This is a genomic window from Paenibacillus endoradicis (assembly GCF_024721975.1).
This window is the reverse complement of sequence record NZ_JANQBB010000002.1, coordinates 807,401-865,071: the sequence shown is the minus strand read 5'-3', so window position 1 is coordinate 865,071 and position 57,671 is coordinate 807,401. Positions and strand designations below refer to the sequence as shown.

General features: G+C 37.4%; 45 protein-coding genes (1 of these 45 cut by a window edge). 29 read left to right on the top strand and 16 right to left on the bottom strand.

The window, feature by feature from the left end:
- The 13 genes from NV377_RS09785 to NV377_RS09725 form a co-directional block, all read left to right on the top strand.
- Positions 1–415: the 3' portion of a TetR/AcrR family transcriptional regulator gene (locus NV377_RS09785; RefSeq protein WP_258201011.1), read on the top strand. It extends 230 nt beyond the left edge of the window; only the last 415 of its 645 coding nucleotides appear in the window; the start codon falls outside the window, past its left edge; the stop codon is at positions 413–415.
- 79 nt (positions 416–494) lie between these two features.
- Entirely contained in the window at positions 495–1,784 is a 1,290-nt protein-coding gene (locus NV377_RS09780; protein ID WP_258201010.1) for an MFS transporter, read from the top strand.
- Between the two features lie 170 nt (positions 1,785–1,954).
- A complete protein-coding gene (locus NV377_RS09775) occupies positions 1,955–3,046 on the top strand; it encodes a nitric oxide synthase oxygenase (protein WP_258201009.1) in 1,092 nt (363 codons plus the stop codon).
- 236 nt (positions 3,047–3,282) lie between these two features.
- Positions 3,283–4,290, top strand: coding sequence for a phage lytic cycle repressor MrpR family protein (locus NV377_RS09770; RefSeq protein ID WP_258201008.1), 1,008 nt, complete (start codon positions 3,283–3,285; stop codon positions 4,288–4,290).
- Positions 4,291–4,523: 233 nt separating this feature from the next.
- A complete protein-coding gene (locus NV377_RS09765; protein WP_258201007.1) occupies positions 4,524–4,850 on the top strand; it encodes a YnfA family protein in 327 nt (108 codons plus the stop codon).
- 274 nt (positions 4,851–5,124) lie between these two features.
- Positions 5,125–6,705 (top strand): response regulator transcription factor, encoded by a 1,581-nt coding sequence (locus tag NV377_RS09760; protein ID WP_258201006.1) that lies wholly within the window; start codon positions 5,125–5,127, stop codon positions 6,703–6,705.
- 17 nt (positions 6,706–6,722) lie between these two features.
- The gene (locus NV377_RS09755; RefSeq protein ID WP_258201005.1) at positions 6,723–8,453 is read left to right on the top strand and encodes a sensor histidine kinase; all 1,731 of its coding nucleotides are present in this window, start codon (positions 6,723–6,725) and stop codon (positions 8,451–8,453) included.
- A 201-nt stretch (positions 8,454–8,654) separates the two neighbouring features.
- Positions 8,655–10,331, top strand: coding sequence for an ABC transporter substrate-binding protein (locus NV377_RS09750; RefSeq protein WP_258201004.1), 1,677 nt, complete (start codon positions 8,655–8,657; stop codon positions 10,329–10,331).
- A gap of 169 nt (positions 10,332–10,500) precedes the next feature.
- Complete coding sequence (locus NV377_RS09745; RefSeq protein WP_258201165.1) at positions 10,501–11,397, top strand: ABC transporter permease; 897 nt, start codon at positions 10,501–10,503, stop codon at positions 11,395–11,397.
- A 24-nt stretch (positions 11,398–11,421) separates the two neighbouring features.
- On the top strand, positions 11,422–12,342 hold the full coding sequence (locus NV377_RS09740) for a carbohydrate ABC transporter permease (RefSeq protein WP_258201003.1): 921 nt from the start codon (positions 11,422–11,424) through the stop codon (positions 12,340–12,342).
- A gap of 403 nt (positions 12,343–12,745) precedes the next feature.
- Positions 12,746–14,815, top strand: coding sequence for an alpha-glucuronidase family glycosyl hydrolase (locus tag NV377_RS09735; protein ID WP_258201164.1), 2,070 nt, complete (start codon positions 12,746–12,748; stop codon positions 14,813–14,815).
- A gap of 40 nt (positions 14,816–14,855) precedes the next feature.
- A complete protein-coding gene (locus NV377_RS09730) occupies positions 14,856–15,857 on the top strand; it encodes an endo-1,4-beta-xylanase (RefSeq protein WP_258201002.1) in 1,002 nt (333 codons plus the stop codon).
- A 372-nt stretch (positions 15,858–16,229) separates the two neighbouring features.
- Positions 16,230–17,780, top strand: coding sequence for a glycoside hydrolase family 43 protein (locus tag NV377_RS09725; RefSeq protein WP_258201001.1), 1,551 nt, complete (start codon positions 16,230–16,232; stop codon positions 17,778–17,780).
- Positions 17,781–17,850: 70 nt separating this feature from the next.
- Here NV377_RS09725 and NV377_RS09720 read toward each other — a convergent pair whose 3' ends face one another.
- Both NV377_RS09720 and NV377_RS09715 read right to left on the bottom strand, forming a co-directional pair.
- Entirely contained in the window at positions 17,851–18,582 is a 732-nt protein-coding gene (locus tag NV377_RS09720) for an NAD-dependent protein deacylase (RefSeq protein WP_258201000.1), read from the bottom strand.
- 22 nt (positions 18,583–18,604) lie between these two features.
- Positions 18,605–19,774: a benzoate/H(+) symporter BenE family transporter gene (locus NV377_RS09715; protein ID WP_258200999.1), complete on the bottom strand. Its 1,170-nt coding sequence runs from the start codon at positions 19,772–19,774 to the stop codon at positions 18,605–18,607.
- A gap of 440 nt (positions 19,775–20,214) precedes the next feature.
- Between NV377_RS09715 and NV377_RS09710 the strand changes: the two genes are divergently transcribed.
- Positions 20,215–20,895 (top strand): hypothetical protein, encoded by a 681-nt coding sequence (locus NV377_RS09710; RefSeq protein ID WP_258200998.1) that lies wholly within the window; start codon positions 20,215–20,217, stop codon positions 20,893–20,895.
- Positions 20,896–21,532: 637 nt separating this feature from the next.
- Here NV377_RS09710 and NV377_RS09705 read toward each other — a convergent pair.
- The 6 genes from NV377_RS09705 to NV377_RS09680 all read right to left on the bottom strand — a co-directional run bounded on the left by NV377_RS09705 (position 21,533) and on the right by NV377_RS09680 (position 26,651).
- Entirely contained in the window at positions 21,533–22,372 is an 840-nt protein-coding gene (locus tag NV377_RS09705; RefSeq protein ID WP_506737369.1) for an urease accessory protein UreD, read from the bottom strand.
- Entirely contained in the window at positions 22,347–23,060 is a 714-nt protein-coding gene (gene ureG, locus NV377_RS09700; protein ID WP_258200996.1) for an urease accessory protein UreG, read from the bottom strand. Before ureG ends, NV377_RS09705 begins: the two co-directional genes overlap by 26 nt.
- Before the next feature lie 431 nt (positions 23,061–23,491).
- On the bottom strand, positions 23,492–24,187 hold the full coding sequence (locus tag NV377_RS09695; protein ID WP_258200995.1) for an urease accessory protein UreF: 696 nt from the start codon (positions 24,185–24,187) through the stop codon (positions 23,492–23,494).
- 64 nt (positions 24,188–24,251) lie between these two features.
- The gene (gene ureC / locus NV377_RS09690; protein WP_258200994.1) at positions 24,252–25,955 is read right to left on the bottom strand and encodes an urease subunit alpha; all 1,704 of its coding nucleotides are present in this window, start codon (positions 25,953–25,955) and stop codon (positions 24,252–24,254) included.
- Entirely contained in the window at positions 25,948–26,325 is a 378-nt protein-coding gene (ureB, locus tag NV377_RS09685) for an urease subunit beta (protein ID WP_258200993.1), read from the bottom strand. Before ureB ends, ureC begins: the two co-directional genes overlap by 8 nt.
- Positions 26,326–26,345: 20 nt before the next feature.
- Positions 26,346–26,651: an urease subunit gamma gene (locus NV377_RS09680; RefSeq protein WP_258200992.1), complete on the bottom strand. Its 306-nt coding sequence runs from the start codon at positions 26,649–26,651 to the stop codon at positions 26,346–26,348.
- Between the two features lie 267 nt (positions 26,652–26,918).
- Between NV377_RS09680 and urtA the strand changes: the two genes are divergently transcribed.
- The 5 genes from urtA to urtE all read left to right on the top strand — a co-directional run bounded on the left by urtA (position 26,919) and on the right by urtE (position 32,103).
- Complete coding sequence (gene urtA, locus NV377_RS09675; RefSeq protein ID WP_258200991.1) at positions 26,919–28,172, top strand: urea ABC transporter substrate-binding protein; 1,254 nt, start codon at positions 26,919–26,921, stop codon at positions 28,170–28,172.
- 499 nt (positions 28,173–28,671) lie between these two features.
- Positions 28,672–29,577 (top strand): urea ABC transporter permease subunit UrtB, encoded by a 906-nt coding sequence (urtB, locus tag NV377_RS09670; RefSeq protein ID WP_258200990.1) that lies wholly within the window; start codon positions 28,672–28,674, stop codon positions 29,575–29,577.
- Positions 29,578–29,686: 109 nt separating this feature from the next.
- Complete coding sequence (gene urtC, locus NV377_RS09665) at positions 29,687–30,703, top strand: urea ABC transporter permease subunit UrtC (RefSeq protein WP_258201163.1); 1,017 nt, start codon at positions 29,687–29,689, stop codon at positions 30,701–30,703.
- Complete coding sequence (gene urtD, locus NV377_RS09660; protein WP_258200989.1) at positions 30,654–31,421, top strand: urea ABC transporter ATP-binding protein UrtD; 768 nt, start codon at positions 30,654–30,656, stop codon at positions 31,419–31,421. The genes urtC and urtD overlap by 50 nt, the downstream gene beginning before the upstream one ends.
- On the top strand, positions 31,408–32,103 hold the full coding sequence (gene urtE, locus NV377_RS09655; RefSeq protein WP_258200988.1) for an urea ABC transporter ATP-binding subunit UrtE: 696 nt from the start codon (positions 31,408–31,410) through the stop codon (positions 32,101–32,103). The genes urtD and urtE overlap by 14 nt, the downstream gene beginning before the upstream one ends.
- A gap of 189 nt (positions 32,104–32,292) precedes the next feature.
- Here urtE and efeB read toward each other — a convergent pair whose 3' ends face one another.
- The 5 genes from efeB to NV377_RS09630 form a co-directional block, all read right to left on the bottom strand.
- The gene (gene efeB, locus NV377_RS09650; protein ID WP_258200987.1) at positions 32,293–33,531 is read right to left on the bottom strand and encodes an iron uptake transporter deferrochelatase/peroxidase subunit; all 1,239 of its coding nucleotides are present in this window, start codon (positions 33,529–33,531) and stop codon (positions 32,293–32,295) included.
- 83 nt (positions 33,532–33,614) lie between these two features.
- Positions 33,615–34,784 (bottom strand): iron uptake system protein EfeO, encoded by a 1,170-nt coding sequence (gene efeO / locus NV377_RS09645; RefSeq protein WP_258200986.1) that lies wholly within the window; start codon positions 34,782–34,784, stop codon positions 33,615–33,617.
- A gap of 21 nt (positions 34,785–34,805) precedes the next feature.
- Positions 34,806–36,305 (bottom strand): FTR1 family iron permease, encoded by a 1,500-nt coding sequence (locus NV377_RS09640; RefSeq protein ID WP_258200985.1) that lies wholly within the window; start codon positions 36,303–36,305, stop codon positions 34,806–34,808.
- A gap of 297 nt (positions 36,306–36,602) precedes the next feature.
- Positions 36,603–37,793, bottom strand: coding sequence for an NAD(P)/FAD-dependent oxidoreductase (locus tag NV377_RS09635; RefSeq protein WP_258200984.1), 1,191 nt, complete (start codon positions 37,791–37,793; stop codon positions 36,603–36,605).
- A gap of 36 nt (positions 37,794–37,829) precedes the next feature.
- Entirely contained in the window at positions 37,830–38,261 is a 432-nt protein-coding gene (locus tag NV377_RS09630; protein WP_258200983.1) for a helical membrane plugin domain-containing protein, read from the bottom strand.
- Between the two features lie 741 nt (positions 38,262–39,002).
- On the opposite strand from NV377_RS09630, the gene NV377_RS09625 reads away from it, so the two are divergent.
- The 10 genes from NV377_RS09625 (at position 39,003) to NV377_RS09580 (ending at position 55,223) form a co-directional block, all read left to right on the top strand.
- Positions 39,003–41,777, top strand: a complete 2,775-nt coding sequence (locus NV377_RS09625; protein WP_258200982.1) for a right-handed parallel beta-helix repeat-containing protein — start codon at positions 39,003–39,005, stop codon at positions 41,775–41,777.
- A 358-nt stretch (positions 41,778–42,135) separates the two neighbouring features.
- Complete coding sequence (locus NV377_RS09620) at positions 42,136–44,316, top strand: NAD-dependent epimerase/dehydratase family protein (protein ID WP_258200981.1); 2,181 nt, start codon at positions 42,136–42,138, stop codon at positions 44,314–44,316.
- Between the two features lie 5 nt (positions 44,317–44,321).
- Positions 44,322–45,215, top strand: coding sequence for a hypothetical protein (locus NV377_RS09615; protein WP_258200980.1), 894 nt, complete (start codon positions 44,322–44,324; stop codon positions 45,213–45,215).
- A gap of 1 nt (position 45,216) precedes the next feature.
- Complete coding sequence (locus NV377_RS09610) at positions 45,217–47,061, top strand: DUF2194 domain-containing protein (protein WP_258200979.1); 1,845 nt, start codon at positions 45,217–45,219, stop codon at positions 47,059–47,061.
- 5 nt (positions 47,062–47,066) lie between these two features.
- Positions 47,067–48,524: a GT4 family glycosyltransferase PelF gene (gene pelF, locus NV377_RS09605; RefSeq protein WP_258200978.1), complete on the top strand. Its 1,458-nt coding sequence runs from the start codon at positions 47,067–47,069 to the stop codon at positions 48,522–48,524.
- Positions 48,484–51,585, top strand: a complete 3,102-nt coding sequence (pelG, locus tag NV377_RS09600) for an exopolysaccharide Pel transporter PelG (protein WP_258200977.1) — start codon at positions 48,484–48,486, stop codon at positions 51,583–51,585. The genes pelF and pelG overlap by 41 nt, the downstream gene beginning before the upstream one ends.
- On the top strand, positions 51,586–52,296 hold the full coding sequence (locus NV377_RS09595) for a polyphosphate polymerase domain-containing protein (protein WP_258200976.1): 711 nt from the start codon (positions 51,586–51,588) through the stop codon (positions 52,294–52,296).
- Positions 52,297–52,375: 79 nt separating this feature from the next.
- Entirely contained in the window at positions 52,376–53,044 is a 669-nt protein-coding gene (locus NV377_RS09590) for a DUF4956 domain-containing protein (protein WP_258200975.1), read from the top strand.
- A 183-nt stretch (positions 53,045–53,227) separates the two neighbouring features.
- Positions 53,228–54,151 (top strand): ribokinase, encoded by a 924-nt coding sequence (rbsK, locus tag NV377_RS09585; RefSeq protein WP_258200974.1) that lies wholly within the window; start codon positions 53,228–53,230, stop codon positions 54,149–54,151.
- A 187-nt stretch (positions 54,152–54,338) separates the two neighbouring features.
- Positions 54,339–55,223, top strand: a complete 885-nt coding sequence (locus tag NV377_RS09580) for an HAD family hydrolase (RefSeq protein ID WP_258200973.1) — start codon at positions 54,339–54,341, stop codon at positions 55,221–55,223.
- 134 nt (positions 55,224–55,357) lie between these two features.
- On the opposite strand, the gene NV377_RS09575 is transcribed toward NV377_RS09580, so the two are convergent.
- The 3 genes from NV377_RS09575 to NV377_RS09565 all read right to left on the bottom strand — a co-directional run bounded on the left by NV377_RS09575 (position 55,358) and on the right by NV377_RS09565 (position 57,634).
- Positions 55,358–55,690: an AzlD domain-containing protein gene (locus NV377_RS09575; protein ID WP_258200972.1), complete on the bottom strand. Its 333-nt coding sequence runs from the start codon at positions 55,688–55,690 to the stop codon at positions 55,358–55,360.
- Positions 55,687–56,409 carry an AzlC family ABC transporter permease gene (locus tag NV377_RS09570; RefSeq protein ID WP_258200971.1) on the bottom strand — a complete coding sequence of 241 codons (723 nt, stop codon included), beginning with the start codon at positions 56,407–56,409 and terminating at the stop codon, positions 55,687–55,689. The genes NV377_RS09575 and NV377_RS09570 overlap by 4 nt, the downstream gene beginning before the upstream one ends.
- Before the next feature lie 64 nt (positions 56,410–56,473).
- A complete protein-coding gene (locus NV377_RS09565) occupies positions 56,474–57,634 on the bottom strand; it encodes an MFS transporter (protein WP_258200970.1) in 1,161 nt (386 codons plus the stop codon).
- Positions 57,635–57,671 lie beyond the last annotated feature (37 nt).

The window sequence follows — 57,671 nt, the reverse complement described above, 5'->3', positions numbered from 1 at the left end:
AGATGCTACGTTGAACGCACATGAGAAGCTGTTTCGTATACTAGGAGCGCAAAGTCATGAAACTGACCAAAAAGGTGAAATGATCGAACAACTCCATCAGATTAACAATGCAGAGATGCATCAGAAAAGCTTGGTAGAGACAATTTTAAGATTAACCCCGATTATTACAACGGTCGTGGAGCAAGGTATTCGCGAAGGGATTTATAATACACCTTCACCACGTGAAGTGGTTGAGTTTCTATTGGTATCCTCACAGTTTTTGTTAGACAGAGGGATTTTTCCATGGAGTGATGAGGAACTCGTTAAAAAAGCACACGCTTTAGCTTATATGATCGAGAAGACGTTAGGTGCACAAGAGGGAAGTTTCGCGTACATACCGATGATGTATGAAACCATGATTACACAAGAAGAATGAACACGCAACAACAGGACAATTATAATTGAAGCCCAAATACATTCGGCTTTGTAACTGTTACGAAGGGTGGAGAGTACTAATGACTAGTCAAAAATCATTCAAAAAATTTCTGGTAGTCTGGTTTGGACAATTCATATCTTTAATCGGCATTGGCATTACTGCATTTTCGCTTGGTGTATATGCATTTGAACGTACACACTCAGCAACAAGCGTTGCTTTAGTGACGTTGTTTACATTTTTGCCATCTATTTTGTTAAGACCAATTGGCGGTTTACTAGCGGATCGAATGGATCGTAGATTATTAATGATCATTGGTGATATTGGTGCAGCAGCAGGTCTAGTATTTATTCTTATCATGTTGGAAGCAAGGGAGTTGGAGTTATGGCATATTTATATGGGTGTAACGATTAGCTCAATATTCTCTGCATTACATAGTCCAGCCTATAAAGCCTCTGCGACAGATTTATTGTCTGAGGAACAATATTCGAAGGGGAGCGGACTCGTACAATTAGCGGAATCATCTAAGTTTCTCTTCGCCCCCGTTATTGCGGGCATTCTGTTAAGTGTGACGACGATTGAGACGATTCTACTGATTAATATTGGAACTTTCCTAATCGCCATCATAGCCATTTTTGTTATTAAAAAAAGCATTGCCGTTGATCGTTCCGATCAAGTCAATGAACATTGGATGACTGAGTTTTTAGAAGGCTGGTATACAATTAAGCGTAATAAAGGTGTATTACTATTAGTAATCATTATTTCTATTACTACGTTTTATATAGGTTTATTGGAAACCTTAATAGGCCCAATGATGCTAAGTTTTACTGATGTACAAAGTCTAGGTATCTTTCAATCTATCAGTGCAATAGGAATGCTTATAAGTAGTTTAATTATCGGAATGGTAACGCTGACAAGACGTTATGTAAGTATGTTAATTATCGGACTTATTATCGGAGGTATTGCATTCTCATTAATAGGTTTGTCGACGAATATTATATTTATTATGATCGCAGGTTTTATTTTCTTAGCTGCTTTGCCTTTTGTTAATACGAGTGCAGATGTATTAGTGCGACAGAACATACCGAATGAGAAACAAGGAAGAGTATGGGGGATGATCGGCATTCTTTCACAATTAGGATTCATTGCTGCGTATTGCTCAGCAGGTTATCTAGCTGACTATTTGTTTAATCCATGGCTTGCTGAAGATGGAGCATTAGCTTCTACAGTAGGAAGCATTATCGGTACAGGCCCAGGTAGAGGGATTGGATTGATATTCATTATTGCTGGCATATTTGTAGTTACAATAGGAGTATTAACTTCTAGACTTCAATCCATTCGTGAACTTGATTATGTCAAAATTGGTAGTTAATACAGACCGCACAGTGGTAATATATAACGATTATGTGACGAATGATGAATATTTAAATTGGTATGATATTATTAGGCGAAGCGTGTATTCATATTGTACTTATACAGGATAGTACGGCGCTGCCATCGTATTTTACGAAATATAGGTGAAGTAAGGATCGAAAGTCAGCGATGAATATAGAGAAAATAGTAACGGAAGCCAGTACATTTATTACAACAATGTATAATGAGCTACAATATAGCCAACAGCAATTAGAAGATCGATTGGCAGCTGTTTCAGCCTCCATTTCGAGTGTAGGTAGTTATCTTCATACAGAGGAAGAACTCCAATATGGTGCGAGAGTAGCGTGGCGCAATAATAGTCGATGTATCGGGAGATTATTTTGGAAGTCACTTATGATTGCAGACTGTCGACATCTAAGTAATGCAGATCAAATCTTCGATGCATTGCTCAGTCATATTGAGCGAGGGACGAATGATGGCCGAGTTCAGCCACTCATTACAATCTTCCCACAAAGAAGTACTGAGCTTACTATAAAAATATTGAACCATCAGCTCATTCGTTATGCAGGTTATCAAATTGGAGATCAGATTGTTGGAGATCCGGACTCTATTGCTTTTACAACTTTATGTAGGGAACTTGGATGGCGCGGCGAGGGAACTGCTTACGATGTATTGCCGCTTGTTATCCAGATCAATAATGAGCGACCTTGTTATCGTAGTATTCCTCTTGAATATATTAAAGAAGTGAACATTGAACACCCTAATTTTACGTGGTTTCATGAGCTTCAATTACAATGGTACGCTATTCCAATCGTATCAGATATGGAATTAGAAATAGGCGGTATTCGTTACACAGCTGCTCCTTTTAACGGCTGGTATATGGGGACCGAGATTGCTACTCGTAATTTTGGAGATGTGCATCGATATAATATGTTGCCTGTCATTGCCAAAAATATGGGGCTAAATATAAGTAGTAATCTAACGATGTGGAAAGATAGAGCACTGGTGGAATTGAATGAAGCGGTAATCTATTCCTATAAGAAAAACAAAGTAAGTATTGTGGATCATCATACAGCATCAGAACAATTCCGTTTGTTTTGCGAACAAGAACAGCAAGAGCAGCGTGAAGTTAATGCTCGTTGGTCGTGGCTGATCCCTCCGATGTCGCCTACAACAACGGTTATATGGCATACTCGCTATAATGAAATTGATGTGAATCCTAACTATTATCGCAAGCAACAATGTCCTTTTCATAAGTGAAAAGAATAATATAAAACATAAAAAATTCCTCTATTGATATATGGAGGAATTTTTTATGTTTAAAATAACACTACTTTATTTATCATTATATGAATTAAATTACTCATATAAATGTGAAATAATGAAAAGAATGGTTTGTAATTTGTTATTTTTTGGTTTATAATACAATGAATTTATTGCTATTTTTATGGGGATAGACCGTGAAATTTACAAATATGTAAAGGGGATAAATCTAGATGCCTCAGCAAACCTTAATCGCTCAAATGTATAATGAAGACATCAAGTTAAGTTATCTTAAAAGATATGAGAATGTTGACACTAAAGAAGTGTATGGCAGGATTTTTAAGAAATCAGCCCAACTGGAACAACAACTTAAAAAGGATTTATACGATTTTAATGAAGAAGAGCTAAGGTTATTCGTGATGCAAATACTGCAGCCAAAAACGAAAGAGAGTTCACGTTCTATTTATTCAACAATATCTTCTTATTTAGAATGGTCAATTAGTGAAAATTATTCACATCATATCGTAAATCCATGGAAAAAACGTGGACAAGATTATATATACGGACTAGTTATGCATGTCAAAAATTATATGTCTTATGATGAGAAGCAATATATATTAAGTAAATTAATTAATGCTCAAGATAAATTTATTATCGAAGCGTTATGGAACGGTGTGCAGGGTGATAAACTCATAGAGTTAGTAACGTTAATGATGAATCACGTTAATGATGAATCAAATACTATTGTACTTATGAATGAGAATAAAGAGAAAATTAGAGAAGTAATTGCATTTGATGGCCAACTTTGCAATTATGCAATTCAAGCAAACGCTCAGCGACTTTATATTAAGAAGAATGGTCAATGCAGCGAAAACACGATATCAGAAAGCGCTGAACTAGTAGAATCTAATTATATAATAAAAAGATCAAATACAAAACATAAAGGTGATAAGTCCTTTACGACCCATTATACTGTATACAATCGTATAGAGATGTTTCGTGAGTTAAGAGATATGGATGTATTCTCTAACGTTCTTGTTACGAAAAATATTGTTAGAAGCGGAATGATCTATCATGCATTATTGTTGTACAAGCGTGATGGGGTATTAGGTCGAGAGCAGATTGAAGAAATTTGTAATCGCTTTAACGTTAAATTCAAGTGGTCAATGAAAGACTTCTTGAATATCGATCATCTTAATAAATTATACCCTGAAGAAGTAAAAGAGTTAGCAACGGTCTAATATTATCAATTAATAAAGCTAGTACATAGTAAACTATATTGTTAGTAGATCATAGTTATCAATTGGCCAATTACGTAACGTAATTAGTTTTGAGATATCATTGATCTACTTATTTTTTTGAGTGAGCAATATATGAGGCGATGGATGAATAATGTTACTGTGTATATTTTTTGCAGTATTATAGGTATTCTATCTCGATCGTAGTATGATTAAATATGGGGGCGAATTAGAATATGTTGTTAGGATTAATACTTTTCGTAGTGGCGGGGATTGCTGAAATCGGAGGAGGATATTTGATTTGGCTATGGCTAAGAGAAGGTCGTCCTGCTTACTTTGGCGTACTTGGTGGAATTTCGTTAGCGTTATATGGAATCGTTGCAACGTTTCAAAACTTTCCATCATTTGGACGGGTATATGCGGCCTATGGTGGGGTTTTTGTTGTATTGTCTGTCTTATGGGGTTGGGGTGTAGACAAAAAAATGCCAGATTTATATGACTGGTTAGGTGCAGCGATATGTGTTGTGGGCGTAAGCGTTATCCTATTTGCGCCAAGAGGATAACAATATACAGATATCAGAGCCAATTTGCATACGAGCTACTTTACTGAACAAACTATAGTTGATTAAATATATTTAATTTAATAAGAAGATTCTTTATATTATAGGGTACACATGTGATGAACGAACAATATACACTGGATGTAATCGATTACATCATGATATCTGCTTATGCCATGTATATGAGGATAAATCAGCTTAGATAATGCTTCCGAAGCTACTTTTTATTATAAGTAGCATCTCAAGAAGCCCATAAAAAGGTTTTAGGGGGTTGCATATGTACAAAGTATTAATAGTAGATGATGAAATTTTCGTTCGTAAAGGGATTATTGGTTTAATGGATTGGAATAAGCTGCAATATGAGATATGTGGTGAAGCGGAAAACGGTCTACAAGCAGTTGAAATGATCGAACAGTTGAAACCAGATCTTGTTATTGCTGATATTCGCATGCCCATATTAGATGGCTTAGCCTTAATTAAGGAAGTTAACGAAAAAGGAAAACACCAACCATTATTTATTATTATAAGTGGATACCATGATTTCTCATATGCACAGCAAGCTTTACGCTACCTGGTATCAGATTATATATTGAAACCCGTTGATGAAAAAGAACTAGAAGATACATTACGTCGTGTAGCTAGTACATTATCGAAAAAAAGGTTAACGACATTAACAGGTGAAAAACCGTTAACTGACTCAGTTATTGAAACGTTATTAAATACAGAGTGTAGCGAGCAGGATGCAAAGCAATTAGCAGAAGCACTACATATTCCATTTAGCGGAAACTATTGTTATGTCACCGTAGAAGTACATGATTCACAGTTGCGTAATAGTGACTATAATCATGTGCTTCTTAGTCAACTTGATAATCTGTTGTACGGCATTACTGAAAAAGTAGACTATCATATTCCTATTCATGTTCAAATGAAAAATCAATTCGGTCTGATTATCGAAATAGATAAATTAAAACAAGCGTTGATGACTTTTAGTCCAGAAGAAGCTTTTCGCTTATTGCAGTTAGCACTTGTTAAAGGTATAGAAGTTCCTATTACTATATATGTAGGGCTAGAAGTTAATCTACTGAATATAATCGCAAGCTCAGCGATTTCTGCGAAAGAAGCTATGAATTATAAGTTTGCTGAAGATGGCAAGAGTGTTATTTTCTCGAATGAAGTAAGCGGTACGGTATTGTATTATTTTGATGTTGAAACCTCTATTCATAATAATTTACTTGAACAGATTGAAGAGAATAAACATGATGCATACACACAAACTATTGATCAAATGTTTCAACAATTCAGATCGATGCGGTTTGCTCCTAGCGCAGTTGCAAATGCACTGACCCGTTGTACGATAGGTATTATTAATATTGTTCGACAGATGGAGGGCAAGGAAGAAGAGCTAAAGTTGCTACCTGAAATGTTAGGTTGGCAGAAAAAGTACAGTAGACTTTCTGAAGTTCAGGATGTCTTCCTTCGTTTTGTTCAAGAAGCTTCCCAATATATATTGGATCGACGCGGGGAACAAGGTAAAGGTAGTATCGAGAAGATTAAGAAGTATATCGATAATCACTATACTGAAAATATTAACTTGAAAGGAATAGCAGCTAAATTCTATATGAATTCTGTCTATCTAGGGCAGTTATTCCGCAAATCATATGGGGCGTACTTCAATGAATATTTACTCAGTATTCGTGTAGAAGAAGCCAAAAAACTACTTAGACAGACGGATATGAGAATGTATGAGGTCGCAGAAAAAGTTGGATTCCAAAATGCAGATTACTTCGTAACTCAATTTGAAAAATTAGAAAAAATGACACCTACCGATTATCGTAATAAAATATTAGGCAAAAAATAACTAGGTGGAGATTACAGATGCGAAGATTTCATATTAATAATCTAAAGCTTAGAGACAAGCTTATATTGATCTATATTTTATGCGTTTTTATCCCGATTTTGTTTGCTAATGTGGTGTTTTACAATGTGACGACTAATAATATTAGAAATCAAAAATCAGTAGATGCAGAGATCGCCTTAGAGCAATTGAAAAATGAATTAAAAGTTGTTATTGAAGATGCAGCAGGTATCGCCTACCTGTATTATATTGATCCTGTTCTAAATAGTCATTTGAATACAAAGTATGATTCCTATGATCAATACATTGAGTCATTAGCTTCGATGAAAAGTATATTCAATCGTGCAGATAAGGAATATCAGACAATTAGTTCTGCACTTATTATGACAAACAATCAGTCTATATTGACTTCGGGTAACATTGTTCTAATGGATGAAGATGCATTACGCTCAAAATGGTATGAGGAGTTTTCTGCGAGTGAACACTCGTACCCATATTTTTATGTTACTGAAAAAAGTATTAGTATTATTCAAAAGCTAGATTATGAACAAACGGGGACGTTTGAGCATCTTATTAAAATTGATTTGAATATGGAATATGTTAAGCAACTTATGGAGCTCACTAACTTCCAAGGCAATGTTTACTTTGCAAATGCTGAAAACAGCGTACATTATAGCAATGACTCTGAACTATCATTGAAGGAAGGGCCAGTTGATTTATCAGAAATTAAACAACCAGAGAAGGCACTAACTTTCTCAAAAACGTATCTTAATAACCGCTATCTTGGAGGGTGGTCATTGTTTGGCGTGCTCGATGAAGAGAAAATTCTGTCTGAAGTACGTCAATCTGCACAGTTTATTGTTATATTAGCGATCATTAATTTTGTGGTGCCAACTATTATTATTACGATGATTTCAAGCTCAATTCATATCCGAGTGAAAAAAGTATTAACGCATATGAAAAAAGTAAAAGGAAAGAACTTTGAACAAATTCCTTATGATAGCGCTCGAGATGAAATCGGGGAACTATCCGTAGAATTTAATCGAATGATTGAACGTATTGATAACTTAATTAATGATGTGTATGTTGCTGATATTCAGAAGAAAGATCTTGAGATTAGACAACGTCAAGCACAGCTTCATGCTCTCCATAGTCAGATTAATCCTCATTTCTTATTCAACGCGTTAGAGACGATTCGGATGAGAAGTCTTATGAAGGGAGAGTCAGAAACGGCTCGCACCATTCAAAATATGGGTAAAATATTCCGTAAGTCTATTTCATGGAAAAGAAGCTTTGTTACCATTCGTGAAGAGATTGAACTTATTGAGAGTTTCCTAGAAATTCAGAAGTATCGCTTTGGCGATAAGTTACAGTTTCAAATTACGATAGAAGATGCTCTGAATGAACAAATGATTCCGAAAATGACTTTTTTACCTTTTGTTGAAAATGCAAGTATTCATGGCATTGAAAGTAACCCTGGTATTGGCCTGATTACGATTCAAATTGCACATGAAGCTCAGTTTATTGTATTTGTCATCTCTGATAATGGAATGGGGATGAGTCAACATAAGTTAAATGAATTAGAAACCTATTTCAGTGATGATGAGCAGATGGGTGATAACGTTGGAATGAAAAATGTATTTACTCGTTTACGCATTGTTTATGGGGATGAATTTACTTATAAAATGGAAAGTGAAGAAGGATCGGGAACACGTATTATGTTAAGACTTCCAATGAAAGAAATGGAATAAATAGTTGATTGTTGAATAATAATGTCGTTTTCTACATGCAAATTTGATTAAAACTGCAAAAAGCATAGATATTTACTTAAATAAGTAAATATCTATGCTTTTCAAAGAACGATGTAAAGTTTACTGGGTAACGAGATAATTATATTCGAATTATACTGAAAGTGCTTACAAAATAAGATTGCTAGAAGGGGGAACAAAGTTATGACCCAAAGAAAGTGGTTAAAAACAGGTCTAGCAGTAGTAATGGCATCAGTGATGATCATTGCTGGCTGCGGAAGTAACGATGCGAACAACAAAGGAGCGAACTCCTCAAATGCAGGAGATGATACAGCGCCAGTAACGTTTACTTACTTCAGCTTTAGTAGCAACAAAGACATACTTGCAAGCGATACAGATATCGGTAAGAAGTTACAAGAACAAACTAACGTTGATTGGAAAATGGAGTTTGCGGTAGGAGATATAAGCACGAAATCAGGAGTAATGATCACAGGTGGCGATTATCCTGATGTTATCGTTCCAGAAGGTGAAATTGATAAATTGATTGATGCTGAAGCTTTCACACCATTGAACGATTTGATCGAGAAGCATGCTCCTAACATTAAACGTGTATACGGAGATTACATGGACAAATTTACAGCTGAAGATGGCAACATCTATGTTCTACCATTCTCTGCTAACCAAGGTTATGTTAGTGACCCTAATATTTCACAAGGTGCTTTCTGGATTCAACGTGGTGTATTGAAAGAATTCGGATACCCTGAAATTACAACTTTAGATCAGTATTTTGATCTAATTGCAGAGTACAAGGCAAAATATCCTAAAGTAGATGGTAAAGACACAATCGGATTTATCACTTATGCAGGTGTGAAAGACAACTTCTTCACAATCACCAATGCTCCAATGCATTTAGCTGGTTTCCCTAATGATGGCGGCGTAACTGTTGACATGGAAACTCATGATGCAAAAGTTTATGCAGCGAGTGATATTGAAAAACCGTGGTTACAAAAGCTGAATGAAATCAATGCTGCTGGATTGTTCGATCCGGAAACATTTACAGCGAACAAAGACCAATATCTAGCGAAATTGACTTCTGGTCGTGTTCTAGGTTACTTCAACTATGGCTGGCAAGTTGGCGATGCTACAAACAACTTGAAAACTGCAGGTAACGATGATCTTCGTTATGTAGCACTTCCAATCGTATATGATGAGTCCATTACTGATCAATATATCGATGCACCATCGTTTGTTAACAACCGTGGTATCGGTATTTCTGTAAGTGCAAAAGATCCAGTTCGTATTATCAAATACTTCGATAATCTTCTAACAGAAGAAAATCAAAAGCTAGTTCAATGGGGTGAAGAAGGCGTTACTTACTCCGTTGATGAGAATGGTCGATTCATAATGAATGACGAACAAATTGCGAATCGTAATGACAATGAATTCAAACGTAGCTATGGTTGGTCATATTTCGAGTACAGCTGGCCTCGTTATGGTAACTTCTCCGTGTTCGAAGACGGTAACTCCTATAGCGTAGGTAATCAATCTGAAGTAGCCTTTGCAGGATATACAGAAGGTGACCAAGCTATTCTTAATGCATATGGTGTTCAAACATTTGCAGAATCATTCTCAGCACCACAAGATCGCCCTTGGTACCCAGCATGGAGTATCAACAAGGAACAAGGTTCTGCTGAACAAATCTTTGAGCAAAAATCTGGAGATATTCAACAGAAATACTTCCCTAAAATTGTATTTGCAACTCCAGATCAATTTGAGTCTGTATGGAATGAATATGTTGCAGAATTCAATAAGCTTGATGTAGCTGGCTACGAAGCGTTTGTAACAAATAAAGTTAAAGAGCGTGTAGCTGGTAACTGGTAAGAAGATACAAATAGATGGAAAAGCGAAGATTAAGCTTCGCTTTTCCCTTCTCATAACAGTAACTCAAAAACTCACGCAACTTTGTTTTGCCGGAAGGGAGACTAATCAGGTGGAGAAACATACTGAACTAACTGTAACAGCTACTGGTAACTCACGTTTTCAAAAATATATGACAGCATTATCTAAGCAAAAAATGTTAATGCTAATGTCTCTTCCTTTTCTTATCTGGGTATTTATTTTCAAATACGTTCCGCTTTGGGGCTGGACAATCTCTTTTCAAAAATTCAGACCAGCAAGAAGTTTATTAGAACAAGAATGGATCGGATTAGCTAACTTTAAGTTTTTATTCCAAGAAGAAGCTTTCTATCGTGTGTTACGAAATACAATAGTAATGAGTTCTATTAACTTAGTATTAGGATTTATAACAGCAATTGTGCTAGCCATATTATTGAATGAACTAAGAAGCATTATGTTCAAACGCACAGTACAAACCATTAGTTATTTACCTCACTTTATTTCTTGGGTCGTTGCGGCCAATATTGTGCAATCAGCATTAGCACCAGAAGGTATTATAAATATTTTAATGTTAAAAATGAATCTAATTGATCAACCCGTTCTGTGGTTAGGTAAAGGTGAATACTTCTGGGGTATTCTAGGAGCTACAGAAGTTTGGAAGAGTGTCGGCTGGAATACGATAATCTATCTAGCAGCAATTACGACGATAGATCCTTCGCAATATGAAGCAGCTGAAATCGATGGTGCAAGTCGCTTCCAACGTATTCTGCACATTACGCTTCCAGGCATGAAATCGGTTATTGTAATCTTGTTGATCATGAATCTTGGGCATATTCTGGAATCTGGATTTGAGCCACAGTATCTACTAGGTAATGGTATGAACTTGGATTACTCCGAAAACCTTGATATATTCGTTTTGAAATACGGGATGAACATGGGTAATTACGGTCTAGCAACAGCAGCCGGTATGTTTAAAACCGTTGTCAGCTTCATATTCCTCATGGTAGCTAACTCGGTAGCGAAGAAGCTAGGCGAGAGTAGACTGTACTAATCATCACGTAAGGAGGCTATAACAATGGGTAAAGCCAATTCATCACGTAAAGTGTACTCAACAGTACCTGATAAAATTTTTGATACCGTAAATATTATTTTCATGATAGCTTTAATGATCGTTACGTTATATCCATTTTTGAATATGTTCGCACTATCTTTTAACGAGGCGAACGATTCTATTCGTGGAAGTATCTACATCTGGCCTCGAGAATGGACTTGGGCTAACTATGAATATGTTTTCAATGAATCATCTATTTTTGGAGCGACGTTAATATCTGGTGCACGGACTATTCTAGGTACAGTGACATCTGTATTTGCAACAGCAATGCTAGCTTATACAATTAGTCGTCCTGAATATTTACTTCGTAAATTTGTAACGATCGCTTTTATCTTCACAATGTACTTCAGTGGTGGACTAATTCCTAACTACCTATTAACGAAACAGTTAGGATTACTAGACTCCTTCTGGGTATACATTATTCCTGGTCTTGTCGGAGTATTCAATATGATCGTTATTCGTTCCTTCATCGAAGGTTTGCCTGATGGTATTATGGAATCAGCAAGAATCGATGGAGCAGGTGAATTTACAACTTTTATGAAAATTGTATTGCCGCTTACGATTCCAGCATTAGCTACAGTTTCCTTGTTCGTAGCAGTGTCTCAATGGAATTCATGGTTCGACGTATTCTTATATAACTCATCTAATATCAAGCTAAGCACACTTCAATATGAGTTAATGAAAATATTATCGACATCAACGACATCAACAGGTTCAACAGCGGGGGATGCCTTTGCTAATGCGCAAGGTAATGCAACAGCAGTAACTCCTACTTCGATTCGTGCAACGATGACGATTGTGGCAAGTTTACCAATTATTATCGTATATCCATTCCTACAAAAGTACTTTGTGACGGGGATGACGGTGGGTGGCGTTAAAGGCTAACAGAAGCGGACTTTGATAACGATGAGTATGCTAACGTAGATTAGTCGACATCGAATATGACATTCATCAGTTGTTCCAGTGCTCACGTACCCATAACGTACGCTGTGCGCTTCACTTCCTTAGCTTCATGGCATCTTCTCGGTTCTGAAAGCCCGCATTTCGAAGATGCATTTTAAGAGAACGTTCTGAAAGCCCGCTAGCTGAAGATGCATTTTGAGAGAAAGTTTATAAAACCGGTTTGCTTAGCAAGCGTTTTATGGGGAAGTTCTTTAAGTTTGCTCGCTGAGCATGAACTAATAAGAGAGTATCAACAAAATAGATAAAACATACTAGAGCTGTGTCCGTTCGATAGATTTATTCGGACTTAAGACACAGCTTTTAGTGCTAGAGAGGAAGAAAAATGATGAATAACAGTGGTTACGAGGCTTGGTTAAGATATGATGCAATTGAGGATGAGCAACTAGTACAATCCTATCGTAAATATACACAGGAAATTATTGTGGCACCCAAACTTGAAGCAGGTCCTATTCAATCAGCTGTAATAGAATTGCAATTAGCTATTCCAAAACTAGTTGGTATGACGTCGACAATTAATGAAGGTCAAGCAGTTAATGATAATTTTATAGTTGTTGGTACAAAGGATAGCATATCATATATTTCGGATGCGGTTGTTGGTCCAATTGCTGCATTAAGCAGTAATGAAGGTTATGTTATTAAAACGATTACCAGTGAACAATGTTCATACATTGTCGTGGCTGGTGCTACAGATAAAGCTACGTTATACGGTGTTTTTCATCTTCTTCGCTTGATGCAGCAAGGTGAAAGTGTTGAAGCATTAAACATTCAAGAAGCTCCAAAATATGAATTGCGTATGATTAATCATTGGGACAATATGGATGGTAGTATTGAGCGTGGTTATGCGGGTCAATCAATTTTCTATCGCGATAATGAGTTATTGGTAGATTCACCACGTATCGCTGACTATGCAAGATTAATGGCTTCGATCGGAATTAATGGGATAGCGATTAATAACGTTAACGTTCATCATCATGAAACATTTCTAATTACTCAAAAATTGCTACCGAAGGTTGCTCAAATTGCAACGATTTTCCGTTCATATGGTATTAAATTATTCCTTAGTGTCAATTACGCAGCGACAATTGAACTTGGAGAAGTAGATTCTGCGGATCCATTAGATGAACGCGTTCAAGAGTGGTGGAAACGTAAAGCAGCTGAAGTATATGCTGCAATTCCAGACTTTGGCGGTTTCCTTGTGAAAGCCGATTCTGAAAATCGACCTGGTCCATTCACATATGGTAGAGATCATGCCGATGGAGCGAATATGTTAGCTGTAGCATTGCAACCATTCGGTGGCTTAGTGTTATGGAGATGCTTTGTTTATGATTGTCATCAAGATTGGCGAGATCGTTCTACTGATCGTGCAAGAGCAGCATATGATCACTTCAAACCACTTGATGGTCGTTTCCTAGATAATGTTATTTTGCAAATTAAAAATGGTCCAATGGACTTCCAAGTTCGCGAGCCAGTTTCACCATTGTTCGGTGCTATGGAACAAACAAACCAAGTGATGGAGTTCCAGATCACTCAAGAATATACAGGTCAACAACGTCATGTATGTTACCTTGTTCCACAATGGAAAGAAGTACTACAGTTCGATACACATCGTAAAGGTGAAGGTAGTACCGTTCAAGAAATTGCAGCGGGTAATATTCATCCGTATTCACATAGTGGTATCGCAGCAGTAACAAATATTGGTGATGATGACAACTGGACGGGACATCATCTATCTCAAGTGAATTTATTTGGATATGGTCGTCTATTGTGGAATCCAGAACAATCTAGTGAACAAATTGCACAAGAGTGGACAGCGTTGACTTTCGGTACGAATCGACAAGTACAACAAATGATTAATACATTCCTGATGGAATCTTGGTCGATTTATGAAAGCTATACTTCGCCGCTAGGCGTAGGCTGGATGGTAAAACCACATTATCATTATGGTCCAGATATTGATGGGTATGAATATTCCAAATGGGGTACGTACCACTTTGCCGATCATAAAGGAATCGGTGTAAATCGTACAGTTGCTGATGGAACGGGTTATATTGGGCAATATGAAGCTGCGAATGCACAAGTATATGAAGACATTAATACTTGTCCTGATGAATTACTTTTGTTCTTCCATCATGTTCCGTACACGCATGTGCTTCATTCAGGGAAAACGGTTATTCAACACATTTATGATACGCATTTCACAGGGGTAGAGCGTGTCCGGTATTGGATTAGTCAATGGAATGAACTTAATGACCTAATTGATAGCGAACGTCATACTCATATATTAGGAAGGCTTGAAGTGCAGCTAGAAAATGCGAAGCAATGGCGTGATATTGTAAATACGTATTTCTATCGTAAATCAGGCATTGAAGATGATGCAGGTAGAACGATTTACTAATGTAACCTTGAACTAGAAAAAAGTTAGAGGAGGGATTTATTTGAACAATATTCCAAAGCTTTGGGAAGTATATAAAGATTATTTTGATATTGGGGCAGCAGTCAACTTGGAGACGATTAAAGGTTCTAAGGAGCTACTAGCAACACATTTTAATAGTATTACAGCTGAAAATGATATGAAATTTGTTAGTGTTCATCCTGCAGAAAATAGTTATACATTTGAAGCTGGAGATGAATTATTAGCATTTGCTAAGCAGCATAGTATGAAGATGAGAGGCCATACTTTAGTGTGGCATAATCAGACGACGGACTGGATATTTGAGGGAGAGAATGGAGAAACAGCATCTCGTGAATTGTTATTAGCTCGCATGAAATCTCATATTGATACCGTTGTAGGTAGATATAAAGGAAGCATCTATGCTTGGGATGTAGTAAATGAAGTTATTGAAGATAAGAGCGATGTATGGCTTCGTGATTCTCGTTGGTTACAAATTATCGGTGAGGACTTCATCGAGCATGCATTCCGCTATGCACACGAAGCTGATCCAGATGCATTGTTATTCTACAATGACTATAATGAATGTAATCCAGAGAAACGCGATAAAGTTATTAAATTAGTAAAATCACTTCAAGATCGTGGCGTGCCTATTCATGGTATTGGCTTACAAGGACATTGGAATCTTTCCGGTCCAAGTATAGCAGAGATTCGTGAAGCAATTGAGAAGTATGCAGCGCTAGGGTTGCAACTGCAAGTTACGGAACTTGATATTTCTGTCTTCGATTATGAAGATCGTCGAACAGATCTTACTGCTCCAACAGCAGAAATGTTAGAGAAGCAAGCTAATCGCTATAAAGAAATTTTTGAATTGTTCCGTGAATATAAAGACGTTATTACAGCGGTAACATTCTGGGGTGCAGGCGAGGACTACACTTGGCTTGATGATTTCCCAGTCAAGGGTCGTAAAAATTGGCCGTTTGTATTTGATGAAAAGCATGAACCTAAGACATCTTTCTGGCGCTTAGTAGATTGCTCCGAGAACTAATCGCTTGCTCCAAGAACAAATCACTGTTCCACTCGCCGTTGTCCTCGGATTTATCGTTTTAGCATTTGCAGTATAAATCCGAGGGCAAAAACGAACGCTATCGCTTCTCCACAAGCGATTTGTTCTTTCCGCTACAACTGGGGGGAGTGCTCTTCGCTACAGCGGTGGATATGATTGAAAACGAAAAGCAATGGTGTATAGAATATGTAATTACAATGGAGTCCTTATGGGCTCCATTGCTCTACTTGTAGTGTTTACGATGCTAGCTTTCATACTATGTATAAAAGTTTTTAGTCAATGCTTTTGATGTAACTTTCCGTTAGCAAGGTTGCATAACAAAAAGTAACGAAAAGTTTTTAGGGGGATATAAATATGACGAGATTAATTGAATATACGAATCCGGTCCTTCCTGGATTTTATCCTGATCCAAGTGCGATTCGCGTTGGTGAAGATTATTATTTGGTAACAAGTACATTTGAATACTTCCCTGGAGTACCGATTTTTCATAGTAAAGATCTGGTGAACTGGACGCAAATCGGACATGTACTAACAAGGGAGAGCCAAGTTAATCTTCTTGCTCGTAATAGTTCGGAAGGAATATATGCTCCAGTACTTCGTTATGATAATGATTTATTTTATATGATTACAACTGATGTATACGGTATCGGAAATTTCTATGTAACAGCATCTGATCCTGCGGGGCCTTGGAGTGATCCAATTAAAATTCCTTACGGGAATATTGATCCGTCTTTATTCTTCGATGACGATGGTAAAGTGTATGTATCTGTCCAATCAGGTTTTGGTGAAACCTCTCATATTATTCAGTATGAGATTGATCGTGCGACGGGTGAGGCGCTAACGGAACCTGTTGTTGTATTTGAAGGTGATGAAGGTCCATGGGTTGAAGGGCCTCATTTATATAAAATTAATGACGTTTATTATATGATGACTGCTTCTGGTGGTACTGGTCCGATGCATCGTGAAATTATTGGGCGTAGTAATAACCCTTACGGTCCATTTGAAATGTTAGATCATCCCATTCTGACGCATAATGCAATTAAAGATCATCCAATTCAGTACACCGGCCATGTTGAGTTACTTGATGATAGTGATGGTAACTGGTGGGCGTTATTTTTAGCGGTTCGTTTGCGTAATGATCGTGGTAGTGTATTAGGGCGTGAAACATATCTTGCTCCAGTTACTTGGATCGATGGTTGGCCGATGATCGACAATAATGAAGGTCATGTAGGTTTGGAAATGTCTCTAACAGTTCCAACACTTCAACCTCGTGAAGATGTTGTTATGCAAACTGCATCAGATAACATAGTAACTACATTCACAACACAACAACCACTCGATATGAATTGGATATATACGAGAGTGTTACCTTCTCAAGCCGAAGTTTCATTGTCTAGCAACGATGGCTATCTAACATTAGTCGGTAATGAGTATAATTTGAAAGACGGAGAAAGTAATCTGTTCGTTTGTCGCCGTCAACTTCATCATGCAATGCGTATTGAAACTTATGTGGAGTTTGCTCCTGTCGTTGATGGTGAACATGCAGGAATTGCAGCACGACTAAGCGATAATACGTTCTACGCTGTAGGGGTTAGTCAACGAGAAGGGGATTTCGGTATTTCTGCTATTACGATGAAAAATAAGAAAGAAGAAGTTGAATTCGTAACTGTTGCGAAGCGAGATGGCGTTTGGTTAGCTATTGCTTCTACAGAAAAGCAATATGAGCTTCAATACTCACTTGATCGTGAGCATTGGCACACAATTATAAGTGCAGATTCTAGTGATATTTCTCCAGATTCAGATGGTTCATTTACTGGTGTATGTGTAGGTATGTTTGCCAATGGGACGAAGCAAGGTGAAGCAGCTCCAGCTAAATTTGAATATTTCCAATATCAAGCTCATTAATGAATAAACAAAGAGAGGATCAATGTATACGCATTGATCCTCTCTTTGTTTGTGAAGCAAGCAGGTTTAATTATAGTTGCTGCTTAATAAATTGAAAGCTTGCGACAAGATCATCATGGATGATGATATCGAACAGATAATCTAGATCAGTAGCTTCGTAGTTAATAATAGCTAACTTAGGTTGTGATGAGCGATTGGCATAGAACGGTAATTCCTTAACAGGATATACTTGTAAGGATGAGCCTAGCGTAAGGAATAGATCACAATTCTCACTCGCTTCATATGCTTCTGGAAGATGACGAACCATACCACCAAATAGTACAACATTGGGTTTCAGTATAAAATTATCATGCTCACAACGTGGAATCTTCTCAGCCATAACATAAGGCAGATCATAACTTCGTTTACATTTCGGACAGTGAGCAAGATCAATTGAACCATGAGCTTCGAGAATATGTCGGCTACCAGCTTTGCGATGTAATCCATCTACATTTTGCGTAATTATCGTAACCTTTTTCCCTAGAGCTTCGAGTTCCGCTAGCATAGTATGTGCTGAATTAGGTTCATATTGCTGCATTCGTTCCATTAGAAAAATGTCTTTGAAGTTTATCCAAAAGTCTTTAGGATGCGTTGCGTAATATCCTTCAGATAATAAATATTCAACGTTGTTAACTTTAGAGTAAATTCCATTAGGAGAACGAAAGTCCGGAATTCCGCTGGCAGTGCTAATACCTGCACCTGATAATACAGTTATATAGTTAGCTTTTCTAATTTGTATCACTAACTGATCAAGCATTGACATATTCTCACCTCCAGTGAATGATTTACTGTTCATTAGGTTGTTTAGATTTTCTTTCACGCAATACTACGCTTAATATTGTACCTACAATTAATGACCATAATGCAGATGAAATACTGAAGAAAGATATATTAGCTGCAGAAATAATGAATGCAAATACTACGGGAAAGCTGTTTTTTGTATCTGCAAAAGCAGAACTGATACTATTTAGAAAGACACCTAATAATGAAAAACCAATAATAGTTGCAATAAAGTATTGTGGTAGCGATGTAATATACGGGACTAACTTCCAAGCGAAAACACCGAAAATAATGCAAAGCACACTGGAAACAACACCTGCGCGATAACGTTGCTTATGTTCGCCACTTTCTTCGCTACTACAGACCGTTGTCATCATGCCACCGGTATTAATGGAATGACTCATGAAAAAACTACCTAATGCAGAAGCAATACCTGAATAAGAAATGATTCTATTTATCGGTGGATTATAACCTTGCTTAGTTAACGCGGCTAATGATACAGCTAGATCGTTGCTTAATATGAGCACAGCAATTGGAATAGCTACCGAAATTAATCCCTGCCAAGTAAATTCAGGTGTTATCCATATAGGAAATTCGTATGCAATGGGTGTTACTTGTGGAAATGTATAAGAGAATAATAATCCGATAAGACCAAATACAATAACACCAATAATAGGTGGAACGGCTTTGAAAATTCTAGGTGCTACAAAATATCCGATCAAGGCAAGTAAACCAACTAGTGGGTTTGCTTTGAATGAAGGGATAAGCTCTAATATATATTGCATAATGATACCTGCAAGCATGGCATCAATAATTGACCTTGGAATATGTTTGAATAGAACATTAAAAATACCAGTGAATCCGAGCACTGCAATCATTAGTCCTGCCATTAGGAAACTTGCAGTAAGCTGCGGTAATGTTAATTGTATAGCTGCGGTACTCAAAAACGCAACGGTAGTAATAGAATGCGCCCCTGCAATGGGTAGCTTGTATCGTAAAGCAAGAATTAAGTTGAATAATCCTGCTACAGCATACGCTACGAATAACCAAGAAAGTAATTCCCTTCCGTTCAGGCCTAGATGGTTAGCGCTATGAATTGTTAATATTGCTCCGCCTGTACACGCCATTAATGCGGAGCTCATGCCTGTTGCTAGTTGTTGTTGGTTTACGATCATGCTAGTTCAAACTCCTTATTGTTGTAATACAATTTTAATACTTATTTAGTATATCAAAATATACTGTGTCTTTTTGTGAATATTGTAGAAGCGCTTTCTAAGTGAGGTGGTAATATGTAATTACTTCTGTTTATTTCTGTGTAATTGCTACCCTGTTATTCTTTCTATATTCTTTCTATCTGATTTCTGAGTTCTTTCTATGTAATGATGGTTATTTCATCCTTGAATGTGATGTTTTTATTATGATGCCTCATTTAATTGCTTCCATGTAGTAGCTTCTATTGTATTAACTTATGTAAATGTTTCTTGAGAAATATGAATGCTTATTCTAAAATGAAAATAACTACATAAGTTCTAATTGAATTGTGGCAAAGCATGTCCCATTTTCCTGTTAGCAGGGGAATGGGATTTTTTATTTTAAATTTAAGGGAGCTGATAGTATGGGATTTTCGGAAATGCATGAAGAGTGGTTGAAGGATCATATGAAGCTACGAACAGGTGAGCGGAAGGATCGTTTGAAACGAGGTCATAGTTATGGAGAAATATTATTTCTTGAAAAAGTATGGTGGCCGCTAGTGGGGGGATTTAAGAATTTACATCCTGAATATGAAGTTGCGGATTGGAGAGGAATGAAGTTTTTTGTGGATCTGATGTTATGCGTAGGAGATATTCGAATTGCTTTTGAAATTAAAGGTTATGGTCCACATGTGGAGCAATCAGATCGTACTAAGTATAGAAGGGAGTTAAATCGCGAATTATTTCTGCAGGCAGTAGGTGTGAAAGTAATATCAATTGCAGTAGATGAGTTAGAAAGTAATGCCGAATTAGTTAAAAGTTTTGTAAAAATGATCGTGTTTCCTTATTTGGGGATGAAGGAGCTAGGACTTGATGGATTACTTAATCGGACGGAAAATGAAATTATAAAATTAGCTCTAATAAATGGAAAAGTGATAAGACCGGTTGATGTAGTAAATCATTTAGAAATTAGTCAAATGACAGCTATTAAATACTTGCGTAAATTGAACGATATGGGTTATTTCAAAGCAGTTGAGTCAGGTAGAACCAAAAGAGTAAACAAATATGAGTATGTGGGTTCAATATTCAATAATAGAATGATGTAAAGGACGACTATTGATCTAAAGAGACCACAAAAATAGTGTCTATAGAGCGAAAAAGTAGCTGTAGAGCCGAATAGACCGTAAAAATAGTTTCTATAGAGCGAAAAAGTAGCTGTAGAGCCGAATAGACCGTAAAAATAGTGTCTATGGAGCCGAAAAGTAGCTGTAGAGCCTCCATAGACCACAAAAATAGTGTCTATAGAGCGAAAAAGTAGCTGTAGAGCCGAATGGACCGTAAAAATAGTGTCTATGGAGCCGAAAAGTAGCTGTAGAGCCTCCATAGACCACAAAAATAGTGTCTATAGAGCGAAAAAGTAGCTGTAGAGCCGAATGGACCGTAAAAATAGTGTCTATGGAGCCGAAAAGTAGCTGTAGAGCCGAATAGACCGTAAAAATAGTGTCTATGAAGCCGAAAAGTAGCTGTAGAGCCTCCATAAACCACAAAAATAGTGTCTATAGAGCGAAAAAGTAGCTGTAGAGCCGAATAGACCATAAAAATAGTGTCTATAGAGCGAAAAAGTAGCTGTAGAGCACAATAGACCACAAAATTAGTGTCTATGGAGGCGAAAAGTAGCTGTAGAGCAAAAAAGACCCCTTTCACACCATACCATAGTGGTATTAAAGGGGTCTTTCATCTACACTATTTACGCAACTGGCAGGGCGGGTAATTCCATAATTTATCACGACACACATTCCAAATCTGATCACAACTTTGTTGTAATTCCCACACAGATAACCCTAGCATACGTACAATAATACCTTGTTCACTAGCCAAACTTGCACCTGCGAGTATACGACTTTCCGCAAATGAAGGGAATAATTGTCGAAGTAACTGTAGCAACGAGCCATTAGCTTGTGGTGAAAAAATCCAGAAAACCGCTTGGTGGGTATAATGCTCAAGTACACCAACGTCTTGATGCCGATGAATAGCAGGTATCAATTGATAATGATCATAGGCAATACGTCTACCATTGTGATTAACCTCGGTCGTTGCAGAAAAATGCTTATATTGAAATATCTCATCACGATGAGTTCGACCAGGTGTAGTAATATCGCAATATAGTAACGAAGCTCCTGTTGCTAGGTGAAAAGTCGTACAAGCACGTAAAATGCTTTCTTTATAAGGAATGGTAGGCTCAGGCATATACTCAAAAATAGCATTTTCACCAATATTAAATTGATAGTCAGTTTTTGCTCCATCTCCTATGGCAGGATGAACCTTACTAAAAGATTGATTGGTTACAATAAGGTGACTATGTTCTTCAAGATCGATGGTTACTTTATAATGATCGCCATCCATTAGTCCGGGCGATACATCCATCATATATAATTTGAGTCCATTGGTTTCGGGCTCGCCAAACGTTTTCGTGATTTTTAATGGTGATTCATGATATCGTTCCACTAGAACAGATTTCCCATCTACTTGTCGGCATAAAGCTCGTAGAGTGGAAGACTTACTGGTGAGTGGACTGGTGTTCATGATTTTGGTGATGATGGACGCGATGCTGAGTAGTATGTGGAAGTTGATGTTCTAGCCAATGAATAATCTCACTTACACCCACTTCATCCCGTAAATTTGAAAGGATATACGGACGAGTACCACGCATCATTTCAGTGTCCGTTTTCATAACCTCAAGACTTGCGCCGACATATGGAGCGAGATCAATTTTATTAATAATTAAGAGATCAGAACGCATAATACCGGGTCCACCTTTACGTGGAATCTTCTCCCCCTGTGCCACATCAATAATATAGATGAAGCGATCGACAAGTTCCGGACTAAAAGCAGCTGCCAAATTATCGCCGCCACTTTCAATGAAGATAATCTCAAGATCAGGAAACCGTTGTTCAAGTTCCTCTACAGCTTCAAAGTTCATAGAAGCATCTTCACGAATAGCGGTATGAGGACAACCGCCTGTTTCCACTCCGATAATTCTTTCTTCAGGCAAAGCATTTTCACGAATTAGAATTCGGGCATCCTCAGCAGTATATATATCATTCGTAATAACACCTAAACTATAGTGATCCCTCATTGCTTTAGACAACTTCTCAACTAAAGCAGTCTTTCCCGATCCAACAGGACCACCAATACCAATTCGAATAGGTCGATCTAAAACAATTGCTGGTGCTTCCCACTGATCATGAGAATGATTAGCTCCTTGACACATAATAATTCCTCCTAAAATTTTTCATTAACATCATGGTATGCTTCCAGTAAATGAAAAATCGCATCGGAAGCATAAACAAAACTTTTCATTTTCTTCTCGATACTATATCTCGCAAATGAAAAGTAGCATCGAAAGCAAAATCTAATTTTTCATTAACATCATGGTATGCTTCCAGTAAATGAAAAATCGCATCGGAAGCATAAACAAAACTTTTCATTTTCTTCTCGATACTACATCTCGCAAATGAAAAGTAGCATCGAAAGCAAAATCTAATTTTTCATTAACATCATGGTATGCTTCTAGTAAATGAAAAATTTCATCGGAAGCATAAACAAAACTTTTCATATGTGAATCATTGATGCCATTAGCAGTTAGCTATGTGAATAGTTATTAACGATAACTATTCATTACATCAAACATTGCAATATCATTTATGACATAAATAATCTTGAATATAATGTTTCATGTTCCATCGCCAAAATATCATGCACCGCTGAGAAGCTGAATGGCTTCGAAATATTATGCTTACACAATTCCGACCATTCCTCCACCGCATATTGTTGCATACGGCGAATTAATAACTGTCCATCGGTTTGCCCCATCGACATTAAACGAATGCCGCTATTGACCATTGTTTGAATACTCGTGTATAGATAGCCATGGACAGCGGTATTAACATCGATATCGAGATGCCAAGTTATCCATGTAAATACAATGGGAAATGTTCCATAGCCTCCATGTTGAGCAAGTATGTGTTCTAACTTATCTAATTTAGCTTCAGGATAGAGGGATTTACCGAGTTTAATTAATCTTTTACCCATTTTGTGCATACCATGACGCGTTTCGCGAGGTGAGCGCTGGGTATGAAATATACTATCTAATTGTGCGATCTGCTTATCATCATTCTCTTGAAGTGCTGTATAGATGCAACTGATTGTGATCGCATCCATTGGGACGATAGAGCTATGAATTTGACCAGCGATATATTGTTCTAATTGTTGTAGTGTGGTGACATGATGTCGTTGTACAAAAGTTTCCAAACCGAACGAATGCGAGAAGCCACCGATCGGTAATGCAGAATCTAATAGTTGTACATAGGAGAGCAAGGAAGTAGGAGAGGGGATCATAGGCAACGCCCTTCCACTGAATGAAGCATCAGTAAATTTGTAATAAGTAATCTAGAATAAGATTTTAGAATAAATAATAACGCTGAGCCATTGGTAATATTGAGGCTGGTTCGCAAGTAATGTGCTTACCATCAACTTTTACCTCATACGTCTCGGGGTTAACTTCAATATGTGGAGTTTCACTATTATGAATCATATCTTTTTTGCTAATCGTTCTTGTGTTACGAACAGCCGCTATTTTTTTTTGTAGCCCTAGTTGTTCATGAACGCCAGCTTGATACGCTGCTTGTGAGATAAAGGTAAAGGAGCCTTGAGCAACAGCTTTTCCGAATGATCCGAACATCGAGCGGCCAAATACAGGCTGAGGTGTTGGGATGGAAGCATTAGGATCACCCATCTGTGAGTAAGCGATAAACCCACCTTTTAAGATCATCTCAGGTTTAACTCCGAAGAAGGAGGGTTGCCATAGAACAAGATCGGCCCATTTACCAACTTCAATAGAGCCAACTAGATCTGAGATTCCGTGTGCAATTGCAGGATTAATCGTATATTTTGCAATATAACGCTTAATACGGAAGTTGTCGCTTAGTTCCTCAGAACCGCGTTGCTGTTTCATTTTGTCGGCAGTTTGCCAAGTACGAGTAATGACTTCGCCAACACGTCCCATTGCTTGAGAATCAGAGCTAATAATACTGAACACACCGAGATCATGTAAAATGTCTTCGGCAGCAATTGTCTCTGGTCTAATTCTAGAATCGGCAAACGCGACATCCTCAGGTATGGAACTATCTAGATGATGGCACACCATTAACATATCAAGATGCTCTTCAATTGTATTAATTGTAAATGGACGAGTAGGGTTAGTTGATGAAGGAATCACGTTCATATGTCCAGCTGCAGTAATAATATCTGGAGCATGACCACCACCAGCACCCTCAGTATGGTAAGTATGGATCGTGCGACCTTTTATGGCTGCAAGTGTATCTTCTACAAACCCCGATTCATTCAAAGTATCGGTATGAATAGCGACTTGAATGTCATATTGATCAGCAACAGTAAGACAAGTATCTATTGAAGCGGGAGTAGTTCCCCAATCTTCATGAAGCTTCAAACCGATAGCTCCAGCTTCGATCTGCTCAATTAGCGGTTCTGGCGTAGAGCAGTTTCCTTTACCGAGTAAGCCAATGTTCATAGGGAATGCTTCTACAGCTAAGAGCATCTGGTGAATGTTCCATGCACCAGATGTACATGTTGTAGCATTGGTTCCTGTAGCGGGACCAGTACCTCCACCAATCATCGTCGTAATTCCAGAGGCAAGCGCTGTTTCAATCTGTTGCGGACAAATAAAATGAATATGGGTATCAATACCGCCCGCTGTTACGATTTTTCCTTCACCAGCAATGACTTCTGTTGATGCACCAACAATTAGTTGTGGATGTACACCGTCCATCGTATCAGGATTACCTGCTTTACCAATGCCGACAATGACACCATCTCTAATTCCTATATCTGCTTTTATAATTCCCCAATGATCCATGATGATGGCGTTAGTAATGAGAAGATCAAGCGCTCCTTGGGCACGTGTAATACGTGCGGATTGCCCCATACCATCTCGAATAACTTTACCCCCACCAAATTTACATTCATCGCCGTAAACTGTGTAATCTTGCTCAATCGTTGCCCATAGTTCTGTATCAGCTAGTCTAACTGCATCACCAGTCGTAGGTCCAAATATTGAAGCATATTGTGTTTTGGTCATTCTAGCCATGGAGTACTTTGCCCTCCTTCCAGTGCATAAGACGTTCCTTTAACTCGGGATCATCATCAAAACTTATTGCTTTTCCGCTTGTTAAATGATTCAGGCCATATACTTCTCTTGTTCCACCTAAAGCAACCAATTCAACAGGTTTTTCTTCACCTGGTTCGAATCGAACGGCGGTGCCAGCGGGTATATTCAGACGCATGCCGAAAGCTAATACACGATCGAATGCAAGTGAACGATTAACTTCATAGAAGTGAAAGTGAGAACCAATTTGAATAGGGCGATCGCCTTGGTTAATTACGATAAGAGAGGTAGTGCTACGACCACTATTGATTTCTATATATCCTTCAGCTATGCGATATTCTCCAGGAATCATATTCGTGGCTCCTTTCGTTGTTACTGTCTAATCGGTTCATGTATCGTTACTAACTTTGTACCATCAGGAAAAGTTGCCTCCACTTGTACCTCAGTGATCATATCTGGAATACCTTCCATACATTGCGCTTTTGTCAGTATTGTTCCCCCATAAGACATTAGCTCGGCAACAGTTTTACCTTCACGAGCGCCCTCCATAACCTCAGAAATAATAATGGACATCGCTTCAGGGTAGTTAAGTCTAATTCCTTTATTCATTCGCATACGAGAAAGATCAGCCGCGTAACTGATTAAAAGCTTCTCTCTCTCACGATCAGTTAAGTGCATGGTTGGAAATCACCTCCATTAGTGTAATCAAATAGTATTATATGTCAACATATGTGACATTAGCATACAGTAATGAAACAATCATTTGTACTTTTATACCTATTTTTGATAGAAATAAATAATCGTGAACTAAAAATAGATTTTTATGTAAACTATATTGACGTAAGGGGAAAACGTTCCTATAATTGGAAATACGAACATTAAACGTAAAAAAAGAGAGAATGTTCGATAAACAAGCAATATCAAATGGGAAAAGGGAGTGGAGTAATGAAGAAAAAAACATGGAGTAGTGTGATGGCATTGGTAGTTGTAGCATGTATGGTTGTAACAGGATGTAGTAACAATGGTTCTGCTGTTACTCCAACAGCTACACCAGAAACAACAGGATCAACAACAGAATCAGGGGATACAATTAAAGTGGGGATTCTTCATTCGTTAAGTGGAACGATGGCAATTAGTGAAGTTTCTGTTAAAGATGCTGAAATGATGGCAATTAACGAAATTAACGCAGCTGGTGGTGTACTTGGTAAGCAAATTGAGGCTGTTGTTGAGGATGGAGCTTCTGATTGGCCGACGTTTGCTGAAAAAGCGAAAAAGCTACTTCAACAAGACGAAGTAGCTACTGTTTTCGGTGGATGGACTTCAGCAAGTCGGAAAGCAATGTTACCGGTGTTTGAAGAGCTAAACGGCCTACTTTGGTACCCAGTACAATATGAAGGTTTGGAATCTTCTCCAAATATATTCTACACTGGCGCTACTACGAATCAACAAATTGTGCCTGCGGTTGAATGGTTACTTGAAAACCGTGGTACGAGTTTCTTCTTATTAGGTTCTGATTATGTATTCCCACGTACCGCTAACAAAATTATTAAAGCACAACTAGAAGCTTCTGGCGGAGAAGTTGTAGCTGAAGAATATACACCGCTTGGATATACAGATTACAGTACAGTAATTAGCAAGATTAAAGAAGCGAAACCAGATATCGTGTTCAACACATTAAATGGTGATAGTAACGTTGCGTTTTTCAAACAATTAAAAGATGCAGGTATTTCGGCAAGTGATCTAACGACTTTGTCTGTAAGTGTCGCTGAGGAAGAGATTCGTGGAATTGGTACTGATGTTCTAGCGGGTCATCTAGCAGCATGGAATTATTATCAAACGACAGATACTCCTGAAAATACTACATTCGTAGAGGCTTATAAAGCAGCATACGGTGCAGATCGCGTAACGGCAGATCCAATTGAAGCTGGTTATATTGCAGTTTATCTATGGGCTGCTGCAGTAGAGAAGGCAGGTTCAACAGATGTTGATAAAGTAAGAGCTGCTGCTGCTGGCATTGAATTCAATGCACCTGAAGGTAAAGTTACGATTGACGGAGAAACACAACATATTTACAAAAAAGTGCTAATTGGTGAAGTGCAAACTGATGGAATGTTCAAAGAATTATATAGCACTGCTGAGCCAGTGAAACCAGATCCATATCTGAAGGGCTATGATTGGGCAACGGGATTATCTGAATAACAGAAAAATAATGAAGGTAGTAGATTTTGCTGTTAGGTTGCTGAATCTACTACCATCACATTAAAAGCTATATTATGTGACAAGTAAAAATTTGGCACAGAATCGCGACAGTATCTTAAGGAATTAATCATCCTCGAAAATTCACTTGTCAGCACCAAGAAGATGAGTTGAAGCTAGAGAGTGAGGAGCCGAGCGTACGTAGTGGGTACGTGAGCACCAGAACGAGCGATGAAACTCATATTCGTAGTCGAGTAATCTACGAAGCATAATCATCGTGATCACAAGTGAATGAAAAATAGAGTTCAAATAACTCACTTGTCAGCACCAAGAAGATGGCAAGAAGTTAGGAAAACGAGGAGCAGAGTGTACGTTACTGGTACACGAGTACCGCAGTCTTCCGATGAATGCCATATTCGAAGTCGTATAAGCATCAATAGCATAATCATCGTGATCACAAGTTAGTTAGTTGAACATCCTCTAAGGAAGGGAGTCGACGTATATGGAGGTCCAACTCCTACAACTCTTCAACGGCATAAGTGTCAGCTCAATATTATTATTAATCGCATTAGGGCTAGCGATTACGTTTGGATTAATGAATGTTATTAATATGGCTCATGGTGAGTTTATTATGATTGGAGCTTATGCAACATATGTTACACAACAAATATTCTCAGCTATTTTTCCTGCTAGCTTATTCGGTTACTACTTCCTTATTTCAATTCCAATCGCATTTTTTATTGCCTTTATTTTTGGTTATGTGCTTGAAATTAGCTTGATTCGTTTCCTATATGGTCGTCCCTTAGATAGTTTACTTGCAACATGGGGAGTGGGGTTAGTTCTGCAACAATTGGCAAGATCTATATTCGGTGCACCGAATGTTGCAGTTGTATCTCCTGAGTGGCTGAATGGCGGACTCGAAGTAATGAACGGAATTTTCTTACCATATAAACGTCTATTCATTATTGCACTTGTTACTGTTGTATTAGTTGCTATGTATTTATTCATATATCGTAGTAACGCGGGAAGAAGAATGAGAGCAGTAATGCAAAATCGTGAAATGGCTGCTTGTCTCGGTGTTTCTACAAGACGGGTAGATTCCGTTACGTTTGCCATCGGTTCAGGAATTGCCGGAATCGCAGGTTGTGCTATTACTTTACTTGGTTCTATTGGCCCATCTCTAGGTACGTATTATATTATCGACGCATTTATGGTTGTTGTATTAGGTGGGGTAGGAAAATTAATTGGCTCTGTTGTTGGCGCGTTTGGAATTGGGATCACAGGCACGTTCTTTGAATACTGGACGAATGCCTCTATTGGAAAAGTTCTCGTATTTATTGTTATTATTGCATTCTTACAGTGGAAGCCGAAAGGGCTTGTTGCTATGAGAACAAGGTCTTTAGATTAGAGGGGGACTTGAATTGATCCTACAAAGTATTAACTCACCACTGAGGAAAAAAATAATCCTTTCAGTAACCTATAGTATAGTTGTAGCTTTGTTGTTATTTGCGCCTCTTATGTTATCAGATTTTCGTCTTAGTTTACTTGCAAAATTTCTTGCTTTCGCGATTGTGGCAATTGGATTAGATTTAATATGGGGTTACACAGGTATTTTAAGTTTAGGGCATGGTGTGTTTTTTGGTCTAGGTGCTTATTGTATGGCGATGTTTTTGAAATTAGAGGCAACAGGTGGGAAATTGCCTGACTTTATGAGTTGGAGCGGTTTGAATGAAATCCCTTGGTTTTGGAAGCCATTCGAACATGCAGCTTTTGCGATACCAGCAGGTATTCTAGTTCCGATGGCAGTCGCTTTTATATTAGGATTTTTTACTTTTCGAAATCGGATACGCGGTGTGTATTTTACGATATTAACACAAGCACTCGTTATCATTATGACAACGTTATTTATCGGTCAACAGCAGTACACTGGTGGAACGAATGGTATTACAGGTTTTCAGACGATATTTGGCTTTGCATTAAAGGAACAATCGACAAAGGTTGTATTGTATTGGGTCACGTTAATTATGCTAATCGTAGTATTTTTCATATGTCAGAAGCTAGTGAAAAGTCGTTCAGGACGTGTGCTCAGAGCAGTACGTGATGCAGAGAATCGTGCCAGATTTATCGGTTATAATCCTTCAAGCTATCAACTATTCGTATTCTGTGTATCAGCGGGAATTGCTGGGTTAGCAGGTATGTTATTCGTACTACATGTGGGCATTATATCGCCAACATCAATGGGGATTATTCCGTCTATTGAAATTGTATTATGGGTAGCGCTAGGTGGTCGTGGTTCATTAATTGGTGCAGTTATAGGAGCTATTGTCGTAAATGCTGCGAAGAGTGGGTTAAGTGAAACTTTCCCTGATACTTGGTTATTTTTCATGGGAGCATTATTCGTCATCGTAGTCGTATTTTTACCAAAAGGGTTAGTGGGATTGTCTCAGCAAATTGTTGCAAGAATTAAGAGGAGGCTTGGTAAAGATGACAACAGTACCTATTCTGTCTTGCGAGAAAGTGACAGTAGCGTTTGATGGCTTCAAAGCGGTTAATGGGATGAATTTGGAGTTAATGCCTGGTGAACTTAGATTTCTAATTGGTCCCAATGGTGCAGGTAAAACGACGATGTTAGATGTTATTTGTGGGAAAGTTAAGCCTGCATCAGGAATGCTTCGCTTTAATGGTGATATTGATATTGGTAGAAAGAAAGAATACCAAATAGCTGAGTTAGGAATTGGACGTAAATTTCAAGCGCCATCGATCTTTTTTGGTCTAACTGTGTATGAGAACTTAGAATTAGCAATGAGTCAAAACCGTAGCGTTGTAGCTACATTACGAGCAAAATTATCACAGGAAGATCATATTCGAATTATGCGTCAACTCGATATGATTGGACTTTCTCATCGTGCAGCAACCGTTGCTGGAGGCTTATCTCATGGACAGAAACAGTGGCTTGAAATTGGTATGATGCTAATGCAAGAACCTATGCTTCTACTATTAGATGAGCCTGTTGCTGGAATGACAGATACCGAGACGGAGAAGACAGGTGAGTTACTTCAAGAGATAACGAAAGAACGAACAGTTGTCGTTGTTGAGCATGATATGGACTTTGTAAGAAGTTTTGCGACAAAGGTAACCGTTATGCATGAAGGGAGACTGCTGAAAGAAGGGACAATGCAAGAAGTTCAAAGTGATAAGGTCGTGTCAGAAGTATATCTTGGACACGGGAGGGATAACCTTGCTGTCAGTTAAACAAATTGAGTCAGGTTATGGAGAGAGCATTATTTTACGCGATGTTTCTATAGAAGTAAAACCAGGGCAAGTCGTATGTATCATGGGCCGTAATGGTGTAGGAAAAACGACATTAACGAAAACAATAATGGGCGCATTGAAGTCAAAAACAGGGAGCATTTCGTACAACAATCAAGATATTACGAAGCTTCCACCATATGAACGCTCACGACTAGGCATTGGATATGTACCGCAAGGTCGTGAAATATTTGCTCAATTAACGGTCCAGGAGAATTTATTGCTTGGACTTGAGGCGAACCGCACAGTGAAGAATGGTGTGCCGCAGTCTTCAATCGAAAAATTTCCCGTTTTATCATCGATGTACAATAGAAAAGGTGGAGATTTAAGCGGAGGTCAGCAGCAGCAATTAGCATTTGCTCGCGCGCTTGCTTCAAAACCGAAGTTACTATTACTAGATGAACCGACGGAGGGTATTCAACCTTCGATCGTGCAAGATATTCAAGATGTTATTCGAGGGATTAAAGCTCAAGGAGAAACTGCGATTTTACTTGTGGAGCAAAGTATTGATTTTGTCAAAAGTGTCGCGGATTATTATTACATTATTGAGAAGGGGGCGATTGTTGCAGAAGGTACAATTGAAACCTTTGATGATGCGGTAGTTCGCCAACATCTTGTAGTATAACTCACGTTGTATAGTTACTATTGGTTATTAACGATCTGAGTGAAATCATAATATAGAATGCAATTATTAATATAGAGTGCCCCATTATTTCAAATTGGGACAACAGCAAAAAGAAGCTCCGATTGATGATCGGAGCTTCTTTTGCTGCGACTTAAAAATGATATAAAAAACATCGTATAATGACATTAATTATCCTTCAAGAATAGCTTGTCCAATATATTGACCTTCTTTCAGTCCTGCAGGACAAGCATACATGCCGCTAGCAATATGAACAGCGTATTCATTAAGTAAATCTTGATTTTGCATCATGCGGAGCATCGGAATAAATTGCTTCTCTGGATTTTTCTGATAGCTAATAAACAGTAATCCTGCATTCACATTTCCTGTACGAGCATCAATACCATCGGTGTAAGAGTAAGCACGTCGATGAATAAGTTGCTTTGATTCCTTCGCAAGTCTTACATGAGAATTAAGGGGTAATGCAGCAGTATTCACCATATCGAATTCAGCATTTTTGCTATAGGGTGCGCCAGATTCTTTATAACGACCGAACGTATCTTCCTGATCAGTTAATGATGAACGGTCCCATACTTCTAATAACATACTTATTTTACGATAAGCTAAATATGTGCCGCCCTGCATCCAAGCAGGTTCATTGCTACTAGCCCATATAACTTCATCGTAACCTTGCGTGGATTGATGAAGCTGATTGGCTGTTCCATCTTTGAATCCAAATAAGTTACGTGGAGTATCTTGTGAATGAGCACCACTAATAAATCCTTCCTGCAACCAATTAACGCTCGCTTTACCTGTGGCTAGACGAATGAGATTACGCGCCGCATGAAAAGCAACTTGTTGGTTTTCAGCGCAAACTTGGATGATAACATCCCCATCAGAAAGTGATGAATCTAGTTTGTCTTTTGCCATCCGTGGGATATCCTTCAAATGCTGTGGTAATTTATGAGCAATTCCGAATATATCTATTCCATTTTTATTGAAGAAAGAAGGGCCGAAGCCAACGGTTACGGTTAGACGGGCCGCCCCATGTTCTAATGTTTCGCCTGTATCACTAGGCGGGAGTAGTGGGTTATCACCTGTTCTCATCTTTCTACCTGTTGTACTTAAAGCAATAAACTTCGTCCAATCTTTAAACAGAGTAATAACTTCATGTTTATTTAAAGACGTTATATTCATACTAAGCAAATACATATAGGATTGTTGAGGAGTAATAATACCTGCTTGATTCGGACCGTAGAAAGGAATCTGTTCATCTGTACTAGTAGCAGAATTAGTGGTGCTGGAAATAAGACTAGCCTGATTCACTCCTGCCATGCCAGTTGCTCCAATAGCCAATCCTACGCCTATTGATGCAGAAAGCTTCAGGAAATCACGACGCGACAAATTATCTTTTTTCTCTTGTTGTTTCATAATCCTCACTCCCTAAAACTTTACGTACTATAAGATTAGCTTCCAGCAACAAAAAGTTGCTCGGAAGCTAATAACATTAATATTTACAGGATTGTTGCTGTTTGTGACATTAGATTAGAAAGTTGGCTAATTTGATCACTTATTGTTCTAATTTCTTCTGTAGATAATTGATCATACGATATATATTGTCCATCGGTCTGATGAGTTCTTAGTGTAGCTTCAAGCACTTGAAATTGTTGATCAAGTTGATCTGCAAGCTCAATATTTTTTTCGTTCAATGCTGGAATAATAGCTAGATAGACTTGTTTGGAACCATCTACATTAGCAGCAAAATCAACAAGATCGGTATGAGAGTAAATCTCTTCTTCTCCAGTTATTTTAGAGATGGCAGCTTCATTCAATAATTCCATGGCACCAGCGACCATAGCTTTTGCTTCCAGTTCAAGTGATTGAATTTGCTTCTGAAGCTCTTCGGTATCCTTCACTAGTTGATCTCCGTAAACGTCCATACCTTCTAATGAGTTATCTTCCCAAAGCGCTTTCTCGATGCGGTGGAAGCCAGTCCATTCCGCTTCAACTTCAACATCAGCGAGTCTAGCGTCGATGCGAGGATCAAGATCACCGAAGCTTTCTGCGATCGGTTCAATAGTTTCGAAGTATACGCGAGCATTAGAATATTCACGCTTAGCTGCTTCAACATCTCCTGCTTTTACAGCTTCTACAAAAACTTTAGTCGTGTTAACTAATTGAGCTGCCTGCTCGTCTACATAACCTTTATAATTCGCAACGGCTAGAGCAAGTAGTTCAGACGTACTACTATTCGTTTCTTTAGCGTTATAAAGAACGGTCAATGAATTCTGTAAATTATCAGCTGTTACGGCTAAAGCATTTAGATCGATTTTATCATAAGCAGAAGCAGAGAAAATAGGCATTTCATACTTCTCAACTTCAGTATATTCTAGCGGGAAAGTTTGACGGACGGCATTCTCGAAACCTAGCCAAATATCATTAATTGATTTGCCAAGAGTTTTCACATCATCCACTTTTCCTGTCGATATTGCTTCTTGCAGCTTCGTTGTTTCTGCTTGTAACTTTGCAGTTTCCGTCTGAATAGCGCTTAGTTCCGCAGATTGCTGATCTACGACTTCTGTATTACCGTTTGCTTCAGTATTACTATCATTACTGTTACTACATGCGCTCACCATAATCATTGCACTAAGCAGTAACGTCATCCATTTCATTTTCTGTTTCATAGTTTCATTTCTCCTGTCGCTCTAATTTAATATTATATTTTTTCGACTACTTTTTCGATAGCTGATACGCTGTAAAAGTAACACGCTAAGAGCAAGCAGTACAAATAATAACTGCGGTAAAGTGCTATACCAAGATGGATACAGACTAATAATGTTTAGCTCAGGTAAGTATTGATGTACAGTCGATGGAATAAGACCTGCCATTTGCAGACTATGAATTCCTGAGCCCATAAATTTGAAGCACATATAAAAAACAATTAGACTAGAGATTAAAAATATAGGTCGGAGTGGAAGTTTACCGCCGAATTTGATCATAATAAATGCAATTAATATAAGTACAGCGAAACCGAACAATATTCCACCTATAAGTTCCACTATACTCATCTTACCCGCCATACCAATTAAGAAAATGACAGTTTCAAGTCCTTCCCGAACTATCGCAAAAAAGGTGAGTAGGGCGAGAGAGAGCATTTTTCCATTAGATATCGCAGAGTGGCTTTTGGAATGAAGCATTTGATTATATCGCTTAACATCAGAGTTACGATGAAGCCAATAGCTTACATATAATAGTAGTAGGCTGGCTAATACACCAGTCCAACCGTTTATCAATGAGTTGTTATTGCCAAATGATGCCGTTGAGATCCAGAAGGCTACTAGAAAACCGATTACTATGCTAACGAGTAGACCAATTGATGAGCCTCCGATAATCCAACGTTGTGCATTTCGTGATTCTGCCTTTTTTGCATACATTAGTAATGTTCCTACTACAAGCAATGCTTCAAGACCTTCACGCAAAGGGATGAAAGCAGCATCTAGCCATGAATAATGAGCATTCATTAATGGTGTTAATTGTTGAATCATTTCCTCTAGTAGTGGCAGCACTTCTGATCGCTGATCAGCATTATTAAGATAAGCATCAACAAGTACAAGATTACGCTCCGTAAGAGTATAGACAATCTGAGATTGACTAACGACATCACCTTCAACAGATAGCCATTGTGCTTGAAGGTGTCTAATAGTAAGTTGAGCCTCTTCAAGTTGATCGCGTTCAACCATGTCTGTCAGTTCTCTAATTTTCATGATGTACGTGGATAATGTCATATTTTGATTGCCATCATTATCGATATAAGCACCATCTGCATAGTTCTTCAGTGAAAAGAGCAATGAATCTAATTGATCCACTGCTTGCTGCTTCTCTCCAGTTAATAAGGTAAGAGAAATTGCTGCAATATGCCCATCTATTTCTAGAGACATGTCGAGAGATTGTAGTTTTACATCTTTTTTATTGACATTCCACCATTTTTTTATCATTGCAAATGTGCTGGTTGCTTGATCTAACTGATCTGAATCAAGTGATACTTTCATTGCGTTTGTATAGTCAATAACAGTTTCAATTGAAGTAATCTCAGATGCGACTGCCGTTTGCGTTAAGGGAATAGCGAAGATAGAGAAAGATAAAAGTAGAACAAGGCATATCATTTTAATAGCGGTATATGTGTATGTTGGTGGATTCTTTGACATATGAAGCCTTCCTTTCTAGCTATCCAATTCCGCAGTAAATGATAATACTTCTCATTTACTGCATTCAGTATAGTCCTCCAAAAAAGAGTATGTCAATACATTAGTTCTAAAATACTTAAATTGTAATTAATACATATTTATAGTGAATCCAAACTATGAATATTTGGATATGCATGAATATTGCAGTTAGTCATGCAAGTATAATGAATGATTAGGTTAAGAGAATAATATGAAATAATAAAAATGAAACAACAAAAAGACCGCCTTATTAATAAGGCGGTCAGTTTAATATGAATATTACAGCTTAGTATGAGCTGCTGTACGAATAGATTTGATGTGAGAAAGGTAACGGATGTTACTTGCTTCTTTCATCAATGTTGCAGAGATACCTTTAAGTGCTGTTTTACTAGCACCAACTGTTGCTACAGCGTCTCTACGGCCAAGTGATGCAAGTGTACCTGAATCAACTGGGCTAAATTCGTCCATAGCTTTATCGTTGAAGTAAGCATATAGATTGAAACCTACAAGCTCACCCATTTGCCAAGCATTTTGTGCAGTTGGAGCGTAAGGACGTCCGCCTTCAGCTGGGAAAGCAAGCGCAGAGTCACCAACTACGAATACATCTTTGTGTGATTTAGATTGAAGGAATTCGTTAACAGCAGCTTTACCACGGTCACATTCAAGACCAGAATCAGCTACGATTGGAAGAGCAGCTACGCCACCAGTCCATACGAAAGTATTAGCCTCAATTGTTTCACCAGTTTTAAGTTCGATTTTATTACCAACAACACCAGTAACAGGAACGCCAGTAATAAAGTCAACACCACGTCTAGCCAAGCTTTCAGTAGCGCGCTCGATCAAATGGTCAGGAAGAACTGGAAGGATTTTCGGTCCAGCTTCGATCAATTTGATTTTAAGATCTTTGAAGTTTACGCCGTATTTTTTAGCGATTTTAGGGAAATTATCAACGATTTCACCAACAAGCTCCACACCTGTTAGACCGCCACCACCGATAACGATTGTAGCATCAGCTTGGTTTCTGTTTTTAGCATAAGCTTTAATACGGTCTTCGATATGTTTGTTGATGTGATTTGCTTCATCAACAGACTTAAGAACCATACTGTTTTCTTCAAGACCAGGGATCCCGAAGTAACCAGTTTGGCTGCCAAGACTTACTACTAAAGCATCATAAGAAAGAGTTGTACCATCAGAAAGTTTAATTTCTTTGTTTTCTACAGAGAAAGATTCAACTTTTGAAATTTTCAAATTAACATCAAGACCTTCGAAAATTTTCTTTAAAGGAATAGCAACCGCTTCTTCGTTTAAAGTACCACCAGCTAGGCGGTGTAATTCTGTAATAATTTGATGAGTTGCGAATTGGTTGATTACCGTTACTTTTGCTTGACTTTTGTCCATGTATTTACGAACAGTTTGAGCAGTAAGTACGCCACCGTATCCTGCACCCAAAATGACAATGTGTTTAGACATAGCTAGTCCTCCGTCCATTACTTTAGATTGATTCAATTATTTTTTGTTCGAACGCTCGTTACTTACTTCAAGGTATGCATTAACAAAACGGAACATTTTTTGTGCTTGAGGATCTTTAAGCATTTTCATCAGACCGAAAATACCGATCACTTCTTGACTTGTTGCAGCACGATCTTTAGCTTCGATGGCATTTAGAGCAACACCACGTACGCCTTCAATTACTGGACCAACGATTTCTGTTGTTGCACTAACGATGTCATTTCTGAAAACTTCATCAGTAGCCAAAGTTTTAGTAACATCGTAAGACTTTGTTAAACAAGTAACCAATTCAGTTAATTTCGGCAATTGCTCCACTAATGTAGATAGTGATGCTTGTACTTCCGGCTGCAACAATTGCTCAAGTAGAGCTTGCTGTTGTTGACTCGGAGTTACCGCTTCAGCTTGCGCTTGTGTGTTTGTTTCTGACATATCCAGGTCTCCTTTGAATAAAACTACTTTTTGCCGATTATTAATCGTCATAAAGCTATTCCAGATTTCTTGTTTTAATTATACTACGGGAGCAGATGAAAGTATTGTGATAAATTTCACCTAACTCGAAAGTATTTGACATGATTGCTATTTATAAGCAATCTAACAGATCCTAACTTTGCTCACACGAAATTAGCAAATGCGAAAATTGCAATTGCCTGCGACGAAAAATGAGTGAAAATAGAATCGAAATCCAAAAGGGCTTAAGTTGTTATATTTATTATAGCCTAATATCTTCAAATCGTCTCTATTCTAACATAATATTTCTCGTTATTGCTTGAAATACAATTAAACTGTTCTAAAAATATTCAAAATTTAATAAAATAACCAGTATTGTGTAAAATGTGACTTTTGGCATGTCTAAATTCGTTGAAAAAAGTAATATTTTAGAGTTTGTCTTGAACTTACATATAGCATGTACAAAAGCATTGTTTCTTATCAATTTTGTTAATAAGAAAAATCTACTTAAATGATAAATAACGTATATAAATAATTAGAAGATGTGGTAATATAAAGTAAATAAGGCTAAAGTATCAATTTTCTCTGTGTTATACGTTTGTCCATTTTCATACTATGTTCTAGATGTTAGACTCAGAATATGATATGGAAACTCTTGTAGACAATGGTTGTAACGATTGTTTTACAGAGTCAAATCAAATGCGGAGGGGGCTGTTCTTTGCTATGAATACCAACGACAAACACTTAAAGATTACCAAAAGAGTAAAGATCAGTTTTATTGCTATGCTTAGTGTTATGATTCTATTCTCATATTTACCGATAGGGGCTAGCTTAAGTGATCATTTTCCCGGGAAAGTATTTTATGTATCAACAAGCGGATCTGATAAAAACGCTGGGACTATAGATGCTCCATGGCGTACAATCCAGTATGCAGCAAATACGATGAAAGCAGGTGAGACTGTACTTGTACGAGGTGGTAAATATGAAGAAGCCATTACCATCACGAGTTCTGGTTCAGCAAGTGCCGGTCACATCACATTTCAAGCATATCCAGGAGAGCAACCGGTTATTGATGTTTCTAAAGTAGCGAAAGTTGAACAAATCGTTCAATTAATCGGTGCACATTATATTGTTTTTGATGGATTTGAATTAACTGGACTTACCGCAGATAGCTCATCGAAGTATTTGGCAGGTATTAAAGTAACGAAGAGCGGTTCCAATCTTTATATCTTGAATAATAACGTACACAATATCGCGAACTATAGTGCTAAAGGCAATGCGAACGGCATTATTGTATACGGTAACGGAACACAAGCGATGACGGATATTACGATTTCAGGAAATGTGCTCCACGATCTAACACTTGGCTCAAGTGAAACATTAACCGTTGTTGGTAATGTGGACGGATTTATCATATCGAACAATATCATTTACGATGTTAATAATATTGGGATCGATGTAGCCGGACATTATAATACTTGTTCAGCCCCTTGTATTGATCAGGCGAGAAATGGAATGGTAATAGATAATAAAGTATCTAACGTCGACACGATTACGAATCCAGCCTATGGTGGATCACGTAATGCTGCTGCTATCTATGTAGATGGTGGTACAAATACTATTATCGAGCGTAATGAAGTAACGGGCAGTAACTTTGGAATTGAAATTGCAAGTGAGAAGCTGAATAAAACAACAAGCAATATTGTCGTTAGAAATAACTACATTCACCATAATCAAAAAGCTGGGCTAATTATGGGTGGTTCTTCGACAAGTAACGGTTCTGCAACAAATAATATCGTCATGAATAATACTTTCTATAATAACAATAGTTTGTTTGATGGTTATGGAGAAATAACATTCCAGTTTGCAGTGAAAAATAATGGATTTTTTAATAATGTATTTTATACCAATACTCAAACACCATTCTTTTACGATAGTAATACAGGAAATAACGGAAATATGGTTGATTACAATATGTATTACGTAGATGGAAAAATATCTTCACATTGGAGAGTTAGCGGAACTCGTTATGATTCATTTGCAACGTATGTTGCTTTAAGTAAACGTGATGGACATTCTATATATGCTGATCCATTATTTATTGATGCTGAGAACGGAGACATTTCGTTACAAGCTGATTCTCCAGCAATCGATATGGGAAGCGTTGCTTATGGCAATGGTGGTGAACTAGACTATACATCTCAAGAGCGGATCGTTGGCTCAACGATAGATCTAGGTGCTATAGAATATATGGAACAATTTGAAAATATCCCAGAAGTAACACCAGCTCCAAGTGATGACGTTGTTGTTCCGCCAATAGTAGTTATACCTCCGGTTGAAGTAATACCAACGCCAGATATTCCTGTAGATGTGCCTGAAACTGGCTCTTCGGATGTTAACATTACTATCGATGGATTATCTGAAGATTGGAACTCTATAACTGAAATTGCTAACAGTTCGTCAAATGTGAAAGAGCTTAAAGGTGTAATTGCTAATGAGATGCTTTATATATTAGTAACAGGCAGTTTATTGAGTGAAAAAGGTCAATTATATATTGATACTGGCTCAAGCAGTGGATCAGCCTTTGCTATATCGAATTGGTCAAATAGTAATGCTTCATACTTGTTGGAAAATGGTCTGCTCTATCAATACACTGGGTCTGGAAAAGACTGGAGCTGGAGCGAGGTAACGTCTTACACCAAAGAAAATATAGCTATTTATTCTTCAGCAGTTGAATTTGTCATACCGCTGTCCATACTGAATGCTGAAAATAGTCAGTCTATTAATGTAGGATATATGTGGAATGATTCCAAAGGCGACTCATTACCATTAGGTGGTGCGATGGCTAAGGTATCACTAGCTACAACACCAACACCGACACCAACACCGACACCAACGCCAACGCCGACACCAACGCCGACACCAACACCAACACCAACACCAACACCAACGCCGACACCAACACCGACGCCGACACCGACACCGACGCCAACACCAACACCAACACCAACACCAACACCAGGTGTTAGTATTAAAGTTGATGGTAAGGTAACTGATTGGAGCTCCATCTCTGCTTCAGCAACAAGTTCTGGTAATGTGAAAAGTGTGAAATTGACTAATGATAGTAATAATTTATATGTATTAATAGAAGGATCGAAACTTAGCGTGAAAGATCAGATTTATTTCAACAGTGATAACAACGCCAAAACTGGATATTTATCATCCAATTGGACGACAGCGGGTATAGATTATTTGCTGGAGGACGGTAAACTATATTCTTACTCAGGTAATGGTAAAACATGGTCGTTCTCCAAAATAAGCACGTTATCCCAATCAGATGGATACTTTACTTCAGCTTCAATTATTGAAATAGCTATTCCACTTAATTCATTAGGAGTTACAGCAAAACAAACGATTAAATTGGGAGTGTTACTGGACGATAGTAGCTCGAAAAAACTTCCTTCAACAGGCGATATGATCAGTTACACCATACAATAAGACAGCAAGCCTACTTCATGTACAACACCCTAGAATTTACTGACCAGAACACAGTTGGTCTATTTCTAGGGTGTTTTTGTGGAGATTATTAATGTAGGAAGTTATATTGTCACTGCTAATGGTTTGATTAATAAGGTAAGGAGATAGATGTTGGTATGAATCATAATGTACATATTTAACAGCAATAAAAAGCATAATCTTCAGTAAGAACTTTTTACCATAAATTTATACAAGGTTGAATAGAATGGTGGTACATACATATTGATTTTAAAGCATAGTTTTAGATGATACCAAGAAAATTGGGATCATAACATCTTTGTTCAGTCATTCATTATCAAATGTTGGAAGTGGTGATGATATGAAAGTGTTAATAACAGGTGGATATGGCTTCATTGGTTCTCATGTAGCTGATCGCTTTCACAAAGAAGGATATGAAGTTTTTATTATTGATGATTTGTCGACTGGACGCGAAGATAACGTTCAATTCAAACATAAAGGGTATCATCTTTCAATTGAGGATGCGAAATGTGAAGAGATTTTCCGTGCCTATCGATTCGATGTCGTTGTAAATCTAGCTGCACAAGTCAGTGTGAAAAAATCGTTAGTAGATCCACAATTAGATACTGAAACTAATATACTAGGATTCGTTAATATGTTAGATCTGTCTGCTAAACACGGTGTTAAGCGATTTATTTATGCTTCATCGGCAGCAGTGTACGGTATCGATCAAGATCCACCTTATTCAGAAGATAGCATTTGTAATCCAATCTCTCCATATGGATTAAGTAAACTTTCCAATGAAATGTATAGTGAGAAGTGGAATCAATTATATGATCTATCAACAATAGGTTTCCGGTTTTCAAATGTATATGGTCCAAGACAAAATAATAAAGGTGAAGGTGGCGTAGTTTCGATTTTTGTTAATTCGTTATTACGTAATGAATCGTTAACGATTTACGGCGATGGAAAGCAAACGAGAGATTTTATCTATGTAGAAGATATCGTTGATGGAATCTACCGAAGTGTAAATAGTACTGCAGTAGGCATTTATAATTTGTCTGCGAACGAAGCGACATCTGTTAATGAACTTGTAGAGAAACTATCAGAATTTAACCAAGATATTGAAGTGAAGTATGAAGGTAAACGGCTAGGTGATATAGCTCATTCCGTACTAGATAATACGAAAGTCATGCGAGAGCTAGATTGGGCACCATTATACACATTACAACAAGGGTTAGAACGAACAGTAATTTATTTCTCTAACCATCAAGCTAAAGCAGAAATTGCATCTACAGCTACAACTAATGCTGCAAGTGGATTTTCATTACAACATTATCTAAAGAAATTATTGCCTACTTTTGAGAATTTACTTGCATTCGCACTTACAGCTTGGTTAACGCTTAACGTCGTGCATAGTTCCTATGGCGTCATAGATGTAAAAATTTTTTACATAACAATTATCGGAATACTATACGGTAACAAGCAAGCAGTTTTATCAGTCGCACTATCTATCGGATTGTATTCATATCAGAAGATGGCGGACGGTCGTGATTTTATTTCTTTAGCATACGATACCGATTTCTTCTTCCAAATTGCGATATACATTTTCATTGGTCTTGTTGTTGGTTACTCTATCGAACGTAAAAATGCAAGGATTCAGCAGCAGGAACAGAAAATAGCGGAAGTATCTGAACGGTATGAGTTTCTTGATAATGTCTATAACGAAGTTCGTGAAGTGAAGGATGAGTTACAACTTCGTATTCTTAATTCTGGAGATAGCTACGGAAAAATCTATCATGCTACGAAAGAACTAGAAAGTTTAGAACCTGAGCTTGTTTTCAATTCTGCAGTAAATGTCGTGAAGTCAATTCTGCGAGTAAATAAAGTTACTATTTACACGGTCAACAAACATCAAAGCTATTTGCGGTTGTTAGCGAGTTCCGGTTACGGCCAAGATCAATTAGCGAAGTCATTAAAGGTTGAGGATTCTCCTCATCTAGCTAAACTGTTAGAAAATGGCCAGATGTATGTCAATAAAGAACTAGATACACAATCTCCATTAATGATGGCACCAATATTCCACAAAGATCGGATTGCAGCAGTCATTACAATAGATGGGATGAATTTTGAAAGTTTCTCCCTATATCATCAAAATTTGTTCCAGATTACTGTGAATTTAATTTCTTCTGCACTTAGTAAGGCGTTCACATTTATTGATGCGACAGAAAATCGTAGATATGTTCCGGGAACTCAGATCTTGCAGCAAGAAATATTCCAAGAAATTTTATTATCTAAAACAGATATTAGGCAACAACATCAAGTGCCTTACTTATTGCTTAACTGTGGTTTGAATAACATTTCATTGCATGAGGCATCACTGTTCATTTCACCACTTTTGCGTGAAACGGATTATCTAGGAATGAATAATAAACAACAGCTACAAGTATTACTATCCAACACAAGTGAGCATGATGCAGAACGGGTATTGCAACGTTTATCTCATCCTACAATTACTTTCACAGCTGTAAATGAGGAGTGATAACTGTGTACATTGCATATTATGGAATTTATCTAGTGGTTTCTTTTGTACTGATCGTATTTCTAAATGTTAAGTCAATCCGAAATATTACAACTAAATTTGTTATCGTTGCTCTACTACCTGGTGTAGCGTGGTTATTACCGATTATGTGGCCTAATGCCTTTATTCGTAATTCAGGTAAAGAGTTCTCGGACTATGTGTTTCGCCAGCAACAGGAACATACGATTAAACGCATTGGAATTTACAAGCAACTTGAAAAGAAGAAAGAGCTTAATGTTATCCCAATTGAGGATGCGCTCGTAGTAAGTCAACATCATGATCGTCGTCAAGTGATGATCGATGTATTGAAGCAAGATGCGATTAACTATATTGAAATATTACAACAAGCAGTTAGTAATGAAGATACTGAAACGTCACACTATGCTGTTAGCGCCATTATGGAGGTAAAACGAAAGTTACTTCTTTCACTAGAAGAGCTATCTGTAAAGTACGAGAACGACTTCTCGGACAAAACAATTACACTGGCTTATGTAGAAGTTCTGCGTAAGTTTTTGAAAAGTGGATTTCTCGATGTAAGGACGATGCGTAAGTATCAATTTACCTATTTATCAGTAATTCAGAGAGTACTTACGCTTGAGGAAAAAGAAGAATGGTTATATCAAGAAAAAATTGATATGGAGCTGTTATTGGAATTATACGGAGATGCCGAGCAGACAGGTCAACAGTATTTAGAACACTTTCCAGATAGTGAACAGGCTTTCTTATCGCTATTGAAAGTATATTTTTCAACCAAATCAAAAGTAAAGCTCCAGTCGACACTAGAGCAATTGAAAAAAGCACCAGTAAGATTATCTAATCATGCAATCACAATGGTAAGGTTCTGGTCTGAAGGAGCATAGTATGGATAAGGCAATTAAATTTCGGCGTAATGTTTATATTATTCTAATATGTATTCTTTCCTTTGCAATTGTATCGCAAGTTGCACGTTCAAATCTCATTCTGAAAATTAATAACAATCAGCAAATTGTTGAGTCTGAACAATGGCAATCGTTCAGACTTGAAGCAGAGCAGACCATGTTATTAAGCGATAAGGAAAGTAATCAAGAACATCATTGTGTAGTAATTGATTCTAAAGATAGTCAAAGTATCGATCTTCAGAATAATTTATCCGAAGTGTATCGGTATATGAAACAAGCGTATGTGTTGCAAGATGTAGCAACAGAACGTCTAGAGTTATCACAATGTACTGCCGTTTCTGTGACGGCATCGCTTGAAGTATTAGGAGATTATATATTAGCTATCGAGGAGTATGTAGAACAAGGTGGTTACTATTTCCAGATGCGAATTGATAATCCTGATCATGTTATTACACAACTTTATCGTAAGCTTGGTATTGTAAATTATCGCTTTATTGACTCTAACGTTGAAATTCATTTTAAGTTACCACTATTAATCGGACAAACGGGAAAAGAATATGGATCTGAATTTGTCTATAATGATTCACTAATTGTGGAACTAGATGATGATGTTACAGTTTACGCTAGTGGTAAATCAGGAATCCCTATCGTTTGGAGCAATCAATATGGTAGCGGGAAATTTATGGTTTATAACGGAAATAATTTATATGCAAAATCTAATCGAGGCTTAATTGTAGGAGCAATTAGCTTAATGATCCCTGATTACATCTATCCAATATTCAATGAAAAACTATTCTATATTGATGATTTCCCAGCTCCAATCAGTTCGGAAATAAATCAAGATATTTATAAAGAGTATGGGAGAAATCTATCGGCATTTTATCGAGATATTTGGTGGCCGGATATGATAAAAGCTTCAAAAAGATACAATTTGAAATATACAGCAGTAGCCATTGAAGTTTATGAGGATAACGTCATAGCACCGTTTGAGCATGCAGTTAGAGATAATCAAACTAATCTCATCACGTTCGGGCGAGAAATATTGAAAAGTGGCGGTGAAATTGGTATTCATGGATACAATCATCAGCCTCTGCAACAGAGAGAAGACGTAGCAAAATATTATGACTATGTTAGTTGGAAAACGACAGAGGATATGGGGATTGCAACGCAAGAGATGCTTGATTACTTGAAGCGTGCTTTTCCGAATTATACACCGATTAGTTATGTTCCTCCTTCCAATATATTGAGTAATGAGGGAAGGAAAATTCTTAAGCAAACATGGCCTGAGTTGAGAGTTGTTTCAGCTGTATATGATACGGACACACTTAATTTCGCATATGTTCAAGAGTACAAAGTGGCAGAAGATGGTGTTATCGAGATGCCACGTATGACTTCAGGATACTTTGATACGGAATATATGACTTGGCTAGAAGCTAATTCGATGACTTCGTTAGGAGTAATTTCTCACTTTTTACATCCAGATGATTTACTTGAAAGTGATCGAAGTGGTAATAAAAAATGGAGCGAGTTATATGAAGAATTCGAAAAAATGCTAAATCGTATGGAATCAACATATCCATGGACTAGAGCAAATACTTCTGATAATGCTGCACTTGAAATGGGGTACGTATTAAGTAGCCATATAACTAGAGCTAATGACAATAATAAGGTATCTGTAAAAATTGATAATCAACAAGTTACTCAATATTTCATCTTACGTTCGAACAAAAGAATTGGACGGCTCATCGATTGTGATGTACAAAAAATTGATGAAGGCACATATTTGGTAACAACGGATAACGAAGAGTTTTCAATTGAATTAAAGTAGGTGAAATGATGAGGATTTGTATTATTGCTGAAGGCTCGTATCCTTATGTTACGGGCGGCGTTTCAAGTTGGATACATGACATTATTACTAGTATGCCGGAGCATGAATTTGTAATTTTCACGATTGCTGCGCAAGAAAAGCAAAAGGGGAAATTCAAATATACTTTACCTGCTAACGTCGTAGAAGTAAGAGAGACATTCCTTGATACGTATTTGTTGGAGAATGGTAGATGGGGCAAACGATTTAAGTTGAACAAAGAGCAAAAGGATAATTTGAAAAGATTACTCGGAGAACAAGGTGAAATTGATTGGAAAGTTTTATTCTCACTGCTACGTAATACTCAATTTAATCAAGTATCAGATTTTCTTGCGAGTAAAGATTTCTTTGATGTGTTAGAGGAACTTTGTCAGGAACGATATCCGCTCGTGCCATTTACAGAAATGTTCTGGACCGTTCGTTCGATGATTTTACCATTATTTCTTACGATTCGTGAACAACTCCCCCAAGCAGACTTATATCATAGCGCATCGACAGGCTATGCAGGTATTATTGGCGCAGTTGCTAAAGAAGTTTACAAAAAGCCCTTCCTACTAACTGAGCATGGAATATACTCACGTGAACGGGAAGAGGAAATAATTAAAGCTGACTGGGTAAAAGGTTATTTCAAAGATATGTGGATTCAATATTTCTACCGCCTATCTAATTGTTCATATGAGCATGCAGATTGGGTAACGACATTGTTTAGCCGAAATCGGGATATTCAAATTGAAATCGGTTGCGATAGCGATAAGATTGAATTAATACCTAACGGTGTAAATGTACAGAAATACATTGAACTTGATCAGAAAAAACCAGATCATCTCATTTACATTGGTGCGGTCATTCGTGTTGTGCCAATCAAGGATATTAAATCGATGATTCAAAGCTTTGCTCTAATTAAGGAAGAAGTTCCTAATGCTATGTTCTACATCATGGGATCTTTTGAAGAAGATGAAAATTATTATCAAGAATGCTTGCAACTTGTTAACGCATTACAAGTAAAAGACGTAAATTTTACAGGTACAATTCAAACATTAGACTATATCGGCAAAATGGATGTGTTAATGCTAACAAGTATAAGTGAAGGTCAGCCACTTGCGATTTTAGAAGGGATGGCTGCTTCTAAGCCATTTGTTTCTACAAATGTAGGTAGTTGTAAGGAATTGTTAGAAGGCTTGGAAGATAATATCGGCCCTGCAGGTATTGTTACACCAGTTATGCATTATGAATTAATGGCTCAGGCTGTCATTAAGCTTTGCCAGAACGGTAAGTTAAGAAAAGAGATGGGAAGAAACGCGTTGACACGTGTGTCTAAGTATTATCGTCAAGAGGATGTAATTGTGAATTATCGAAGATTATACCTCGAGTTAGGGGGGGATTCCAATGGCAGGGATAGGCTTCGAGCTGAGAAAGCTCTTTCATAAAGAAGGACTCATTAACAATATTAGAGCATATGCGTACTCCTCATTAACGACTGTTGGTCCAATGATATTGTGTATGGCATTAATTATGGTGTTACAGCTACTTATGTCGCGTAATGGTGGAAGCTACTTGGATTGGGAATTGTACATTGCAACGATGTCTTATTGTTTTATTTTTTCGATCGTGGTGACATCCGGAGTGTCTATGACATTAACACGGTATGTGGCAGATATGATGTATCAGAAGAAATACGAACGATTAATGTCCTCATATTATGGGGTATTGTTACTAATGCTTCCGCTTTGTTCGATTATTTCAATCTCATTTTTGTGGGGAGTAGAAGGTGACTTTTTCTACAAATTGGCGGCCTACTTCTGCTTTATGTTTCTCGTCATAATCTGGATACAAGGTGTATACCTATCTGCACTGAAAGACTATATGCGCATTACAAGAAGTTTTATTATCGGCGCAATATTAGCAGTAGCTGTAGGTTGGGTACTATTAAAATTCAGTAGTTTATCTACCGTTATTAGTGCATTAACAGGCATTGATGTTGGTTTCTTTATTATTATTTTATTGTCTTCCATTCACTTTGAACAGAAGTTTCCTCGTGGGTCAGCAGAGTATTACTTTGAATTTCTGCAATATTTTAAGAAATTCGCTTCACTGTTCTTTGCAGGCTGCTTTGTATACTCAGGAGTATATTTACACAATTTCGTATATTGGTTCTCCAATAAAGGTACGGTTATTGCTGATCAATTCCATGTTTACATGTTTTACGATGTGCCGGTCTTTTATGCCTTTCTATCGGTAATGCCTACGTTAGTAACGTTTGTAGTATCAGTAGAAACATCATTTTACGAAAAGTTTAGAGTGTACTATTTGAATGTGCTAGAAGGTGGAACGATTCAAGATATTAAACTCGCTAAAAAGCAAATGCAGAAAACATTAACTCGAGAAATAAGCTTCTTAATGGAAATTCAACTATTGTTTACAGTATTATCTATTGCATTAGGCATAAAGTTTTTACCGTATATTGGCTTTACGATGGAGCAGCTTGATTTATTTATTATATTAGCATTGGCATACTTCTTATTTATTACGGTGTTCGTATTCACTCACGTCCTTATGTACTTTGATGATCGCAAAGGTGTTATGTGGATTGGATTATTATTCTTTGTTCTAAATATAGGTTGTACATATTGGATGATGCAAATCGGTTATGATGGACTTGGCATTTTTATCGCGGCATTCGTTGCCATTATAGCAGTTATTGCTCGACTACTGTATGTTCTACGGAATATTGACTACTACACATTCTGTTCACAGCCAATGAGCCAAATATCAGCTAAAAAGGCACTTTCTATTCAGAAAAAAGGTGGCATTGCCTTATCGGTTATTATGATAGTAGCGATTATGTTAACAGGTTGTTCTGTAACTGATTCCTTAACAGCTAGTAGTGGTAAAACAGTGAATGAGATTATTAATGAAGTAACCATTCCAACGGACTTAAGTACAGAACTAATTGAAGATAAAGGTGTTTATGAGAGGGATGATGATTCATCCCTCAAAACTTTGTATGTCACCGTATTGCCATATAAAGAACATGATGGTTCATTCAATTGGTATGCTATGAATAGACAGACGGACAAAGCAACGGCAAAGGAACTTGATGTCATTGTGCAAGAGGGACGAAGTGATGATAAAGGACCACTTTCAGGGATGTTTGGCTTTGCTGATATGGATTCTAATGCCACGATTGAGCTACGTGGTAATACGACATGGTACCTTGAACAAAAATCGTTCAAAATCAAGTTCAAGTCAGATACTGGTACATATATGGATCAACGTACACTTAATTTGAACAAGCATGTTGATGATTTTTCTCGAATTAGGAATAAGCTTAGTTTTGATTTAATGGAGACTCTACCCGATATGACAAGTTTAAGAACTCAATTTATTCATGTCTATATTAAGGATTTATCCAATAATGAGAAGACTGGACAATATGTTGATTATGGGTTGTTTACTCATATTGAACAACCGAACAAACAGTTTTTGAAAGCTCATTTGCTTGATCCCAATGGGTATTTGTATAAAGCAACTAATTTCGAGTTTTTCTTAAATGAGGAATTGAAAGATATCGATGATGCGAAGTATGATTTGGATGCTTTTAATACAATATTAGAAGTTAAAGGTAGAGAAGAGCATACAAGACTTATTGAAATGCTTACAGATGTTAATGATTTTACAATTCCAATAGACGAAGTGATAGAAAAGCATTTTAATGAAGATAACTTTTTAACATGGACAGCGATGAATTTACTTATGGATAACTTAGATACAATGACGCAAAACTATTATCTTTATTCACCACTTAATTCAACAACATGGTACTTCTTGCCTTGGGATTATGATGATGCTTATCGAAACTTCAATTCTCGGTTGCCATTTCAACAAGGAATAAGTATTTACTGGGGTAATGTCCTAGCTTCACGCTATTTCCGTAGTGAGAAAAATGTGGAGAAATTAACAGAAAAAATGGAAGAGTTATATAACTATATTAATGAAGATAGTATTCAACAGCAAATTGATAAATACTACAATATTGTTTATCCATTTTTACATCGTAATCCTGATAAAAACTTCTTAAGTGATCCAATCGCCTTATATGATCAAGAATTAGAACTGTTAAAAACAACTCCGAAGACCAATCTGGCAAACTATTATGAAGATTTGCAAAAACCGAAGCCGTTCTATCTTAACGAAGTTGAAATCGTAAATAATAAATTGAAATTCTCTTGGGAATTATCATTTGATTTGCAGGATGATGAATTAACCTACTCTATTCAAATTGCCAATGACATGAAATTCACAGAGATTGTGAAAGAAGAAAACATGATTAAAGGAACTACATTTACAATGGAAAAATTATCGCCAGGCAGATATTATTTCAAAGTACTAGTTACTGATTCTCAAGGTAATGTTCAGTATCCTTTTGATTCAATTACTGTTAGCAGTAAAGAATATTACGCGGGTTTAAGAGAATTTGAGGTGAAGTAGATGCGATTAAGAGGACAACGACTTCGTACCGAGCAGAAATACTATTTGCATCTTCATGACTATATTGCCATGCGTAGTCGAATTTCGACCGCATTACAGTTAGACGAGCACTCTATAACGAGTGATGGTTACAACATAAGAAGTTTATATTTTGACGATGCCAAACGGACAGCCATCGAAACGAAAAATGATGGAGTGTTCAAGCGTCAGAAGTTTCGGATTCGTACGTATAATGACTCTGATAGTTATATTTCCATTGAAAGAAAGAGCAAAATAGGAGAATTTGTAGCCAAGGAAGCTGTGCAAATTACTAGGGAGCAATATGATGGAATTATAGATGGTAATTATGAATTTCTTTATCAATCCAAAGAGCCGTTATGCCGTGATTTTTATGTAGCATTACAAACCTATGGCTATCGTCCAACGACTATTGTAGATTATTGGCGCGAAGCATACGTATATAGTTATGGCAATGTGAGGATCACCTTTGATAAGAGACTAGCTGTAGGTTCAAACTCTACTAATCTATTTGAGCCACAGCTTTCTCATGCAGAGGTATTATCACCTGCTGTAACAATTATGGAAGTGAAGTATGATGATGTACTTCCTGATAACATAAGGCAGTTACTTCGTCCTACTAGTCATAATCGTTCAAGCATTTCTAAGTATGTGCTTTGTAGAGAAAAAATGATGCATCTGCATACACAGTAATAATTAGAGTGTGTTGGAACTTGCTACCTTTGAGCAAATGGAATGAAATACAGTTGGGAAAGAGCTAGGGGGAACGTTAATGTCATTTCAAGACATTATTAAAAAGAGTGTTATAACACTAGACAGTTTTAAATCGATCTCATATTATGATATGGTGTTAGGTTTAGTTGTTGCTTTTGGTCTAGGTATGTTTATCTATTTTATTTATCGTAAATCTTATCGTGGAGTAGTATATAGCTACAATTATAATGTATCTTTTGTATTGATGACGATGATTACAGCACTTATCATTATGACCATTAGTACGAATATCGTATTGTCACTTGGTATGGTTGGTGCTTTAAGTATTGTACGTTTCCGGACTGCTGTGAAAGATCCGTTAGATATTGTCTATATGTTCTGGGCGATCTCTGTCGGCATTGCTGTAGGAGCTAAAATATATCCTTTAGCTATATTTGGATCAGTTGTTATTGGTATCGTTATTTATTGGTTAAGTAAGCGTAAAATCCGTGAAGAGGCATATCTACTAATTATTCGCCATTCAGATGAAGCTACAGGTGGAGTACGTATTGAGACGAGAAAGTTAAGCGGTAAACTGAAGTCCAAAACGGTACGAAAAGGCTATACTGAAGTCACTTATGAGATTAAATTAAAAGATGATAATACTTCATTTCTCCAAACCATTGCTGAGCTTGAAGGAGTATCCGATGCATCATTAGTAAACTACACAGGTGATTACGCTCAATAACATGAGTTATAGAGTGTTCTCCTTCCGAAAATTAACACCTCTTCTCGACTGACGAAAGTCCGCTTTTAAAACTTGTTCTCATAGGGAAACCGTTTTGTGCAGCTAAAATTAGGCATGCACAAAACGGTTTTTTGTTATACTTAGAATTGATGATAGAGATTGAACTGTAGGAGAGATTTTAAGTTGAAGAAATTACTTGTCATTGGCAGTGTTAATATGGATATCGTTAGTGGAGTTAAGCAGTTTCCACTACCAGGTGAAACAATAGATAGTATTAGTCTTTCTTACTTCCCAGGAGGCAAGGGGGCTAATCAAGCGGTAGCAGCAGCTCGTTCAGGTGCTAATTGTTACATGATAGGTGCCGTTGGAAATGATGGATTTGCGGATAAACTTACTCATGAACTCGCACGAAGTGGAGTTAGGGTAGATCATGTATTACGAAAGCAAGGAGCCTCGGGCATTGCAATTATTACGGTGAATGAGGAAGGCGAGAACAATATTGTAATAGCTAAAGGTAGCAATAGTAAGTTGACATCTGCAGACATCGATGAACATGTTCATTGGGAAGCTGTCTACGCTGTACTATTACAAAATGAGATTAGTTGGGATACAACAAAGTATGTAATAGAACAAGCAAAGACGGCATCTGTTGCAGTTTGGCTTAATCCTGCGCCAGCAGTTTCTATACCGCAAACATTATGGAGTAGTATCGATACGTTTATAATGAATGAGACAGAGACAGCGGTCATTACAGGTATTCAAGTAGATAATGAGCAATCAGCACTACAAGCTGCGATGCTACTTATTGCAAAAGGTGTAAAGCGAGTTATCATTACACTGGGTGAGCATGGCTGTGTCTATGCAGACGTTCAAGGTGAGCAATATAGTATTCCTGCTATTAAAGTTAAAGCAGTCGATACAACCGCTGCAGGCGATACATTCATAGGGGCATTTGCAGCTGCTTCTTTTGCAGGAGAAGGTACAAAACAAGCTTTAGTATATGCTGTTGCGGCTTCAGCATTGGCGGTCACAAAAGCTGGTGCACAATCGTCGATCCCAACTCGTGAAGAAGTGATTTCGTTTATAGGAATGAATAAGTTGGTTTAGCAATAGAGGAACCTTTAAGATGAAAGTCAAAGATTACTAATAATAATTTACATAGATAAGACGAATGTTTTAGTGATTTCATATATAATATTATCAACTAGCTTGTTCTGGGTTCTAAACGCCTGCTTTTGAACATGCAATTTAAGTAGTGTATTACACAAGTGACAACAACGAACGGGGGAGCATTATGAAATTAATAGTTTCGGATATGGATGGCACATTGTTAAATCAAACTTGGCGCATTAGTGAGGAAAATAAACAAGCCATTTTAGAGGCACAAAAACAAGGCATTGAATTCGTGATAGCGACAGGAAGACCTTACACCAATGTAACTGCCATTCTAGAAGAAGCGGGAATTTCTTGTCCTGTTATTAGTCTAAATGGAGCAGAAACTCGTGATGTAGAAGGTAATCTACTAGCCAGCCAGCCATTATCTAAAGAACAAGTACGTAATGTGCATAATATATTATTAGAAGAAGATATGTATTTTGAACTTATGACTAGCATTGGTGCATTCAGTCTAAGTGAAGAACGTTGCAGAGCAATCTCAAGATATATCGCTTTACGCGAACTACCAGATCTATTAGAAGAAGAACGTGAGAAGATTGTTAATATGATGTTCGCTGAAAGAGTTCGCAATGAAAACTGTAAATTCGTAGACTCATTTGAACCATTACTTGAAGACAATGATATTGTAATCTTGAAAATATTTGCATTAACAACGTATGAGGATCGACTAGTTAAAGCAGATGCAAGATTACGTAAATTAGATGGACTTGCCATTACAAGTTCTGGACATGAAAATCTAGAAGTGAATAATCTAAATGGCCATAAAGGATATGCAGTATTAGAGTATGCGAAGAGCAAAGGAATTGATGCATCCGAGATTATGGCAATGGGTGACAGTTATAATGATCTTACTATGCTAACATCCGTAGGAAGAGGTGTAGCGATGGCTAATGCTTCGGAACATATTCGTAATCAAGTTGCATATACAACAAAGCGTAATACAGAATCAGGCGTTGCTCACGCTATCTATGAGATGCTGGCTAGTCGAGTACAGAATGTATAAACTGCAATTATAAATGTTCTAATAAGATACTACAAAAGGGTCAATCAGCATGTGCTGATTGACCCTTTTGCGTAATGAAATATAAGTTGTTAACTATTATAAGAATTCGTCATCTTCTCATTAGAGTGAAGTAATTAAATGAAATAACGTACTAAAGCCATAGCAATAACTCCAACCAGTACAGTTAAAGATAAGCTCCTGCTCCATATTGCAACAATAACAGTAGCAATTAATGCATATAAGAAAGGGAGATCGATTGAAATAGCGGTAATACCTTTTCCATCTATTGTCCATACATTCTCTACAATTAATGCAGTTAATATACAGATCGGAATGTAACTTAACCATTTCATCATCACTTCTGGAAGTACAACTTTTTTAACTAATATAAATGGAGCAATACGCGGTAACCAGGTAACAATTGCACATCCAATAATAATCCATATAAATGAGGTCGTTGTACTCATCGCTCCGTCAACACCCCAATCGTTGCCGCTAATATTGTAGCGATAATAACTGCGAAATGTGAGGGGAGAAAAAGCATCAATATAAACATAAATAAAATCGTATATCCAACAACGAGTAACATTGGTTTCAACTTATTAGACGCAACTTGCTGTAGTTGTAATATAAGTAACGCAACGAACATGGCAGTTAATGCGAAATCTAGCCCCAACATTTCAGGGTTATTAATCCATTGTCCTAAGCATGCTCCAGCAATACTGGAAATAATCCAACATAAATAAGCAGTTATATTAAGTCCATTCATCCAGCTAGCTTGAAGACGGTGTTGACTCATCAGCTTTGTTGAAGCAACACCAAATGTTTCATCTGTTAACAAAGTGCCGATTCCAATATTACGCCATATAGAATACGACTTGAATGCTGGAGCAACCGTTAGCCCCATTAGGAAATGTCGCAAATTTACAATGAATGTAGTAAAAACAACAACGGATAGCGGGGTATGTGCAACTAATAGTGCGCAAATTATAAATTGCGCCGAGCCGGCGTATACGAATATTGATAGTAATATTATTTCGAGCATTGAAAAATTAGATGCAGAACCGACAATACCGAAAGCTCCACCTATTCCAATATATCCAAGTAAAGTAGGTATGCAATCTTTAACACCTTGCCAAAATAACTGTTTTTCCGAAGGTGGAGATAATATTGTTTCATTAATCATAAATTGTTCGCCATTCCTTTACAGTGATAAGTTATTATATTGTAATGGTTGACGATATTTATGTCTATGCATTGTTATCTAGTGGTACGGGTCTTGTTGTTGAGAATATAGCTAGTCCAAGTGCGATAGCCATTACAATACAAGCAGCCCAACTGTTGGTAGTTACATCTTCTGTGAAATCAATAAGAAAACCGCCTAATGCTGATCCACCAGCAATTCCGAATTGAAGTGCCGAGTTATGAATACTTTGCTGAATATCGCCAGTTTTCGGGCTAGTTTGAATAAGATACGCTTGTTGCGGTGGTGATACTGCCCAAGACATGATCCCCCAAATAATAAGCAATGGGATAAAGAGATAGAAATTGTCACGAGTCAATGAAATTAACAATAATGTTACTAGAAATGTCGACACAATTGTTACGACAGCCCGTCGTGGATTGATTTTATCAGATAGAATGCCGCCTATAAATCCACCAGCAATAGCTGAGAATCCAAACGCGAAGTAGATCATACTTACTTGGCTTGCATTCAATCCATAATATTGCTGAACGTAAGGAGTTAAATAGGCATAGAACAAATAGTGACCGCCAATAGCAAACATCATCATCAGATGTCCAGAAGCGATTTTGATTTGTTTAACAGCTTGGAATTGTTCGCGGATCGTAATAACTTTGCCTCCAGGTACTTTCTCGATAAATAACACAATAATAAAGAAGGCAATGACCGTTAGAATGGAAGCGATAAGAAAGATAATTCGCCAACTCCAAAAATCACTTATTAACACCCCAATGGGAATACCTATAACGATGGACGAACTAATTCCCATGGACACAAAACCAATAGCTCTAGCACGATAGTGCTCGGGTACAACTTTAATCGATAACGTTAAAGCGAGTACGATAACGAGTGAGCCTGATGCGGCATTCACAATTCGAGCGATTAGTAGAATGTAGTAATTGGGTGCAAGAAAGGCGATCATCGTACCAACGAAGAAAATACTTAATGAGATTAATAAAAGTTTTTTGCGCTCGATTTTTGATGTAGCAGACAATAATAACGGACCTGCGATAGCAAAAACAAGTGAAAAAACTGTAATAAGTAAGCCAGCGGAGGAAATACTAACATTTAGATCTTCCGAGATTTGAGGAAGAATGCCTCCAATAATAAGTTCAACTAATCCAACAACAAAAGCTGCAATCGTCAAAGCGATAACCCGGATGTTCATGTAAATACTCATTCCTTTTCATGATACTGTTATAATT

What these genes read in the sequence shown, in the direction of transcription:
- NV377_RS09625 (WP_258200982.1), top strand. Translation starts at nt 39,003, where the DNA reads ATGAATACCAACGACAAACACTTAAAGATTACCAAAAGAGTAAAGATC.
- NV377_RS09590 (WP_258200975.1), top strand. Translation starts at nt 52,376, where the DNA reads ATGTCATTTCAAGACATTATTAAAAAGAGTGTTATAACACTAGACAGT.
- pelG (WP_258200977.1), top strand. Translation starts at nt 48,484, where the DNA reads ATGGCAGGGATAGGCTTCGAGCTGAGAAAGCTCTTTCATAAAGAAGGA.
- NV377_RS09720 (WP_258201000.1), bottom strand. Translation starts at nt 18,582, where the DNA reads ATGTCAATGCTTGATCAGTTAGTGATACAAATTAGAAAAGCTAACTAT.
- NV377_RS09620 (WP_258200981.1), top strand. Translation starts at nt 42,136, where the DNA reads ATGAAAGTGTTAATAACAGGTGGATATGGCTTCATTGGTTCTCATGTA.
- NV377_RS09640 (WP_258200985.1), bottom strand. Translation starts at nt 36,305, where the DNA reads ATGTCAAAGAATCCACCAACATACACATATACCGCTATTAAAATGATA.
- efeO (WP_258200986.1), bottom strand. Translation starts at nt 34,784, where the DNA reads ATGAAACAGAAAATGAAATGGATGACGTTACTGCTTAGTGCAATGATT.
- NV377_RS09750 (WP_258201004.1), top strand. Translation starts at nt 8,655, where the DNA reads ATGACCCAAAGAAAGTGGTTAAAAACAGGTCTAGCAGTAGTAATGGCA.
- NV377_RS09565 (WP_258200970.1), bottom strand. Translation starts at nt 57,634, where the DNA reads ATGAACATCCGGGTTATCGCTTTGACGATTGCAGCTTTTGTTGTTGGA.
- NV377_RS09580 (WP_258200973.1), top strand. Translation starts at nt 54,339, where the DNA reads ATGAAATTAATAGTTTCGGATATGGATGGCACATTGTTAAATCAAACT.
- NV377_RS09570 (WP_258200971.1), bottom strand. Translation starts at nt 56,409, where the DNA reads ATGATTAATGAAACAATATTATCTCCACCTTCGGAAAAACAGTTATTT.
- ureC (WP_258200994.1), bottom strand. Translation starts at nt 25,955, where the DNA reads ATGGCTAGAATGACCAAAACACAATATGCTTCAATATTTGGACCTACG.
- NV377_RS09705 (WP_506737369.1), bottom strand. Translation starts at nt 22,372, where the DNA reads ATGAACACCAGTCCACTCACCAGTAAGTCTTCCACTCTACGAGCTTTA.
- NV377_RS09735 (WP_258201164.1), top strand. Translation starts at nt 12,746, where the DNA reads ATGAATAACAGTGGTTACGAGGCTTGGTTAAGATATGATGCAATTGAG.
- NV377_RS09755 (WP_258201005.1), top strand. Translation starts at nt 6,723, where the DNA reads ATGCGAAGATTTCATATTAATAATCTAAAGCTTAGAGACAAGCTTATA.
- urtC (WP_258201163.1), top strand. Translation starts at nt 29,687, where the DNA reads ATGTTATCAGATTTTCGTCTTAGTTTACTTGCAAAATTTCTTGCTTTC.
- NV377_RS09765 (WP_258201007.1), top strand. Translation starts at nt 4,524, where the DNA reads ATGTTGTTAGGATTAATACTTTTCGTAGTGGCGGGGATTGCTGAAATC.
- NV377_RS09725 (WP_258201001.1), top strand. Translation starts at nt 16,230, where the DNA reads ATGACGAGATTAATTGAATATACGAATCCGGTCCTTCCTGGATTTTAT.
- urtA (WP_258200991.1), top strand. Translation starts at nt 26,919, where the DNA reads ATGAAGAAAAAAACATGGAGTAGTGTGATGGCATTGGTAGTTGTAGCA.
- urtD (WP_258200989.1), top strand. Translation starts at nt 30,654, where the DNA reads ATGACAACAGTACCTATTCTGTCTTGCGAGAAAGTGACAGTAGCGTTT.
- ureB (WP_258200993.1), bottom strand. Translation starts at nt 26,325, where the DNA reads ATGATTCCTGGAGAATATCGCATAGCTGAAGGATATATAGAAATCAAT.
- urtB (WP_258200990.1), top strand. Translation starts at nt 28,672, where the DNA reads ATGGAGGTCCAACTCCTACAACTCTTCAACGGCATAAGTGTCAGCTCA.
- ureG (WP_258200996.1), bottom strand. Translation starts at nt 23,060, where the DNA reads ATGTGTCAAGGAGCTAATCATTCTCATGATCAGTGGGAAGCACCAGCA.
- pelF (WP_258200978.1), top strand. Translation starts at nt 47,067, where the DNA reads ATGATGAGGATTTGTATTATTGCTGAAGGCTCGTATCCTTATGTTACG.
- NV377_RS09770 (WP_258201008.1), top strand. Translation starts at nt 3,283, where the DNA reads ATGCCTCAGCAAACCTTAATCGCTCAAATGTATAATGAAGACATCAAG.
- NV377_RS09780 (WP_258201010.1), top strand. Translation starts at nt 495, where the DNA reads ATGACTAGTCAAAAATCATTCAAAAAATTTCTGGTAGTCTGGTTTGGA.
- NV377_RS09740 (WP_258201003.1), top strand. Translation starts at nt 11,422, where the DNA reads ATGGGTAAAGCCAATTCATCACGTAAAGTGTACTCAACAGTACCTGAT.
- NV377_RS09680 (WP_258200992.1), bottom strand. Translation starts at nt 26,651, where the DNA reads ATGCACTTAACTGATCGTGAGAGAGAGAAGCTTTTAATCAGTTACGCG.
- NV377_RS09630 (WP_258200983.1), bottom strand. Translation starts at nt 38,261, where the DNA reads ATGTCAGAAACAAACACACAAGCGCAAGCTGAAGCGGTAACTCCGAGT.
- NV377_RS09745 (WP_258201165.1), top strand. Translation starts at nt 10,501, where the DNA reads ATGACAGCATTATCTAAGCAAAAAATGTTAATGCTAATGTCTCTTCCT.
- NV377_RS09635 (WP_258200984.1), bottom strand. Translation starts at nt 37,793, where the DNA reads ATGTCTAAACACATTGTCATTTTGGGTGCAGGATACGGTGGCGTACTT.
- NV377_RS09610 (WP_258200979.1), top strand. Translation starts at nt 45,217, where the DNA reads ATGGATAAGGCAATTAAATTTCGGCGTAATGTTTATATTATTCTAATA.
- NV377_RS09710 (WP_258200998.1), top strand. Translation starts at nt 20,215, where the DNA reads ATGGGATTTTCGGAAATGCATGAAGAGTGGTTGAAGGATCATATGAAG.
- NV377_RS09760 (WP_258201006.1), top strand. Translation starts at nt 5,125, where the DNA reads ATGTACAAAGTATTAATAGTAGATGATGAAATTTTCGTTCGTAAAGGG.
- NV377_RS09775 (WP_258201009.1), top strand. Translation starts at nt 1,955, where the DNA reads ATGAATATAGAGAAAATAGTAACGGAAGCCAGTACATTTATTACAACA.
- NV377_RS09715 (WP_258200999.1), bottom strand. Translation starts at nt 19,774, where the DNA reads ATGATCGTAAACCAACAACAACTAGCAACAGGCATGAGCTCCGCATTA.
- NV377_RS09695 (WP_258200995.1), bottom strand. Translation starts at nt 24,187, where the DNA reads ATGATCCCCTCTCCTACTTCCTTGCTCTCCTATGTACAACTATTAGAT.
- NV377_RS09595 (WP_258200976.1), top strand. Translation starts at nt 51,586, where the DNA reads ATGCGATTAAGAGGACAACGACTTCGTACCGAGCAGAAATACTATTTG.
- NV377_RS09575 (WP_258200972.1), bottom strand. Translation starts at nt 55,690, where the DNA reads ATGAGTACAACGACCTCATTTATATGGATTATTATTGGATGTGCAATT.
- efeB (WP_258200987.1), bottom strand. Translation starts at nt 33,531, where the DNA reads ATGAAACAACAAGAGAAAAAAGATAATTTGTCGCGTCGTGATTTCCTG.